This window comes from Anaeromyxobacter terrae (assembly GCF_022690685.1).
GTDB lineage: Bacteria > Myxococcota > Myxococcia > Myxococcales > Anaeromyxobacteraceae > Anaeromyxobacter > Anaeromyxobacter terrae.
This window is the reverse complement of sequence record NZ_JALCYY010000011.1, coordinates 1-56,894: the sequence shown is the minus strand read 5'-3', so window position 1 is coordinate 56,894 and position 56,894 is coordinate 1. Positions and strand designations below refer to the sequence as shown.

Sequence of the window (56,894 nt, the reverse complement as noted above, 5' to 3'; positions counted from 1 at the left end):
CAGAGCCCCTCGCCGGCGGGGGCGAGGGGCACGGGCGGGAGCGACGCGCTCCCGGTGCCGTCGTCGGAGATGTAGCCGTTCGTGCCGTCGCCGAGCACCACCTCAACGGCGCGCGCGTTGGGCGCCCAGAGCGCGAACTGGAGCACTGGCGCGCCGCCGTCGCGGCGGAGCGGGTTCGCCCCCAGCCGCCGGCCGAGGGCGAGGTGGTAGCGCTCCACCTGGCCGCCGCCGGCGAGCGTGAACGCCCGGACGGTCCGGCGCGAGAGCGGGTCGTCCTCCTCCGTGGCGACGAGGACGCGGCGGCCGCCCGGGCCGTCCCCGACGACGTCCCACTCGAAGCGCTTGCCGAGCTCCGAGGCCGGGAAGGACACGGTCGCCTCGAACCCCGCCGAACCATCCTCGCAGGTCACGGCGGTCATCGGCCGCTCGGTCCACGCGGCGGCGGCCCGCCCGCGCTCGTCCCAGCTCCCGCGTAGCACCCCGTTCGTGAAGCGCGGGGTCGCGAGGCCGCTCGAGTACACGAAGCGTACGTCCGGCATGTGGGCCCTCTACGGGCGCCGGGGCGGGGCGTCGAGGGCCCGGGAGGACGCGCACCAAAGATGGAGGAGCGACGGCTCGCCCGCCGAGGCGCGCCTCCCCCGAGCGCGGCAGTCGCCCGGCTGCGCCGGGACGGTCGCCGCGCGCGGGCCCCGGGACGGCCGTCACCGCGCGAGAGCGGGCGTCGGGCTGCCCGCGGCGCCGGGGCGCTCGACGTGCGCGCGCGCCCGCGCGCGGAGGCCCATGAGCGAGAGGACGTGCAGGAGCACGAAGATCGGGACGCCGAACGTGGGGACGAGGGAGAGGGGGAGCTCCCCCAGCGCGACCGACGACGGCGAGGTGGTGAACACCTGGATCGGGCCCGGCGCGGAGAGCGCGCCCGTGCCGACGGCGACGACGAGGTCGAGGAGACCGGCGACGTTCCAGGCCAGCGCGAGGTGCGGGGCGAAGCGCTTGCCCGTCGCGAGCGCGTAGGCCACGAGGGGCGCGGCGGCGCCGACCGCGAGGTCGCCCCAGCCCGCGGGGAGCGCGAACTGGCCGGGGAGTGCGCCGCGGGCGTGGGCCACGAGGAAGACGACGCCGATGACGCGCAGCGCCTGGATCCCGACGAGCCAGGGCTGCGGGATCGCGAGCGCCCGCGCGCGCAGGGTGCGCGAGGCCGAGAGCGCCAGGCCGCCCGTGAGGATGGGGGCGAAGACGGCGAGGGCGACCCACGGTGGGCGATCCGGCGCTCCGGCGAACGCCCCCGCTGCGGCGAGGAGCATCACGAGGACGAGCCACGCCCCGAGGAACACGCCCGCCGCCGTCGCCCCCACGCCGGCGTGCCGGCGGAGGGCGAGGACGACGAGGGCGATGAGGAGGACCTCCACGCCGATGACGATCGGCCACACGAACCCGGGAACGAGCGCTGCCATGTGAACCTCCCGCGAGCCGGCGGCTCGCGTTGTACGTACAACCCTGCGCCCGACGGCTTTCACCGCCCCGGACCGGGCGCCGCGCCCGGGGCGAAGGGAGAGGCCTCCTAAACGACAGTTCGCGATTCGCGACCACCTTCGGTGTCGCGCATCACGCTGTCGTTCAGGCATGTTCTGACGGGGGCTGCGCCCCCGCCCCGCCGAGCGAAGCTCGTCGGGGCCCCACCCCGGCTCGCCGGGTCCCGTGCGCCGCCGCGGGCGGCTTCGCCGCTATCGCGGTGGCGCCCCGGCGGCCTCGCTTCGCTCGTTGCCTGTTTCCGAATCATGATCGCTCGTTTAGCCCGCGAAGCGCGGATGGAGCCGGACGGTGAGGGCGGCGAGCGCCGCGGCGGCGCGATCGCCGAGGAGCGCGCGCGCCTCGCGCTGCGCCTTGCGCCAGAGCGGGTGCGCGGCCTCGACCGTCCGGGTCCCGGCGGCCGTCAGGGCGAGGCGCTGCGCCCGGGCGTCGGGGGAAGGCTCGACGCGGACCCAGCCGAGCGCCTGCAGCCGGGCCAGCTCCCGGCTGACGGTCGACTTCTCGAGCTGCAGCGCGCGGCCCACCACGGTGGGCGTCGCCCGCTCGCCCGCCCGCGCGATCGCCACGAGCAGCGTGAGCTGGGTGCGGCGCAGGCCGAGCGGGCGGAGGGCGCGCTCGTAGATGGAGGCGAGGCGGCGGTCGAGGAAGCGGGCGCGGCTCGCGAGGCACTCGGCGGCGATCTCGTCGGACGCGCGCGCTGCGGGGGTGCGGGGCATGTATGGTTGTATAAGCAACCTCCGCGCGGCCCGCAATGGCGGCCAGCCCCCTGCGCCTCGGTGGCGGTCGGCAGGAAGCGCGGCGGGCGGAGCTCCGGCGTGAGCCGTTCGAGCCGCCCTCCGCGGGTCGCGCCCGCTCCATCGGGCCGCGCCGCTCCCGGACCGCGGGCGTAAGCTCGCGGCAGCGAGTGCGCGGCCGGCCAGAGCGGTCGTGGCGTGGCCCGCGCCCGCCGCGGGGAGGGAGCATGGCGGTCATCGGCATCGACCTCGGCACGTCCAACTCGGCCGCGGCGGTCCTGCGGGGCGGCCGACCGGTCATCATCCCCAGCGCAGAGGGCGTGAGCCTCGGCGGCAAGGCCTTCCCGAGCTACGTCGCGCTGACCCCCGATGGACAGCTGCTCGTCGGCGAGCCCGCGCGGCGCCAGGCGGTCGCGAACCCGGAGGGGACGGCCACCGGGTTCAAGCGGAGGATGGGACGCCGCGAGAAGATCCGGCTGCGCGATCGCGAGTTCACGCCCGAGCAGCTCTCGGCCTTCCTGCTCCAGAAGATCCGGCGCGACGCCGAGGCGTTCCTGGGCGAGAAGGTGGAACAGGCCGTCGTCACGGTCCCCGCCTACTTCGACGACAACCAGCGCGCCGCCACGCGCGACGCGTGCCGGATCGCTGGGCTCGAGGTGAGGCGCCTCGTCAACGAGCCCACCGCCGCCGCGCTCGCCTACGGCCTCGTTCGCCTCGCCCAGGAGCTCCGCATCGTCGTCATCGATCTCGGCGGCGGGACGCTCGACGTCACCGTCATGGAGTTCGGCAAGGGCGTCTTCGAGGTGAAGGCCACGAGCGGCGACACCCAGCTCGGCGGCACCGACATGAACGCCCGGATCTTCGAGCACCTCGCGGAGCGCTTCCGCCAGCAGACGGGGGTGGAGCTGCGCGGTGACCGGAAGGCGGAGGCGAGGCTCCTCGAGGCCGCCGAGCTCGCCAAGATCGAGCTCTCCGCGAGCGTGACCGCCCGCGTGAGCCTCCCCTTCGTGGCGGCGCGGGAGGGGACGCCGGTCCACCTCGAGCTCGAGCTCGGGCGCGCCGAGCTGGAGCGGATCGTGCGCCCCGTGATCGAGCGGTGCCGCGCGCCGGTGGAGCAGGCCCTCCGCGACGCGGGACGGACGCCGCGCGAGATCGACCGCGTGGTCTTCGTCGGTGGCCCCACGCGCATGCCGGCGGTGCGCCAGTTCTTCGAGGAGCTGTTCGGAAGGAAGGCGGAGATGGGCGTCGACCCGATGGAGTGCGTCGCGGCCGGCGCCGCCATCCAGGCCGGCGTCCTGACCGGAGAGGTGGGGGAGATCGTCCTCGTCGACGTGACGCCCCTCACGCTGGGCGTGGAGACGCTCGGCGGCATCGCCACCCCCCTCCTCGCGCGAAACACGCCGGTCCCGGTGAAGCGCTCCGAGAGCTTCACCACGGCCGCCGACATGCAGACCAGCGTGACCATCCACGTCTACCAGGGCGAGCGCCCGATGGCGGCCGACAACACGAGCCTCGGGGAGTTCAACCTCGGGGGCCTGCCGCCCGCGCCGCGCGGCGTGCCCAAGATCGAGGTCACGTTCGACATCGACTCGAGCGGGATCCTCGACGTGTCGGCGAAGGACACCGCGACGGGGAGGTCGCAGTCGATCCGCATCACGGGCTCGACGCGGCTGCCCGAGGCGGAGAAGCAGCGGATGGTCAAGGAGGCGGAGCAGTACGCGGAGGAGGACAGGCGGCGGAGGGAAGAGGCCGAGAAGCTGAACGACGCCGAGGCGACCGCGTACCAGGCCGAGCGCGTCCTGGGCGACTTCTCCGACCGGCTCCCCGACGACCTGAGGCGCCGGCTCGAGGCGGGCGTGCGAGAGGTGCGCGAGGCGGCGGGGAAGCGGGACGCGCGCCTCGCGGCCGAGCGCGCCGAGGCGCTGAAGAAGGCGGTGCGCGAGTCCGGCGCCGCCCTCTACGCCCAGACCCCGGGCGCGTACGAGCAGCCGAGCCCGCCGCCTCCCTCCGCCGGGCCGGGCGAGGCGCGCCCGACGGGGGCCGGGCCGCGCGGCAAGGTGGTCGACGCGCAGTACGAGGAGAAGAAGCACGCCTGAGGACCCCGCCGTGGCCGAGGCGCGCCGCGACTACTACGAGGTGCTGGGCGTCGCGCGCGACGCCGGCGAGGCGGCGATCAAGGACGCGTTCCGGAGGCTCGCGCTCCAGTACCACCCGGACCGCAACAAGGCGCCGGAGGCCGAGGAGCGCTTCAAGGAGATCGCGGAGGCGTACGCCGTGCTGTCGGACCCCCGGAAGCGGGCCGACTACGACGCGCGCGGCTTCGCGGGCGTGGCGGGGTTCTCGCCCGAGGACCTCGTCTCCGGCCTCGACTTCGGGGACCTGTTCGGCGACCTCGGCTTCGGGTTCGATCGCGGCTCGAGCCTGTTCGAGCGCCTCTTCGGGCGCGGGGCCCGGGGGCGGGCCGGACCGCGGCCCGGAGAGGACCTCCAGGTGGAGCTGACCGTCTCGCTCGACCGGGTGAGCCAGGGAGGGAAGGAGACGCTCCGCCTCTCTCGTCCCGTCGCGTGCCCGGCGTGCCACGGCACGCGCGCCAAGGCGGGCACCTCGCCGCGCGCTTGCGCCTCCTGCGGCGGCACCGGGCAGCGGGTCGCGAGCCGCGACCAGGCCGGAGTGCACTTTCGCCAGATCACGACCTGCCCCACCTGCGCCGGCAGCGGCAAGGTGATCGACGAGCCCTGCCCCGAGTGCGGCGGGCGCGGAGAGGTGACCCGCGCCGAGGCGCTCGAGATCACCGTGCCACCCGGAGTGGAGGAGGGGACGGCGCTGCGCCTCGCGGGCCGCGGGTTGCCGGGCGCCGAGCCCGGCGCTCCGCCCGGCGACCTCTACGCGGTGGTGCGCCTCGCGCACGACCCGCGCTTCGAGCGCGATGGCGCCGACCTCTGGCGCACCGAGACGATCCCGGTGCCCGAGGCGGTGCTGGGCACGCGCATCGACGTCCCCACGCTCGAGGGCACCGTCGAGCTGGTGATCCCGGCGGGAACGCAGCCCGGAGCGGTCCTGCGCCTGCGGGGCAAGGGGCTCCCCCGCCTCGGCGGCGGACGGCGGGGAGATCTCGACGTGCGCATCCAGGTACGGGTCCCCGAGGCGGCGACCGCGGACGAGCGCGCGCTCTACGAGCAGCTGCGGAGGTTGGGCGCGCGGCGGGGACGCCGCAGGTCGACGTGACGAGCGACCGGCGACGCGCGCTCACCCCTTCACGACCCCGATCGGCCGGAGCCGCGCGACCTTGCGCGCGAGCCCGGCGCGATGGACGACGTCCACCACGCGATCGACGTCCTTGTAGGCGAGCGGCGCCTCCTCGGCGAGCTCCTCGTTGCTCGGGCAGCGCACCACGATCCCGCGCGCGAGCAGCTCCTTGCGCAGGACGTGCCCCTGCACGCGACGCTTCGCGGCGCCCCGGCTCATGGCGCGGCCCGCGCCGTGGCAGGTGCTGCTGAACGACAGCGCGTCCGCGGCGTCGGTGCCCACGAGGAGGTACGAGGCGGTGCCCATGCTGCCCGGGATGAGCACGGGCTGGCCGACGCCCCGGTACGCCTCGGGGATCTCCGCGCTCGAGGGGCCGAACGCGCGCGTCGCGCCCTTGCGGTGCACGCAGAGCGTCCGATCGCCATGGCGCTCGATCTTGGCGGTGTTGTGCGCCACGTCGTAGACGAGGCGCAGCTCGGCCGCCGGCGCGCCGTGCAGCACGCGGCGGAAGACCTCCCGGGCGCGGTGCGCGATCACCTCGCGGTTGCAGAACGCGAAGTTGACGGCGGCGCACATCGCGCCGAAGTAGCGCTGCCCCTCGGGCGAGGAGAGGGGGACGCACGCGAGCTGCCGGTCGGGGACGGTGATCCCGTAGCGATGGAGCGCGGTGTCCATGACCTTCACGTGGTCCGTGCAGACCTGGTGGCCGAGGCCGCGCGAGCCGGTGTGGACGAGGACCGTCACCTGGCCCAGGGAGACCCCGAGCGCCTCGGCGGCGGGCGCGTCGAAGATCGCGTCGACGACCTGCACCTCGATGAAGTGATTGCCTCCGCCCAGCGTGCCCAGCTGATCCTCGCCGCGCTGCTTCGCGCGCTCCGACACCGCGCCCGGCGCCGCGCTCGCGATGACGCCCCCCGACTCGATGAGCGGGAGGTCCTCGGGACGGCCGAGCCCGTGCTCGCGGACGAGGTAGGGGCAGCCCTCGCCGAGCACGCGGTCCATCTCCTCCCGCGTGAGGGCGAGCCGCCCGTGGCGGCCGTAGCCGGCGGGGACGCTGCGGCTCATCTCGTGGACGAGGGCCTCGAGCGACGGGTGGACATCCTCCTCGCGGAGGCCGGAGACGAGGAGGCGCACGCCGCAGTTGATGTCGAAGCCGATCCCGCCCGGCGAGATGACGCCGTCGGGCAGCTCCGTCGCCGCGACGCCGCCCACCGGGAACCCGTACCCTTCGTGCATGTCCGGCATCCCCAGCGCGGCGTCCACGATGCCGGGCAGCGTCGTGACGTTCACGAGCTGGGAGATGCTCCGGTCGTGCACGATCTGGGTGAGGAGGACCTCGTCCGCGAAGACGCGGGCCGGGACCCGCATCGCGCTGCCGGGCGCGCGCCCGAGCTCGTACAGGCAGGGGCCGATGGGCCGGAGGTCCGCGGCGGCTGGCTGGGCGGCGGTGGTCATGGCGGCACCTCCCTCGGGCGGCTCAGACATCGAGGATGACCGTCGCGGTGACGCCGCCGTCGCGCTCCGCGATGGAGAGGGCGTGGTAGGTCGCCGCCTTGACCGGATTCCGCAGCCGCGCGAGGCGCGTGCCGCGGATCGTCGCGACGAGCTGGTGATCCGTGAGGTGCGTGATCTGGAAGTCCGTGAAGAGCACCTTCGAGACCTCCGAGCGGAAGACGAGGTCGTTCAGCCACTCCACGAGGAGCGCCTCGCGATCCTCGGCCGTCACGACGACCTCGTCGCTCCACGCGGAGGGCGGCTCGAGCGGGGTACCGCGCATCACCTCGGCGAGCGCGCGGCCCGCCTCGGCGAACAGCGCCGGCAGCGAAGGAGCGTCGATCCGGATCTGGAGCTCGCCGCGGTGCTCCTCGACCGCGTGGCGCGCGACGGCCTTGCCCTTCGCGGCCACGTCAGACCTCGGGGGCCGCCGCCTCGGACTTCGCCGGCGGAGCCTCCGCGAGCGTCGCCTGAGTGAGGAGCAGGACGCTCGCGACCGACACCGCGTTCTCGAGCGCGACGCGGACCACCTTGGTGGGATCGACGATGCCCGCCTCGACGAGATCCACGTAGACGCCGCGCGCGGCGTCGAAGCCGAAGTTGCCGGAGCCGAGGCGCATGCGCTCCACGACGAGCGCCCCCTCGACGTCGGAGTTCGTCGCGATCTGCCGGGTAGGCACGCCGAGCGCGTGCGCGAGGATCTCGAGCCCGGTGCGCTCGTCGCCCGCGCAGGACGCCTCCTCCTTCTGGACCGCGTCGATCGCGCGGAGGAGGGCGAGGCCGGCGCCGGGCACGATCCCCTCCGCCACGGCGGCCTTGGTCGCGTTGATGGCGTCCTCGAACGCCTCCTTGCGGCTCTTCAGCTCGGCCTCGGTGGGGGCCCCGACGTGGATCACCGCCACGCCGCCCGCGAGCTTCCCGAGCCGCTCCTGCAGCTTCTCGCGGTCGTAGTCGCTCTTCGCCTCGCGGACCTGGCGGCGCAGCTGCTCCGTGCGCGCCAGGATCGCGGCCTTGTCGCCCGCGCCGCCGATGAGGGTCGTGGTCTCGCGCGCGACGACGACGCGGCGGGCGCTGCCGAGGTCGCCGAAGGCGAGGTGCTCGAGCTTGACGCCCAGCTCCTCCGAGGCGATGCGCGCGCCGGTGAGGATCGCGAGGTCCTGCAGGAGCTCCTTGCGGCGATCGCCGAACCCGGGCGCCTTCACGGCGGCGCACAGGAGGGCGCCGCGCATCTTGTTCACCACGAGCGTCGCGAGCGCCTCGCCGTCGACGTCCTCGGCGACGATGAGGACGGGGCGGCCCACCTTCACCACCTCCTCGAGGAGCGGGATGAGGTCCTTCATCAGGCTGAGGCGCCGGTCGGTGAGCAGGACGACCGGGTTCTCGAAGACGCACTCCATCCGGTCCGGGTCGGTCACGAAGTACGGGGACAGGTACCCGCGGTCGAACTGCAGCCCCTCCACCACCTCGAGCGTCGTCTCGATGCCCTTGGCCTCCTCGACGGAGATGACTCCCTCGCCTCCGACCCGCTCGACCGCCTCGGCCACGAGGTCGCCCATGGTCGCGTCGTTGTGCGCCGAGATGGTCGCCACCTGCGCCTTCTCGCGGCGCGTCGTCACCGGGCGCGACAGCGCCTTCAGGCACCCGACCGCCGCGCGCAGGCCGCGGTCGAGCCCGTGCTTCAGCTCGATGGCGCTCGCGCCCGCCTCGACGTTGCGCACCCCCTCCGCGAAGATCGTGTGCGCGAGGAGCGTCGCCGTGGTCGTGCCGTCGCCGACGGCCTCGCCGGTGCGCTCGGCCGCCTCGCGGATCATGCGGATCCCGAGGTTCTCGGTGGGGTCCTCGAGCTCCAGCTCCTTCGCGATCGTCACGCCGTCGTTGCAGACGATGGGCTCTCCCCATCTCCGATCGAGGAGGACGCACTTCGACTTCGGCCCCAGGGTGACGCGGACCGCGTTGGCGAGGAGCGTGGCGCCACGCAGGACCGCCTCGCGCGCAGCGGCGTCGAACAGCAGCTGCTTCTTCATGGCCTGAGCTTAGGCCTCCGCGAGAGAGGCGCGGGACGAGCGGAGGGGGCCCGCGTTCGCGTGAGCGCTCCCGCCGCGTCCGGAGGAGACCGCGACCGCGGCCGCCTGCGGGCCGAGCGCGCGTGAGGTGGGGGCGCCGCAGAGGAGGCGCCTGCCCGCCGGGCGGAGGGTGCGCGCCGCGGCTCGACCGCGCGCGACGCCGCCGCGATCGCCCGCACGACGGTCCTCACGGCCCGATCGCCGGTGAGCATCCGCGCGCGCGCGAGCCGATGAGCGAGCCGCTCCACTGCGGCCCAGATGCGGGGATCCTCGAGCTGCCGCTCCGCGCTCGCGCGCATCCGGCGCAGGAAGGCATGCCTCGCCGCTGCGCCGGGATGGAGCTGCGCCGCGAAGCGCAGCGCGACGCGCCGGTCCTCCTCGGCGCCCGGCGCGAACAGCGGGAACGGCAGGCCGGACCTCAGATCGACGGAGAGGTAGCCGCGCTCGAGGGCGGCCCGGTCCTCGGCCACGCTGCCCGCGAGCGCCACCGCGCCTCCCGCGCGCGCCACCCGCTTCGCGGCGCCGGCCGAGCCGCGCCGCGGAGCGCTGAAGCGGAACTCGCACGCGCCGCCGATCGGCCCGCGCCGCGAGACGGTGACCCGCGTCACCCCGAAGCCCCGGAGCATCGCGATCACGGCGTGGCCGGCCTCGTGGTAGGCGCGCATCTCGAGCGGCTCGAGTGGCCTCGTGCGCTTCCGGTGGGTCGCCAAGGGCGTAGTATCCCGGGGTGGTCGCGAGCGAAGCGTACGTCGCCGCCGGCGCGCGCGGCTGAGGCATCTCGAGGTCGCGGCCCGGGTTCGAGGACGGCGGGCGCCCGCACGGCAGGACCGGGGGCGCCCGCCTGCAGCCCATGCTCCGCGCCGCCGGACGACCCGGCATGTCGAGCGCCGCGAGCGCGACGACTCCTTACGCTCTCCTGGGAGCACGCTTCGAGCCGGTCGAGGCTCGCGGGTCTGGAGGAGCGCATGGCGCCGCTGGAGTGGAGCAGGATCTGCTGTCCGGTCGATTTCTCGGAGGCCGCGCAGGCCGGCCTGCGCGTCGCGGCGGATCTGTGTCGCAGGCTCGGCGCGGAGCTCGTCCTCCTCTACGTGGAGTCCGCGGCGCGGGTGGCGGCTGAGCTCCCGCCCGCGGGAGGGCTCGACGGACAGCTCACCGCGTGGAAGGAGACCGCCAGCCGCCTGGGCGCTCAGCGGGTCACGGTCGCCCGCGCCGGCGGCTCGCCCGAGGTCGCGATCGTGGAGTTCGCGACGACGGGGGACGTCGATCTCATCGTGATGGGGACGCACGGCCGCGTCGATCGCGAGCACATGCTGACCGGCTCCGTCGCGGAGAGCGTCGTTCGCAACGCGCCGTGCCCGGTGCTCACGGTCCACCCTGACTGGAAGGCGTGACGCGGAGCAGGCGCGTCCATTCTCGGTCCGAGAGACGGCGTACGGTCACGCGGCCGCGAGGCGAGCGGGAGGATCGCGCGCGGCCACCCGAAGAGCGCGACCCGGCAGACCCGCGACCCGGCGCCCTCGCGCGGCATTAGCGTTCGAAAGGAAAGGACGAGCTGCCATGACCGGAAACTGCGAGGTCTGCGGGAACCAGTACGACAAGGCGTTCGAGGTCGTCGCCGCCGGAGCGCACCACGTCTTCGACAGCTTCGAGTGCGCGATCCAGGCGCTCGCGCCGCACTGCGAGCAGTGCGGCTGCCACGTGATCGGGCACGGGGTGGAGGCCGGCGGGAAGTTCTTCTGCGGCGCCCACTGCGCGCACACCGCGGGGGCGAAGGAGATCCGGGACCGCGTCTAGGCTTCACGGCGAGGCGACGGACCCCGGCGTGTGAGGGGCCGCGCGACGCGGCTGCCGGGCGGTGGCGAGGCCGCCGCCGCCCGGGGGCGAGGTCGTCCTAGTGCTTGTCGGCCTCCTCCTTCAACGTCTTCCAGAGGGCGTCGAACTCCTTCTTCAGCGCGGGCGCGCGGTCGGCGCCGGCGTCGACGATCTCGTCGATGCGATGATCGAGGTCGTCGCGGAGCGCCGCGAGGCGCGCGGCCCGAGGCTGCGACGGAGCGGACGACGACTCATGCGGCTCTGCTGGATTCGCCATGGCAGCTCCCTCTTCGGTCTGCGGATGACTGCTCACATGCGCCGTGCGGGCAGGCGGCGCTCGAACCAAGGTGGGCGTCCCAGGGCCGGCCGTGGATCGCCTGCACGGGCAGGCCGCCGCTCGGGCGAGCGCTCGGAGGGTCCCGCGAGGTGCGTGGCGGCGTCGGCCCGGGCCCACCATGAGTGCGCCTCGCTGCGAGAGCTCGAGGAGGAGGGAAGCCCATGGCCAACGACAGGACCGTTCTCGTGACCGGCGCCACCGGAAAGCAGGGCGGCGCCACGCTCCGGCACCTCGCGAGGCGCGGCGGCTTCGCGCTCCGGGCGATGACGCGCAAGCCGGAGGGGGACGCGGCGAAGGCGGTCGCCGCGCTCGGCGCGGAGCTGGTCCAGGGCGACCTCGACGACGCCGCCTCGCTCGAGCGCGCCCTCACCGGCGCGTGGGGCGTGTTCGCGGTGCAGAACACATGGGAGGCGGGCGTCGTGCGGGAGGAGGAGCAGGGCAAGCGGCTCGCCGAGCTCGCGCGTCGCCGGGGCGTGCAGCACTTCGTCTACAGCTCGGTGGGTTCGGCGCACCTCGCGACCGGGATCCCGCACTTCGACAACAAGGCGCGCGTGGAAGAGGCCGTGCGTGGGCTCGGGTTCCCCTCGCACGTCATCCTGCGCCCGGTCTTCTTCATGGAGAACCTCGTCTCGCCCGGGTTCCTCCAGGGAGACGCGCTCGTCACCGCGCTGCGTCCCACGACGAAGCTGCAGATGATCGCGTCGGACGACATCGGGCGGTTCGCGGCGCAAGCGTTCGTCGAGGCCGAGAAGTGGCGAGGGACGGAGACGGACCTCGCGGGCGACGCCGTGACGATGCCGGAGGCGGCGGAGGTCGTGAGCGAGCTCGTCGGGCGAAAGCTCGCCTACCGGCAGATTCCGATGGAGGCCGTGCGCGCGAACAGCGAGGACTTCGCGCTCATGCTGGAGTGGTTCGAGCGCGTTGGCTACTCGGCGGACATCCCGTCGCTCGAGGCGCGCTGGGGCATCCGGCCCATGACGCTCCGGGAGTGGGCGAGGCAGCAGCGCGGCCGCTGAGACGAGAGGCCGCCCGCGGACGCCGACGGGCGACGCGGGCGGATTTCGATTAGGCTGTCGCCCCTTTCCTCAACCCTTCACCCCCGAGCGCCATGGCCCAGTACGTGATGTCGATGCTCCGCGTGAGCAAGGTCGTCCCGCCCAAGCGGCAGATCATCAAGGACATCTCCCTCTCCTTCTTCCACGGCGCCAAGATCGGCCTCCTCGGCCTCAACGGCGCCGGCAAGTCCACCGTGCTGCGGATCATGGCCGGCGTGGACGAGGAGTTCGACGGCGAGCTGCAGCGCCAGGGCGGCATCAAGGTCGGCTACCTCCCCCAGGAGCCGAAGCTCGACGGCGACCGGTCCGTGCGCGAGGAGGTCGAGTCCGCCATGGGCGAGGTGGCCGAGGCGCAGAAGAGGCTCGAGGCGGTCTATGCCGCCTACAGCGAGCCCGACGCGGACCTGGAGAAGCTCGCCGAGGAGCAGGCGCGGCTCGAGGCGATCATCGAGAGCGCCGGCGCCGACACCGGCAACGCGCTCGAGATCGCCGCGGACGCGCTGCGCCTGCCGCCCTGGGACGCGACCATCAAGCACCTCTCCGGCGGCGAGAAGCGCCGGGTCGCGCTCTGCAAGCTCCTGCTCTCGAAGCCGGACATGCTGCTCCTCGACGAGCCGACGAACCACCTCGACGCGGAGTCGGTCGAGTGGCTCGAGCAGTTCCTCACCCGCTTCCCGGGCACGGTGGTGGCGGTCACGCACGACCGCTACTTCCTCGACAACGCCGCCGAGTGGATCCTCGAGCTCGACCGCGGCCGCGGCATCCCGTGGAAGGGCAACTACTCCTCCTGGCTCGATCAGAAGGAGCAGCGGCTCGAGGTCGAGGCCAAGCAGGAGAGCGCGCGCATCAAGGCGATGAAGCTCGAGCTCGAGTGGGTGCGCCAGAACCCGAAGGCGCGGCAGGCGAAGAGCAAGGCGCGCCTCGCCCGCTTCGAGGAGCTCTCCAGCGTCGAGTACCAGAAGCGGAACGAGACGCAGGAGATCTTCATCCCGGTGGCGGAGCGGCTCGGCGAGAAGGTCATCGAGTTCAAGGGCGTCACGAAGGGCTTCGGCGACCGGCTGCTCATGGACGACCTGTCGTTCATCGTCCCGCCCGGCGCCATCGTCGGCATCATCGGCCCGAACGGCGCGGGCAAGTCCACGCTCTTCAAGATGATCACCGGCGCGGAGAAGCCGGACTCGGGCGAGGTCGCCATCGGCCAGTCCGTGAAGCTGGCGTTCGTCGATCAGAGCCGCGAGAACCTCGCGAGCGACAAGACCGTCTTCGACGAGCTCTCCGGCGGACGCGACGTCATCCAGGTCGGCCGCTTCGAGATGCCGAGCCGCGCGTACATCGGGCGCTTCAACTTCAAGGGCGCCGATCAGCAGAAGATCGTCGGCGCGCTCTCCGGCGGCGAGCGCGGCCGGCTCCACCTCGCGAAGACGCTCATGACCGGCGGCAACGTGCTGCTCCTCGACGAGCCGTCGAACGACCTCGACGTCGAGACCCTGCGGGCGCTGGAGGACGCGCTGCTCGAGTACGCGGGCAGCGTCATGGTCATCTCCCACGACCGCTGGTTCCTGGACCGGATCGCGACGCACATCCTGGCCGCCGAGGGCGAGTCGCGGTGGACGTTCTTCACCGGCAACTACCAGGAGTACGAGGCCGACAAGCGGCGGCGGCTCGGCGAGGAGGGCGCGAAGCCCCGGCGCATCCGCTACAAGCCCATCAGCCGGTAGGCGCGCGGCGCCGGCGCGCGACGCTCCACGACGGGCTGGGCGAGGCGCTCCGCGGCCGCGGAGCGCCGCCCCGGGACCGCCTACTGCTTCTGCGCGCGGAAGTTGATCGTCCCGGTGGTGTGGGCGAAGTCCACGATGACGGTCCAGTCGCCCGCGACGCCGGCCACGGTCGAGACGGAGCCGGTCGTGCCGTCGAGCGGGCCCTGATGGACCTGCGTGCCGGCGGCATCACGCAGGGTGAGCGTCACGCTGCCGGCGCTGATGGCGCTCGAGCGGTCGATGGACGCCATCGTGCCGGTGTTGTGCCATGTGTACGAGAGCGTCCCGTCCCCGTTCGCCACGTCGGTGAGCTGGAACCCGAAGCTGTCGGTGAGGTTCGTGATCTGCGGCTGGTACTGCGGCTGGACCGGAGGAGAGCCGGAGTCGGAGCCGCCGCAGGCGGTGATCGAGAGCGCGAGGAGCGAGGCGAGGGCGACGAACGGAAGGCGTGGGCGCATGGCAGACCTCCAGTGAACGGCCCACGCTAGCCGCTCGGTTGACGGGCATCAAGGGAGGCGGGGTGCGCGTGAGGCTCACCTGGCCGCCAGCGCTCCTCTTCCTCGGCGGAGCCGGGCGCAGGAGGAATGCTGCGCGCCTCACGCCTCCGCGAGCGCGACCTCGACCCGCGTCACCGGGAGCGGCACGTCGAGGGCCCACGAGGTGATCCACGCCCGCACGAGCAGGGAGCGCGTCCGGTCGAGCTCCCGCAACGCCTCGCGCGCAGCCGCCTCGGAGGAGAACACCCCGAGGACGCGCGCGTCGGGACGGTCGCGCCCCTCCTCCTCGTACTGCACCACGAAGGTGACGAGCGGCTTCGCGAGCTTCTCTGATAGGGCCGCGGCCCGGGCGGCGGCCTCGGCGTCGCGCACGGCGCAGCGCGAGAGCGCCGACGCACACTCCTCGGCGAGCAGCGTGAGGCGCGCTCGATCTCCGGGGGTGAACGCGCGCCCGTACGGGAACGCGAGGGCCAGCACCCCACGGGCGCCTTCCGGACCCGGCAGCGGCGCGCCGAGCCAGCTCCCGGTCTCGCCCGCGAGCGGATCGTGCGCTGCCGCCGGGAACCGATGCACCCGCTCCGGAGCGTCGAGCCACAGCGCCGACGCCGTGCGGAACACCTCCGCCTCCGGGCTCGCCGGGTCGACGGGCGCCGGCGCCGAGGCGGGGACCCCGGCGAGCGGGACGAGCTCGAGCCCTCCGCCGGCGGTGCGCCGCGCGAGGGTGAGCAGGGCGGCGCCGAACCCGTCGAGCCCCTGCGCCGCGAGCGCGGCGACGACGTCCTCCTCGGTCTCGGCGTGGGCGAGCGCGGCCGTGAGGCGCTGGGCGCGCTCGAGACTGTCCGCCAGGTGCACGGCGACGACCGCCTCCGCCTCCGCGCGCGCACGCGCGAACCGCTCTCGCTCGAAGAGATGGGTGCGATCGTCGACGAGGCGGTCGCTCCGGAGCTGCCGCACCTCGCCGGAGGCGCGCGCCTCGTCCGATGCGTCCGCCCGGTCGCGCTCGCGCGCGAAGAGGCTCCCGCGCGCGAGGGCGTTCGCGCAGGCGGAGGCCACCTCGGCGAGGAAGGCGCGGGTCGATGGGTCGAACGCGGGCGCCTCGTCGAAGGCGAGCGTCAGGACGCCCCCGAGCGCGTCGTCCGCGACGAGGGGCAGGAAGGCCCAGGCGGCGTGCTCGGGGCCGCCCCCGAACGCGACGAGTGGAACGTTGCGGTAGCCCGCGCGCGCCTCCGCGCGCGATGCGATCCAGATCGCCGTACGCGTGCGGGCGGCCTCGCGCGCAGGCTCGGAGGCCCGGGTCGAGAGGGGTGCCGAGGGGCGCGCCGGCACGTCGCCGGGGCTCTCCGCGATCGGCGCGAGCTCGTCTCCGTCGTCCATCTCGGCGAGCTGCGCGGCGGCCGCGCCGGTGAGCACTCGCGCCCGTTCGGCGGCGATCGCTGCGACGTCCGCGTGATCGACCGTGCCGGACAGGGCGCGCGCGAGCTCCAGGAGCCGCGTGAGCTGCTCGGGGGTGAGCATCGAACGCTCGCCCTCGCGGGTCGTCTCGCTCGCGAGGCGCGCGGATGCGGAAGTCGCACCGCCGTGCGGCGGAGCTCGTGGGCTCGCCATGTGGGGCTCCGGGAGACCGCCACGGCGCGAGCGACATGCAGGAGAGGGGGCGACCTGTGGGGGAACATAGCCGCGTCGTGGCTGAGCCGCCCGGAAACCGGGGCGACACCCCGGGGGCGCGCAGTGCTCGACCGCGCTAGTGATCAGCTTGTGCTGAAGCGCGTCCCCGGAGCGTCGCATCTCTCCAGGCGCTCGCTTCGGACAGGAGGCTTCATGGAAGACGGGAACGGCGTGCGGATGGTCCACGGTTACGACCCGGTGCAGCGGCGAGTGCTCTGCGGCGTGTCCCAGCAGGTGAGCTCGACGAAGCACGCGTCGGGCGTCACCTGCCCCACCTGTCGCGAGCTGCTCCGCGTCGCGCGCTCCGCGCCCGCCGGCGCTCACGACGCGCGCGATCTGTAGCGCTCGATGTCGATGCCGCCGCGCACGCTCGGCGATCGCGGACACCTCGTTCGCGTCGCGCCGCTCGAGGGACGCGGCTTCGCCGTGACGGTGGACGGCGGCGCGCTCGCCGCGACGTTCTCCTCGGAGCCCGAGGCGCGAGCCGCGGCGAGCGCCGAGGCGCTGCGGCTCGACGCCGTCGCAGGAGCGCTGCTCCGGCGCCTTCGCCGGGGGCTGCGGAGAAAGCAGTAGGCGGCCCTCGCCCGCGGGCGGGCGCGGGGGGCTCTCAGGTCCGCGTCGATCCACCGGCTGGCCGCGACGAGGAGCCTCGCTCCTCCCCTCCGAACACGTCGTGCACGTAGTCGTGCGACGAGAGCGCGACGGGGGCGAGCGCGCCCGTGCGGACGCCCTCGACGAGCTGCGGACGCTCGAGCTCGAAGATCGCGTCCAGGATCTGGGCGCGTTCCCTGGGGCTCGCCTGCCCGACCACGAAGAGGACGCGGGCGCTGTGCTGGATGTAGCGGGGCGAGAGGAGCTGGCGCTTCAATAGCTCCATGATCACGTCGGCCTTGGAGCGGTCGAAGCGCGGCGGGTCTCCCCGCCGGTCCTGCTCCGCGAAGAACTCGCGCGTCCACTCGAAGTGGTAGTCCCAGACCTTGTCGAAGAGCTCGCGGGTGAAGCGCGTCCCCGCCTTGATCTCCTCGGCGCTCGCGCCGATCACGACCCCGTCTTCAGTGAGCACCTGCCGCTGGAGGTGGCCGTCCTTGGTGATCGCGGCCTGGTGGTGCACGAGCGTCCAGAGCCACGAGACGTTGATCCGGTACGTGGCGAGGTCGTTCATGAACCGCTGCTTGAGCTCGTAGTCGTCGATCGCGGCCGCGAAGTTCCCGTTGAGGATCTGGAAGCCGTAGTTCGCCGCCATGTAGAAGGCGTGCTGGATGTGCTCGATGGTGACGTCGCCCTTCGGCACCCGGTAGATCGCCTCCCACAGCTCCGGCGTGAAGAGCTTCTCCGGCGCGTCGAGCGCGCGGGTGTCGAGCACGGACGGAGTGATCTTGCCCTTCGCGTCGAGGAGCCCGCGGGACTGGAACAGCGACCGCTCCGCGCCGCTGAGCCCGCTCGCCGGCGTCGGGACGGGCTTCCCCTTCACGTCCACGGTCTCGAGCGGCGCGTCGAGGATCCCCTGCAGCGCCGCCAGGTCCGCGCGCAGGGGGGCATTCCCCGCGGCCACGTACTCCGCCTCGGGGCTCGCGACCCAGCTCTGCCGGTACGCGTCGTAGAGCCGCCCCTTCACGCGACCGGCGAGGATGTCCTCCAGGGTCGGCGGCGAGCCCGCGGCGAGCGGCGCCTCCGGGACGAACATGAGCCCCAGCACGCGCTCGCGCAGCTTGTCGATCGCGATGGCGCGGAGCGCCACCGGGTTGTACCGGGAGCGGCCGTACGGATCGCTCGGCTGGTAGATCATCACCGCCGCCATCCCACCGATGGGCGCCGCGTTGGCGAGGTCGCCCTCCTTCATCCCCGCCATGAGCATCAGGAGCGCGTTGTAGCGCTGGTAGGCGATCATGTTCGGGGTGGCCATCCCGATCGTCTGCGGGTCGGGGAAGACGCCCTGCGGATCGTCCTTCCACATCTCGATGAGGCTCCCCAGGTAGTCCCAGCGGCCGACGTTCGTCCCGAGCAGCCGGCGGCGCAGGACCCAGGCGATCGCGGCGAGCTGCCGGCCCGCGTTCCCCTCCTCGTAGAGCATCTTGATCTTGAGGGTGCCCGGCGCGACGCCGATCGTCTCCTCGATGCGGGAGAGCAGCCGCTCGACGATGAGCGCCTCCCGCGGCGTCTGGAGCTTCGGGATGTAGAAGTAGACGCCGCTGCCGGCGCGGGTGAGCGCGTCGTGGTTGTTCACGGCCCAGAGGACGGTGACGACGACGAGGCCGGGCGCCGGCTTGCCGTCCACGGTCACGTGGTCGTAGCGCAGGTGCAGGCTCGGCGGCCGCGCGAGCCGCGTCGGCCACTGCGCGGGCGGCTTCGTGATCTGGTACGCCCGCTTCTTGCCCTTCTTCGTCACCTCGTACGGGTGGCCGGTCCAGCGGCCCTCGTGGATCTCCTTCGCGTTCTGCAGCGCGGCGAAGATGCCGACCGGCTGGTTCGAGGGCGTGCCGTCCGGCTGGAAGTGCGGCGGCGACGCGTCCTCGAAGTCCGGCATGTTCATGGGAGCCGGGGAGTTGAGCGCGTTGAACGCCATGTCGAGCGGGTGCCACGGCCCGGTGAGCTCGAGGCCGGGGTTCCGCGAGGGGTGAACGTGCTCGGGGATGGGCGTCTCGTCGTTGAGGCGCCAGCGCCACGCGCTCTCGCGGCCGAGGAAGTTGTCGAGCATGCCCTGCACGATCTGGCGGTAGGTCCAGGGCTTCCCGCTCACCGGGTCCTCGAACGTCTCGTCCCACCCGGGCCAGGCGTACTTCTCGTGGACCGGCGCGGGGTCCTGAAGGAGCGACCGCCGCGCGCCGAGGGCGGCCGCGATCGCGGGTCGCAGCTCACGGGTCAGCGTCGCGATCGTCTGCTCGACGTCGACCTCGCGTCCGTTTACGTGCTGGGTTCCAAAGAGCTGCGGGAACTGCTGGAGGATGTCCGGACGGATCATGGGCTCTGGTCCTCTCCGTGAGGGCGCGCCTGCGCGACGAGGTAGTGTCGAGCGCGGCGGCTCCAGGCATGCACCAGGAAGGTTCGGTCGCACGCGCCATGTCCGGGCGTGACCCTTCCGGGCCGCCGGACGCGAGCCGCCGTGCTACGGTTCGCGCGCCTGGACCTCACGCCCGCGAGGTCGGGAGGTGTCGACCGATGAGCACCATCACCTTTCCGGCCGCTGACCTGGCGACGAAGATCGACCTGTGCTGGTCCGTCACCGGGGAAGGGAAGGGCGGTACCGCGTTCCGCGAGCTCTTCCCCGACAGCGGCGCGCACCTCGTCGTCCGCTTCTCCTCCTCCGCCGCCCGGATGGTCCTGCTCGGCCCTTCGACCGAGAAGGTGAACGTGGAGCTCGACGAGGGGGCGGAGTACCTGGGCGTTCGCTTCCGTACCGGCCAGGCCCCTCGACTGGCGGATGTCCGGCCGTCTGAGCTGACCAACCGCTTCGTGGAGCTCACGCGCCTCGGTGGGGAGCGGGTCGAGTCCATCGCGGAGCGCCTCCGCGCGTCGCCGGACCTGGGGTCGCGGCAACGCCTGGTGGAGGGGCTGCTGCGTGGAGACACGCCGCCGCTCGTCCGCGACGACCGCTGCAGGCGGGCCGCGCTCCTTCTCGAAGGCCACGGCGGCCGGTTGCGGGTCGACGACCTCGCCCGCGCGCTCGGGCTGCACGTCCGGAGTCTCGAGCGGCTCTTCCTCGAGCACCTCGGCATCACGCCGAAGCGGCTCGCCCGGCTCGTGCGTCTCCGCCAGGTCCTCGGCGAGCTCCACGCCGGCCGGCACGCGAGCCTCGCCGAGCTCGCCCTCGCGTGCGGCTACTCGGACCAGCCGCACCTCGTCAGGGATTTCAAGGCGCTCACGGGGCGCACGCCCGGCGCGCCGGAGGCGTTCCGCAACCGCCGCCTCGAGCGCGCGCAGGCCCGCATCGTCCACCGCTACAGACCGTGAAGCCGGCCCGCCCGCCCCGGGGGCGCAGCGGTCCGCCTCGCCCCCGTGTCGCGTTCCTGCAAGACTCCGCCGCCCGGCTCCGGTACCCAGACGGCCTCGCGACCCGGAGGAGACCATGCGACCGATCCCTGCACCCGCTCCGCGCACCGCCGCCTTCGGTGACGAGGCGCGCCCGTTCACCGTGAGCACACGGCGCGGTCCCGTCGAGTGCGCCGTCCTCGGGGAGGGCCCGGCGGTGCTCGCGCTCCACGGCGCGATGGGCGGCTACGACCAGAGCCTGCTCCTCGCGGAGACGGTCGGGGGCCCGGGGTTCCGCTACATCGCGCTCTCCCGCCCCGGCTACCTCGGCACGTCGCTCGCCCTGGGCCGGACGCCGGCGGAGCAGGCGGACCTTTATCGAGACGTGCTCGACGCGCTCGGCGTCCGCGAGGCGGCGGTCATGGCCATCTCCGGCGGGGGCCCCTCGGCGCTCCAGTTCGCGCTCAGCCACCGCGAGCGCTGCTGGGGCCTCGTCGTCATCTCGTCCGTGTGCAGCCGGATCGACGTGCGGCTGCCGCTCGCGTGGCAGCTCATGAAGGTCGCCGCACGCTGCCGTCCGCTCGTCGCGGCGATGCGCCGGAAGGTGGAGCGCGATCCGGAGCGCGCGGCGCGCCGCTCGATCCCCGACGCGGCGCTGCGCGCGCGCACCGTCGGCGATCGGAGGTCGGGCCGCTCCTCCTCGCGCTGCAGCTCAGCACGATGGACCGGATGCCGCTCCGGCTTCCCGGGACGGGGAACGACATCGCCACGACGCGCGGCGATCTCTCCTTCCCGCTCGAGCGCATCGCGGTGCCGACGCTCGTCGTTCACGGGACGAGCGACAGCGCCGCGCCGTTCGCGCAGGGGCAGGCGATGGCGGCCCGGATCCCGGGCGCGGAGCTCCTCGCCATCGAGGGCGGCGAGCACGTGAGCATCTTCACGCACCGCTCCGAGGCGCGGGCGCGGGTGACGCGCTTCCTGCGCGCGCACGCGCCGGCGGTCGAGGGCTCTGCCCCCTGAACCCTGAACGCTCCCCGGATCGCCGGACGCGCAGCCCGCGCCTCGAGCCCCACCCGGGCCCGCCTTGCCGCGAGGCCGCCGTTACCTTCTGCCAGCGTCGGCCGTGATCACGGCCCATGACGACGACCATGGCTGCGAAGGCGCGCTCCCTCGAACCCAGAAACCGTGCGCTCGGGCAGGCGCTCGACGATCACCGGCGGGCGGTGTGGGGGATCTGCTACCGCATGACCGGCGTCGCGGCGGACGCCGATGACCTCGTGCAGGAGACGTTCGCCCGCGCGCTCACCGCGCGGCCCGATCGCTCGGGCGAGCCGCTCCGCCCCTGGCTCGCGCGCGTCGCGGTCCGGCTGGCGATCGATCTCCTGCGCCGCCGCCGCGTCCGCGGGTACACCGGGCAGTGGTTGCCCTCGCCGGCCTCCACGGACGAGCCCGACCTCGAGCCGACGCCGGACGCGCGCTACGACACGGCCGAGTCCGCCTCCTACGCGTTCCTCGTCGCGCTCGAGCGGCTCACGCCGCTCCAGCGCGCGGTGCTCCTCCTGCGCGACGTGCTCGGCCACACGGTGCGCGAGACGGCGGCGGTGCTCTCCACGACCGAGGGCGCTGTGAAGGTCGCGCACCTGCGCGCCCGCCGCGCCATGGAGGGCTACGACGCTTCGCGGCTCCCCGCCTCCCCCGCGCTGGAGGCGCGCACGCGCGAGGCGCTCGAGGGGTTCATCCGCGCCATCCTGGCGGGCGACGTGGCCTCGGCCGAGGCGCTCCTCGCCTCGAACGCTCGCGCGGTCACCGACGGCGGCGGGAAGTACTTCGCCGCGCCGCGGGTGCTCGAGGGCGCGAGCAACGTCGCGCGGTTCTTCGTGGGCATCGCCCGCGGACGCGGGGAGGGGCGCGCCGCCTGGCTGCGCCTCAACGGGCTCCCCGCGCTCAGGGTCGACCTCGAGAGCCCCGAGCCGCGCGTCGCGCCCCGCACCGTGCTTCGCCTCGACCTCGACGCGGAGGGCCGCATCGCGCGCATCGACGTCATCGCCGCGCCGCACAAGCTCACGGCGCTGCCTGAAGCTCCGGGGGCGCCGCTGCCTCGTCCCTGAGCGCCGCGATCGTCGCCGGCCAGCCCTCGCGCACGCTCGGGTAGCGCGGCGCCCAGCCCGCCGTCTCGCGCAGCTTCCAGTTGGAGATCCTGACCGAGCGCCCCAGGAGCTCGCCCAGCGAGCCGAAGAGGTGCCTCGCCCACGGCGGAGGCAGGCGCGGCGGCGGGACCCCCAGCGCGGCGGCGAGGAGGTCGAAGTACTCCCGCCGGCGGACGGGCTCGTCGTCGGCGACGTTGTAGACGCCCGGAGGAACCCGGAGCGCCGCCACGACCGCCGACGCCGCGTCGTCGTGGGAAACCGACGAGATGAAGGCGTCGCCGGCGCCGGGCAGGGCGGCGAAGCCCCGCCGTGCCGCGGCGACGAGCGGCCGGAGGTGAGACGCGTCCGAGCCGTAGAACCCGGCGAACCGGAGCACGACGCCGGCGCCCCCGAGGCTCGCGAAGCGGGCGGCGGCGCGCTCCGCATCGAGGACCGAGCGGTTGTAGCGGACCGGGCGGATGCGAGACCGCTCGGCCACCCAGGCGTCGCCTGCGCTCTCGTAGATGGGCGCGAACGACTCCTGGACGAACCTCGAGGCGCCGCCCGCGAGCGCCGCCTCGCAGAGGTTCGCCGAGGCCTCGCGGCGCAGGCGATCGTTCTCGCGCCACGCGAACGGCAGGAGCATCCGCCCCGGCGACGGGATGTGCGTCGCGAGGTTCACCACGACCTCGTGCCCCGCGACCGCGCGCCGGACGGCGCCGGGGTCGAAGAGGTCGAGCCCGATGGCGTTCACGCCCATGCGCACGAGGCGCGCCCTCGCCTCCGGTGCGCGCGCGACCGCGGTGACCTCGTGGCCGGCCGCGAGCAGCGCCGGCACCACGCGCCGGCCGATGACTCCCGTGGAACCCGTGACGAAGATCTTCATCGCTCCTCCTTGGCTCTCATCACGGGCGAGGGGGCGCGGAGGTTACGGAGTGGCGGCGCGAGCTCCGTCCGCGCGCCGGTCCCGAGGTGGGAGCGGGTGCCGGTCGAGGTCGATGCCGGACGCGCTTTCGCGCAAGTGGCCGTAACCTCGCGGGCCCGTCGCGCGTGTAGACCGCATGGCTCGCACGATCTCGGTGGAGAGGCAGCTCGGCGCCGGCGAGCGGTCCGGTACCGACGCGCGGCAGGCGCGCGGGGGGACCGCCGTGGGCTCGTTCCTGGGCTCGAAGCTCGCGTCGCTCCTCGGGCTCCTCCCGGTCGGCGTCTGGACGGTGAACCACCTCTGGGACAACCTCGCCGCGCTGCGCGGGCGGGCGGCGTGGGAGCGCGCGGTCACCGAGCACCCGAGCCCCGCCGCCCAGGCGGTGACGCTCGCTGTCGTGCTCGTGCCGCTCGTACTGCACTCGGTGTGGGGCCTCGCGCGGCTCCCGAGGACGCGCGTGCCGAGGCACGCGGTTCGGCTCGTGAGCGTGCGCCACGTGCTGCACCGGCTCTCCGCGCTGGGGCTCCTCCTCTTCCTCGGGGCGCACCTGTGGCTCGCGCTCATCCAGCCGCGGCTCCTCGCGGGCGGGCCCGAGCCGTTCGAGCACCTCGCGCACCAGGTGCGGTCCCACCTGCCGACACTCGTCGTGTACGTGCTCGGCGTGCTCGGGACGGCGTACCACCTCGCGAACGGCCTGCAGGCGGTCGGGGTCGCCTGGGCCATCGGATCGCGGCGCGGCATGTCTCGCGTGAGCGTCGCGTCGGGAACGGCGTTCGTCGTGCTGCTCGCGATGGGGTGGACCGCGGTCTGGGCGCTGTGGCGGGCGGGGGGAGGGTGACGGTCCCCTCCGCGCCCTCGGATCAAAGAACCGCTCGCCCTGAGCCTGTCGAAGGGCGAGCGGTGAGCGGGTCCACTCGAGCAATCAGCGCAATCACCGGCCTCGCCGCGCGCGTCTCCCGCCCCGGCGCCGCGGGGCCGGAACGTCGGGCCTCGCGCTCCGCCCGCGCCGGCTCGCACGGCGCGGGGGCTCGAGCTCGATCCCGAAGATCTCCGACAGGCGATCGTCCGCGACGAGGGTGGCGCCCGACGGCGCCTCGGCCGCGATCGTCCCCGGGGCGCCCGCGTCGGCGACGAGCTCGGCCAGCTCCACGCCGCGCAGCGTGAAGAGCAGCTCCGGGGCGTCGTCCAGGCGCGCGCCGACGCCGTAGAGCACCGCCGCGAGGTGCTTGCAGAGCCGGGCGGCGTCGGGGCAGGAGCAGCGCAGGTCGAGCTCGGCGCTCGTCGGGAAGAGCCCGCGCTCGCGGTCGCACAGCACCTGCATCACCGCCGAGGAGAGCCGTCCGGAGAGGAGCTCGACGACGGTCGCGATCCGTCCCGCGCACGCCTGCCGCACGGCGCGCCAGCGCGCCGAGGTGAGCGGGCGGATCCGCACCTCGGCCTCGTAGAGCTCGGTGCCGCTCACGAAGGCCTTCACGAGCCCCCTCGAGATCTCGAGGTGCACGACCGAGCCGTTCCGCGCGTAGGTCCGCCCGCGGGGCAGGCGCGTCGCGAGGTCGGCGAAGGACTCGAGCTGGTCGCACCAGGCCTTGCCCCAGAAGGTGGTCGCGAGCTCGCGCCCCTCGACGACGACCGGCTGCGGGACGATGCCCTGGCGCAGGAGACGCTTTCGGGCGAGCTCGGCGCGCAGCCGGCGCTCGGCCGCGGTCACGTACTCGGGGAATCGCTCGCCGTCCTCGAACGCCACGAGGGAATCCTAACGTCAGCAACGCCGGCGAAGCGAGCCCGCCGGGGCGCAGCAGGCATGCTCAGAACTCCGCGCTGCGCAGGTCGAGCGACACGAGCCGGAGGAGCTCGCGGTCGTCGAGCTCCGTGAGCCGGAGCTCCTCCGTCCCCTCGAGGAGCTCCTGCGACAGCCGCCGCTTGTCCTCGAGCATCGCGTCGATGCGCTCCTCGATCGTCCCGCGGCAGACGAGCTTGTGCACGAGCACGGCCTTCCGCTGGCCGATGCGGAAGGCGCGGTCGGTCGCCTGGCTCTCCACGGCCGGGTTCCACCAGCGGTCGAAGTGGACGACGTGCGAGGCCGCCGTGAGGTTGAGGCCCGTGCCGGCGGCCTTGAGGGAGAGGACGAAGAAGGGGACCGTCTCGTCCTCCTGGAACCGCCGCACCAGCGCCGCGCGGTCCTTCACCCGTGTCTGCCCGTGCAGGACGAGCCCGGGGCGGCCGAAGGCGCCCGCGAGGAACCTGGCGAGCGGGCCCGTCATCTCGCGGAACTGCGTGAACACGAGCGCCTTCTCCTGCCGCGACGCGACCGTCTCGGCGATCTCCGAGAGCCGCGCGAACTTGCCGCTCGCGCCCGGGGCGTACTCGCCGTCGCCGAGCCACTGCGAGGGGTGGTTGCAGATCTGCTTCAGCCTGAGCAGGTACGCGAGGACGACGCCGCGCCGCCGCGTCCGGTCGCCCGGCGAGACGCTCGCGAGCTCGCGCGCGAGGGACTCCACGGACTCGGCGTAGAGCGCCGCCTGCGCGCGCGTCAGCGCGCAGAAGGCCTTCACCTCGGTCTTCGCGGGCAGATCGGCGATGACCGCGCGGTCCGTCTTGAGGCGGCGCAGGAGGTACGGGCGGACGAGAGCGCGGATGGCGGCGTAGGGCGACGGCGGCGCGACGCCGTCGAGCGCCGGCGCGGGGGGAGGGGGCGCGGCGGTGGACGCCGCGGCGCGCTTCAGGAACGCGGCGAACTCCTTCGCCGAGCCGAGGAGCCCGGGGTTCACGAAGTCGAAGATGGACCAGAGATCGCCGGGCCGGTTCTCGACGGGTGTGCCGGTGAGGGCGAGGCGCACGCGGGCGCGGATGGCCTTCACGGCGCGGGACTGCCGCGCCGCGGGGTTCTTCACGGCCTGCGCCTCGTCCAGCACCGCGAGGCCGAACCCGGCCTGCGTGACCCACGGCAGGCGGGCCACCGCACCGTAGGTGACGATCACGAGGTCGTACCCGGCGAGCGCTTCGGGGTCGAGGGCGGCGAGCGCCTCGCGCGGCGTGGCGGACGGGTGGGCGACGAGCACCCGGAGCGACGGCGCGAAGCGCTCGGCCTCGGCCTTCCAGTTCGCGAGGAGCGACGCGGGGGCGACGAGGAGGTGCGGCCCGGCGAGGAGCCCCCGGCGCTTCAGGAGCAGCAGCAACGCCAGCACCTGGACGGTCTTGCCGAGCCCCATGTCGTCCGCGAGGCAGCCGCCGAGGCCGAGGCGTGCGAGCGTCCACAGCCAGCGGACGCCCTCGCGCTGGTAGGGGCGGAGCGTGGCGTGCATGGCCGGACCGGGATCGGCCGCCTCGGCGCCGCGGGGGCCGCGCAGCGAGGCGAGCGTCTCCTCGAGCCACGCCCCGGGTTCGACACCGGTCCACTCACGGTGCGGATCGAGGAGCACCACCTCCGCGCCCACGTCGGCGCCCGCGACGAGGCGCATCGCCTCCACGAACGAGACGCCCTCGGCCGCCGTGCGCTCCGCCTCGTGGAAGCGCCGGAGGACCGCGTCGAGCTGCTCGCGGTCGACCTCGACCCAGCGCCCCTTGAAGAGGACGAGCCCGCCGCCGGCGTCGCGGAGCCTTCGCAGCTCCGTCTCGCCGAGCTCGTCCTCCCCGAGCGTCAGGCGGACGTCGAAGTCGAGGATCGCGTCGAGACCCAGCGCGGCGGGCTTCGTCTCGCCGACACGCATCGTCACGCGCGGCCGCGGCGCGTGACGTCCGCTCCACCACTCGGGGACGCGCACGAGAATGCCGCTCTCCTCGAGCGCGGGCACCTCCCGGAGGAAGGAATGGGCCTCTGCCGGGGTCCAGGCCAGGGGCTGGAAGAGCGCACCGGAGTCGGCGAGGCCCTTCACGAGCGCGCTTCGCTCGGACGCACGGTGAACCGGCTGGAGGAGCGCGAGCAGCCGGCGCCGGTCGGCCGCGGAGGACGCCTCGCGCACGGCGTCGCCGAGGCGCCGGTGCTGGGGCCGGCCGCTCGGGGCGAGCCCGGTCGTGTACGTCGCGAGGAACGCGAAGGGTCGCTCCGGGTCGCGGCGGTTCTCGGCGAGGTGCAGGTGCACGCGGCCGACGACGGCCCAGGCCGGATCGCGCTCCGCGAGCCAGGCCTGGACGGTGCCCTTCGCGCGGGCGATCTCCTCGCGCCACGCCGCGAGGGTGTCCCCCCAGAGCGACCGCAGCACGGTCGGTGAGAGGTATTCGCCGCCCTGCAGCGGCGGTGCGGAGGCGGCGAGCTGCTCGAGCTCCCCCGCGCTCGGCTCCGGGTCGGCCTCCTGCCGCCGCTCCTCGAGATCGGGAAGGGCGCAGAGCGCCGCGACGAACGAGCGCGCGAGGTCGCGCCAGAACCCGAGCGCGGGCGGCAGGGCGGTGCGCGCCTCGCGCGTGCCGAGGTGGAGGAGGCCGGCGCCGTGGCCGCGCTCGAAGGCGGCGCGGATGCGGCGGGCGGCCGCCTCGCCGAGTGCATCCGGCCGCTCGCCCGGGCGCACGACGAGGTGACCGGCCGGGGTCAGTGCAAGGGTGAAGGGCTCCACGCGTGCCGGAAGATACCGCGACATCCGGAGGTGTCGCTCGCGCGCTCTCCCCGCCCCGTGACGCACCGTCTCGGAGCGCGAGCCCTCGAGCGTGCCCCGGACGCCCGGCGTGAGAGGTACGATGCGGCGCATGTCGATCCCGGATGTCGTGCGCCGCGTCCTCGTGGTCGCGCTCCTCGCCGCTGCGGCGGCCTGCGGCGGAGGCGAATCCGGCTCCGCTCCAGGCGGGGACGGGACGCCGCCTCCGCTGGGCGCGCCGATCTCGCGGACGGAGGGCACCGCGATCGCGGGCGCGACGGGGTGGACCTGGATCCCGTTCGACGACGCGTTCTGCACCGACGCCGTGCGGCAGCCGTCCGGCGCGTACCAGTTCGGGACGAGCACGACCGGCCTCGCCCTCAGCTGGGGATCACCGGCGAGCACCGAGCTCGTCGTGTTCCTTCAGGGCGGCGGCGCGTGCTGGGACTTCTTCACCTGCGGGGGCGCACCCGACCTCGTGCCGAAGACGGCGAGCAGCGGACCGTTCGGGCCGGAAGAGTTCGCGCGCGACATCTACGAGAAATACCCGCGCTCGTGGGTGCGCCGGGAGAACCTCCCGGACGCGCTGCGAGACGCGACGATCGCGTTCGTTCCGTACTGCACGGGCGACGTCCACAGCGGCGACGCCGTCGCGACGTACGCCTCCCCGCTCGCCGGCCGGCCTTCGATCACGTGGCAGCACGTGGGCCACGCGAACGTGCTCGCCTTCCTGAAGCGGCTCGGGGCGACGTTCCCGGCGGCGACGAGGCTCGTCGTGTCGGGCTCCTCGGCGGGCGGCTTCGGCTCGCTCTCGAACTACCCGGCCGTGCGACGCTACTGGCCGGACGCGAAGGGCTACCTCATCGACGACTCCGGTCCGCCGCTCGCCGGCGACGCGATCCCGGCGAGCTCGCGCGAGGCCTGGTACGCGCGCTGGGGTATGGGCGCGTCGCTCGACGGGTTCTGCCCGGAGTGCCGGGCGGACCTGTCCCAGGGGCTCCGCGAGATCGCCGAGCGCTATCCCGACGATCGGCTCGCGCTCCTCTCCCACCTCCAGGACCTCACGATCCGCGGCTTCTTCGGCACCTTCACGCTCGTGCCCACCCCGGCCTTGACGCCCATGCCCGCCGATCGGTTCGAGGCCGGGCTGCGCAGCCTCGGCGCGACCGTCATGGATCCGGCCACGGCGAACGCGAGGTACTTCTTCACCGCCGGCGAGCAGCACCCCACGCTCGAGGATCCGACCGTCGTCACGACCCCGCCCCCCGGCCTCGAGCCGTGGCTCGAGCTCATGCTCTCGGACTCGGCCAGCTGGGAGAGCGAGACGGACTGAGGCTTCGTCCGGCGTCGGCGGTCTCAGGTGGCAGACGTCGCGCAGCGCACCCCTGCGAGCACCCTCTCCAGCGCCTCGATGCTGGGTGGCTTGGCGAGGTGGGCGTCGAAGCCTGCCGCCCTGGCCTTGGCCACATCCTCGGGCTGAGCGTAGCCGGTCAGGGCGATGAGCGTCACGCGCCCGAGCTCCGCGTCGGCGCGCATCGCCCGCGCGACGGCGTAGCCGTCCATCTCAGGCAGGCCGATGTCGCAGATCACGACGTCGGGGCGAAAGGGGCGCGCCTTTGCGAGCCCCTCGGGCCCGCAGTAGGCCACGGTGACGACGTGCGCGCCGAGCTCGAGCGCGTCGCGAAGGGTGTCGGCCGCATCGACGTTGTCCTCGATGACGAGCACGCGGCGGGCTGGCGCCCCGCTGCTGGCACGGCGCGGGCTCGGCTCGGTCGGGATGGCTGTCTCGAGGGGCAGCGTGATCGTGAAGGTCGCGCCCATGCCGGGACCACCGCTTGCTGCGCTGACCGAACCGCCATGCATCTCGACCATGCCCTTGACGAGGGCGAGGCCGAGGCCGAGGCCGCCCTTGCTTCGATCGAGGGTGTTGTCGGCCTGGATGAAGGCCTCGAACACGCGTGGAAGGATCTCCGGCGCGATGCCCCTGCCGGTGTCCTGGACCAGGACGGTGGCCCGCCCGCGAGCGAAGTCCCCTCCGACCGACAGCGATACCTTCCCGCCCCGCGGGGTGAACTTGGCCGCGTTCTGGAGAAGGTTGCCGATGACCTGCGCCAGTCGCGTCCGATCGCCGTTCACCCAGACCTCGGCCCGCGCCGGCAGCAGCTCGAGGTGGACGTCGCCGCCGATGAACGCCGCGCGGTGATCCTCGGCCGTGCGCTGCGCGAGCTCGTTCAAGTCTAGCCGTTCGCGCTTGAGCTGGACCTTGCCGCGGGAGATGCGGGTCACGTCGAGCAGGTCGTCGATGAGGCGGGTCAGGTGCTCCACCTGGCGCTCGATGACTGCCCGCGCCCGGAGCGCCTGCTCACCGCCCGGTTCCGCGCGGCCGAGGATGTAGAGGCTGTTGCGGATGGGCGCGAGCGGGTTGCGCAGCTCGTGCGAGAGCATGGCCAGGAACTCGCTCTTGCGGCGGTCCGACTCGCGCAGCGCCTCCTCGGCGCGCCTCAGCTCGGTGATGTCCGCGGACACCCCGCAGACGGCGAATGGAATGCCGTCCTCGGAGAGCAGCGGAACCTTGAACGACATGTAGATTCGCGGCTCACCGCGCACCAGCACCTCCTCCAGGCGCTCGAGCGGCTGCCGCGACCGGAGGACCTCCAGGTCGTTGCTCCGCAGCGTCTGTGCGATCTCCCGCGGGAAGATGTCGAAATCGGTCTTGTCAGACGCGTTGGCGTCGGTGACGCCGAACAGCTCCGTGTAGACGCGATTCACGAGCATGTACCGGCCATCGACGCCCTTGACGTAGATGACGGCCCGGGTCGCATCGAGGATGTTCCGAAGGAGGGCACCGTTCTTCCGGAGGGCCTCCTCCGCCCGGTCGCGCTCGCGCGCCTGCCGGCTGAGCGAGGCCTGGAATCGGGCTGCGTCGATCACGGCCGCCACGTGAGCGCAGGCGAAGGTCGCGGCCACGAGCGCCTCGGCGGAGGGGATGCCTGGCGGGAGGTCGAGGGCGAGGACGCCGTGGGCCCGCGTCTGGAAGACGAGGGGGAGTACCCAGATCCCGCCGGCAGGCGCCGGGCCGGGAACGGGCTCGTGCATCGCTGCGGACGCAGCCACGCGGACGACGAGCGCAGGGTCCAGGCAGGGGACCGAGCCCAGCGGATCCGGGCTCGCCGGATGGCAGCGCAGCCGGTCGCCGTCGGCGGTGGCGACGATCTCGAGGTCGTCGCCGACGCGGACCAGCCACGCCCGTCGCGCGCCGAACCACCGGGGCACGTTCTCCATGAGGCGCTCCAATGCGCGCGGTTCGTCCGTGGTGGACGCGATCGCCTCGGCCTCGCGCTGCGTCGGCACCACGCCCGCGCACCGGCGGGTCCGCGCCGAGGCGCCCCAGTCCGTCCACGCCTCATCGGCGCGGGCGCGATACGCCTCGGCCTGCTCCCAGCGCCCGATGCGCGCGCACACCCGGCTCGCTCGGTCGGCGGCGAGCCCGGCCTCGTGGAGATAGCCCGACGATCGGGCGCCTTCCAGCGCGGAATCGAACGCCTTCAGCGCCTCGGACGTGTCGCCGCGCAGATCGGCGGCGAGGGCGCGAAGAAGCCAGCGCTTGTGTGCGAAGGTCGGCGGGACGAGCTCGGCGCAGTCGGTGATCTCGGCGAGGGTCTCATCGATGCGCTCCATCGCGTCGGCGCGTTCCATCACGCCGGCGTAAGCGGCGTCCCAGGCGCAGACGGCCGCGTAGAAGCGGCCGAATTCGAGGTGCGGCAGCCCGTAGCCGCCCTTGGCGTGCCGCGCCAGGCGGACCGACGCCTCGGAGGCCGCGGCAGGGTCCACGAAGACGGCGGCGAGGAGGAGCTTGCCCACCGCGAGGTAGAGGGCCCCGTAGTGGTCGTCCTGCGCGTCGTAGTCTCTCCAGCAGGACGCTTCATCGCTGAACTCGCCGCTGACGTGGGTCTGCCCAGTGGCTCGTCTGCGGAGGAGCTCGACCACCTGACGATCCCGCGACAGGTAGGCGTGGGCCAGCCGTTGCCCCAGCTCACCCAGCGTGTGCCGCCACGCATCGAGGCGGCTCGCGACCTCGTCGAGCGGCGTGCCGGAGAGCAGCGCGAAGAAGCAGCTCTTGAGCGCGCTGTAGCCGGCATAGTCGAACGCCCCGTGCTCGAGGCCCAGCTGCGCGTTTCCCCACAGTGGAGTCACTGCGTCGCGCAGGGGTCCGGTCCAGGCGGACGTCATGCCGTGCACGATGTCCAGGGTGCGCGCGAGGATCGCCCCGTCCGAAACGCGCTTGGCGGCCGCCAGGGCGCGCGCGCGGATTCCGATGCCCCGCCGGACCGTCTGCGGAGAGGCGCAGTCCAATGCGCCGAGATACGCGAGGGCCAGGGCCGTGACATCGGAGAAGCCATGCCGGGCCGAGAGGTCGAGCTCGAGGGCGACGAGCATCCGCAGCAGGTGGGGGCGCGCGGTGTAGGCCGCCGCGTTACCGAGCCCGAGGAGCCGGAGCAGCGCGATGATGGACGGATCGTCGACGTGATCCGTCTTCGCCAGCCACTCCGGGGTCATGGTCGCCAGAGCGAGGTCGATCCTCCGGGCGGCGGCGGCGATGTCATCGGCGCCGGGCTCGCTGGGGAGGGAGAGGCCGAACCTGCGAGCGCCTTCGCAGACCAGATCGAACGCGGCCGGCACGTCGCCGGAGCCCGTGAGCGCGACGACGAGGACCTCCTGCATGGGGAGCTCGTCCATGAAGCTGCGCGCACGCTCCTTGACGACGTGCGCGAGGCGACGGAAATCCTCGGCGGCCCCGACGGCGAACGCCGCGCACGCCGCTTCGGTGTGGGCTTCGAGCGTGAGCTCGTATGCTGCGCTCCAGCCCCACTCGCCCAGGATCCTGCAGGCGCGGGAGGCATGCTCATACGCGGAGCGCTCGGCGGCGGCGCGGCGGGCGCGCCGGGCGCAGGCGAGGTCGACCGTGGCGGCGAGGAGGCGCTGATCGTCTCGCACGCCGTCCGTGCCGGCGAGGTGAAGGTGAAACGCGGCCTCGAACGCGACGGCCGCATCGCCGCCCACGACCCGGTCGCCGAGGATCTGGCCGAGACGCGCGTGCAGCGATGGCTGCCGCGCCGCCGGGACCAGGTCGAGCGCGGCTTGTCTCAACTCGTCGTGGCGGAACCGATAGGCGACCGTGCCGTTCCCGTCCTCGCGGACCAGAACGGCGTCGCGCACCGCCTGCTCGAGGAGGGATCGCACCGAGCGCTCATCCCGGTCGAGGACCGCCGCCAGCAACGCGGACTCGATGTGCGATCCCATCATCGCACCGGTGCCGAGGAGCGCCTGCTCGTCGGGGGCGAGGTCCTTCAGGCGCCGCAGCAGCAGCCCGGAGACGTCCTCGGCCGCGGGGATGTCCTGCCCGGTCGGGGAAGCCGGGCCCGGCGCTGATTCCCACCGGAGGACCTCGGTGACGAACAGCGGGTTGCCGCCGGTTCTCGCGAGCAACGCCTGCGCCGCGCCCGGGCCGGCCGCGGTGCGGCGGGAGAACTGGATCATCGCTCCGATGTCGCCGGCAGACAGGGCGGGCAGCGCGAGACGGGTCAGCAAAGGCGCGGCTCCGGCCAATGGCCTCAAGGAGAGCGACGTGCGCGCGAGAGCCTCTTCGTCGTCGGTGCGGTGGGTCAGCACGAAGCCGACCCGCGGCAGGCCGGAATCGAGACATATCCGTACGATGAGGGCGAGCGTCGCCGCATCCGCCCACTGCAGATCGTCGAGGAAGAGGAGGCAGGCCCGGCCGCCGTCGGTCATGGCGTGGAGGAGCGCCAGGACGGCGAACTGAAACCGGTTGCGGTCCTCCCGGATGCCGAGCGTGGGCGCGCCCGGCAGATCCCCGAGGAACATCGAGAGCTCCGGGAGGAGACCGCCCAAGACTGGCGCCGAGGCGCCCAGGCGCTGCCTGAGATCCTGCCGCACCTGCTCGAACTCCCGAGGCGGCAGCACGGAGGCGCGGCGCAGCCACGCCCGCAGGGCATCGATGAGGGCGGCGTAAGGAATGTCGCGAACGACCTGGTCGAACTTGCCGGCTACGACGACCGCCCTTCGTGACTCCAGGGTGGGCGCGAGATGCTCGACGAATGCGGTCTTGCCTCCGCCGGTGGGGGCGAGAATCAGAACCGCGCGGCAACCTTCGCCGGACAGGACGGGCGCGAGCGCGTCACATAGGCGACTCGCCTCCTCCTGCCGTCCCACGAAAGGCGCGCGCGCCCCCGTTTCCCCTTGCTGCAGCTCTGCGAACACACGACCACCCTCTGCTGAGCCGCGTTGAGGTCTGCTTGCTCAACATCACGAAAACGCAAGAATCTCGTGGGAAATTTCGGATTTCGGAGGCCGTAAGCGGGTTCACGCTTCGACGGGTACCTGCAGCGGCGGCGAACATCGACGCGGATCCGAAAGACGGGGAGGGCCTTAGCAGCTCAATGGGCTCGCGTCGTCACCAGAGCACGGCTCCGTGCGTCTCTCCTGGGGAGGCCAGGCGTGGAGCGGATCGGCGATCACGCGGCGATCGGGAACGGGCGGGCGGCCGCGCTCGTGTCACGCGGCGGCTCGGTCGACTGGCTGTGCTGGCCCCGCTTCGACAGCCCCTCGGTCTTCGCCGCGCTCGTCGACGACGCCGCCGGCCGCTGGACCCTCGCCCCCACCGCGCCCTTCCGGTCGGAGCGCCGCTACCTGCCGGGCACGAACGTCCTGGAGACGCGCTTCGTCACCGCCTCGGGCGCGCTGACCGTCACGGACTTCATGCCGGTCGCCTCGCCGGAGGAGCAGCGGCGGCTGCTCCTGCCGGACCACGAGCTGGTCCGGCTGGTCAGCTGTGAGGGCGGATCGGTGGAGCTCGCGACCGTCTTCGAGCCGCGCCCGGACTACGGCCGGGAGCGGCCCAGGCTGCGGGACGCCGGCGAGCTCGGCCTCCGCGCGGAGACGCGGTCGGGTCTCCTCACGCTCCGGGCGGACCTCCCGCTCGCGATCGATGGGGCCGCCCGCGCGACGGGGAGAGCGGTGCTGCGCGCCGGCGAGACGCGGCACCTCTCGCTCTCGTACGCCGACGAGTGGCCCGCGATCCTGCCGCCGCTCGGAGCGCCCACGCGCGAGGCGCTCGCGCGCACCGTCCGCTGGTGGCAGGGCTGGGTCGGGCAGCTCCGGTACGACGGGCCCGCGCGCGAGGCGGTGGTACGGAGCGCGCTCGCGCTGAAGCTCCTCGTGTACGCGCCGTCGGGGGCCGTGGTCGCGGCGGCGACGACCTCGCTCCCCGAGCGCGTGGGCGGCGAGCTCAACTGGGATTACCGCTTCTGCTGGCTCCGCGACGCGGCGCTCACGGTGCGCGCGCTGTTCGGGCTCGGCTTCCGCGACGAGGCCGAGGCGTTCGTGAGCTGGCTCCTCCACTCGACGCGGCTCACCCAGCCCGAGCTGCGGGTCCTCTATGACGTGCACGGGAACGCCCCCGCGCGCGAGCGCACGCTCGATCACCTCGCGGGTCACCGCGGGTCGCGCCCGGTGCGGGTCGGGAACGGCGCGGCGGATCAGCTCCAGCTCGACGTCTACGGAGAGGTGATCGACGCGGTGACCCACTTCGTCCGGAGCGGCGGGACGCTCGACCGCGAGACGCAGCGGATGCTCTGCGCGCTCGGGGACCAGGTGTGCCGGAGCTGGCAGGGTCCGGACGAGGGGATCTGGGAGCCGCGCTCCGGGAGGGGGCACAACACGCACTCGCGCGTGCTGTGCTGGACCGCGCTCGATCGGCTCCTCGAGCTGCACGCGAAGGGCCACCTCTGCAGCGCGCCGGTCGAGCTGTTCGAGCGGAGCCGGGCGGCGATCCGGCGCGACGTGGAGGAGCACGCCTGGAGCGCGCGGCTCGGGAGCTACACCGCGCGGCTCGGCGGCGAGGAGCTCGACGCGGCGCTGCTGCTCCTCGCCTGGTACGGGTTCGAGGACGCGCGCTCGGAGCGCATGCGCGCGACGTTCTCGCGGATCCGCGAGCGGCTCGGCGCACGCGACGGCCTCCTCTACCGCTACCGGAGCGGCGACTCTCCCGGCGAGGGCGCGTTCGGGATCTGCAGCTTCTGGGGCGTGGAGGTGCTGGCGCTCGGCGCGGGCAGCGCCCAGGAGGCGCGCGACACGTTCGAGCGGCTCTGCCGCTTCTCGAACGACGTGGGGCTCTTCGCGGAGGAGATCGATCCCGTGACGGGCGAGGCGCTCGGCAACTTCCCCCAGGCGTTCACGCACGTCGGGCTCATCAACGCGGCGCTCTCGCTCGAGCAGCGGCTCCGGGGCGAGGGGACGCTCCCGCACGCAGTGCGGTCGCGCGCGGAGCTCGAGGAGGCGGGCGCATGAGCGTCGGGAGCTGGCTGCTCTGGGGCTTCGTCGCCACGATCGTCCTCACGACGATCATGTCGGGCACCCAGGGGCTGCGCCTCACGCGCATGAACCTGCCCTACATGCTCGGCACGATGTTCACGCCGAGCCGCGATCGCGCGAAGCTCCTCGGCTTCGCCGTCCACCTGGTGAACGGCTGGGTCTTCTCGCTCCTGTACGTCGCAGCGTTCGAGGCGTGGGGCCGGGCCACCTGGTGGCTCGGCGCGAGCATCGGCCTCGTGCACGCCGCCTTCGTCCTCACCGCCGGGATGCGGATCCTGCCTGACCTGCACCCCCGCATGGCGAGCGAGACGCACGGGCCGACCGTGACGCGCCAGCTCGAGCCGCCCGGCTTCCTGGCGCTCAACTACGGAGTCCGGACGCCGCTCAGCGCGCTCGCCGCGCACGCGGTGTTCGGCGCGATCCTGGGGGCGTTCTACCGGGTCGCCAGCGGGTGAGCGCCCGAGCGCGCCGGGACCGCCCGCGCGGGCTCCTCACGCGCTCAGCGCGCGGTCGTCCGGCGGGATCGCGACGAACACGCCGAGCATGCCGATGAGGTTCCCGGCCTGGTCGCGCAGCGGCACCCGGCTCGCCAGGCAGTCGATGTCCCGCCCGGACGCGTCGCGCAGGGTCTCGCGCTCGTCGAGCAGAGGCGCTCCGGCGTCCATGACGCCCCGGTCCCGCTCCGCCAGGCGCGCGCGCTGCTCGTCGCTCCAGCCGAGCTGCGCGTCCGTCTTCCCCACGATCGCGTCGGTCGAGGGGAGGCCGAACCGCTGCGCGAACCGATCGTTGCACCCGAGGTAAACGGAGCGACGATCCTTCCAGTAGATGGAGTGCGGGACGTTCGACAGGACGCTCTGGAGGAGCTCGCGCTGCTCGCGGACGTCGCGGAAGCTCGCCTCGACCCGCTCCGCCATGTGATCGAACTCGGCGGCGAGCTGGCCGATCTCGTCCTTCGAGCGCAGGCCGATCCGGCGCGACAGGTGCTGCTCGTCGTCCGCGAGCTCACGGGACAGGCCAACCAGCTTGGCGAGGGGCCTCGTCAGGGTGGCGGCGAGGAAGCTCACCCCGGCCACCGCCAGGACCACGACCACGAGCGAGGCGAGCATGATGCGGCGGACGAGGGCGCCGACCTGCTCCTCCGCGGCCGCGGTCTTCTCGGCGATCGCGACCTCGATGTCGTCCACGTACCGGCCGGTTCCGATGATCCAGTCGAGCGGCCGGTAGCGCTTCACGAACGAGATCTTCGGCGCCGCAGCCCCGGGGGTCCCCTCCGCCGTCGGCTTCGGCCAGGGATACTCCACGAAGCCTTCGCCGGTCTTCCAGGAGATGTCCCGGAACGCCGAGAACAGGTTCTGCGCCCGGCCGTTCACCACGAGCTCGAACTCCTTCGCGTCCATCGGCTGGCCGTCGAGGCCGGGGCGGATGGGATGCATCACCATCCGCGGGACGGGCGACTCGGCGGTGCTGATCCAGAAGTACTCCGAGCCGTAGCGGATCTTGCGGATGCCCGAGGTGATCTCCGCGAGCTTCTCTCGCACCGCCTCGTCGACGTAGATGCCGGTGCCGACCACCCAGCCCCACTCCTTGAAGAGGCGGACGTAGGAGAACTTGGGCATGCGCGGCAGGAGCGCGTTTCCGTCCGGCTCGGGCCAGCTGTACCGGATGAAGCCCTCGCCGCGCGCGGCGGTGAGCTCGACGGCGAGCTGGAAGAGGTTCCGGTTCTCGTCGCCGGCGCAGTCGAACTCGGGCGCGTCGAGGACCGTCCCCTCGAGCCTCGGGACGAGGGGGTGCATCAGCATCGTCGGGTAGGGCCGGCCGACGGTGTTGATCCAGAGGTACCCCTTGCCACCGTCGAACCGCATCGCCCGGAGCGTCTCGAGCGCGTCCGCCTGCGCCCGCGCGACCGTCACCTCGCCCCGGCGCGCCCGCGCGACGTGCTCGCGGAGCGTCGCGCCCGCGACGTCGAGGATCGCCTCGAGGCGCTGGCCGTACTTCTGCTCGAGGTAGCGCTCGTCCGCGGCCTCCCGGTACTGCGCGTCGATGAGCGCGTAGACCGTGTTCACCTTGTCGGAGAGGTCCTGCTTCACCTGCGCGGTCTTCTCCGCCCGGATGCGCGCGATGTCGTCCGCGGCCCGCGAGCGGATGCTCCCGACGGCGTAGCCGGCGAGGACACCCGCGGTGACCAGCACCGCGACGGAGATGGCCAGCTGCAGCTTGAGCTTCAGGGTCAAGAGCGCTCCGGGACCGGCGGTGGCGGGATTCTGGCCGACCCGCGAAGGCGGATCAACGAGGGGTTGTGGAGGCGCGCTGCAGGCTGGGATAATCGCCGCGCTCGACAGATCGTCGCAGGCCACGAAGGACGGGGGCTGGCAGAGACCGCCGATGCTCGATCGCCTCCTCCACTTCGTGACGGGAAGCCCGGCGTTCCAGTTCCTGCGCTCGGTCACGCCGTTCGACTTCCTCCCGGACGCGGACCTCGAGCGCATCAGCGACGCGCTGAGCATCGAGTACCACCCGAGGGGGAGCACGCTCTTCGCCCAGGGACAGTCGGCGGTGTCCGACGTCTACGTCGTCATGAAGGGGTCCCTCGAGCTCCTCGACGACGCGGCCACGCCCGCCTCCCAGCCGCGCGCCGTCGGCCTCGGCCAGACCTACGGCGGCGCGTGCGTCCTGACGAACGGCGGCATCGCCTTGTTCACGGTGCGTGCGCTGGAGGACACCTTCCTCTACGCCGTGCCGGGCGCCCTCTTCCTCGAGGCCTGCGCGAGGCATCGCGAGTTCCACGACTTCTTCGCCGAGAGCCTCGGGCCGCGCATGCTGGAGCGCGTGGGGGTGCGGCTGCGCCAGAAGTGGCTCCTCACCTCGCCCGACCCGGACTCCGTCGGCTTCAGCCGCACGGTGGGGGAGATCTGCGACCGGGAGGTGGGCTGGTGCTCGCGCGAGGAGTCGGTGCGGGAGGTCGCGCAGCGGATGGCCGTCCGGCGCTGCCACACGCTCCTCGTGCGCGACGCGGGCGGCGCGCTCGTGGGGCTCGTGAGCGAGCGAGACCTCGTCACGCGAGCGCTCGCGAGCGGCCTCGACGCGGCGCGGCCCGTCTCGGAGGTCATGACCGCCGCCGGCGAGCCGATGGCGGCGGGGCTGCCGCTCGCTGCGGCGATGGAGGTGATGGTGCGCTCCGGCGTCCGCTCGCTCCCGGTCGCGGGAGATCGCGGCGAGATCGTCGGGCTGCTCGCGGACGACGACCTGCTCGTCGCGCACGGGAGCTCGCCGCTCGAGTACCTGCGAGACATCGCCCAGACCCGGCTCCGCAAGGACCTCGCCGAGAAGCGGGCGCGCCTGCCCCGCCTCGTCCGCGCGCTCATGCTCGAGGGGGCGCGGGTCGACAGCTTGACCTGGCTCATCAGCGCGGTGTCCGACGCCACGGTCAGGCGCGTGCTCGACATGGCGCTCGCCGAGATGGGCCCTCCCCCCGCGCCGTTCGTGTTCCTCGCCCTCGGGAGCGAGGGGCGGCGAGAGCAGACCCTCGTGACCGACCAGGACAACGCGCTCGTGTTCGCCGACGTCCCGGGGCGAGAGGCGGCGGCGGAGGAGTACTTCCCCCGGCTCGGCGAGCGCGTCTGCACGTGGCTGAAGGAGGTCGGGGTCGAGTACTGCGACGGCGAGGTGATGGCGAGCAACCGGGAGTGGTGTCAGCCGCTGTCCGTCTGGAAGGAGCACTTCCGGAGGTGGGTGAGGGTTCCGGAGCCGGAGGCGGTGCTCAACTCCAGCATCTTCTTCGACTTCCGGGAGGTCCACGGAGACCTCGCGCTCGCCGAGGAGCTCCGCGGCCACGTGACCCAGCTGCTCGCGCCCAGGCCCGGGATGTTCTTCAACCTCCTCGCGCAGGCGGTGGTGGACAAGGAGCTGCCCGTCGGGCTCTTCGGGCGGATCTCCGTGGAGACGCGCGGGAGCCGCGAGGACGTGTTCGACATCAAGCAACCCATCGCTCGCATCTGCGAGCTGACGCGTCTGCAGGGGCTGTGGCACGGCGTCGGCGCGACCAGCACGCTCGAGCGGCTGCGGAAGCTCTCGCAGCAGGGCGACGTGGACGCGCGGGTCTGCCTCGACATGAAGCACGCGTACTCGTTCCTCATGCAGCTGCGGCTCGCCCGGCAGGTGGCGGCGCTCGGGAGCGGGGGCGTGCCCGCCGACAACCTCATCAGCACGCACGAGATCTCCACCCTCGAGCAGCGGTTCCTCGAGGAGGCCTTCGGGCTCATCGGCCGTGCCCAGACGAGCGTGCGCAGGAAGTTCCTGCGCCAGGCGTGAAGGAGAGCGCAATGAGCGGAACCACCGGGATCGCGGCGCTCCTCCGGCTCGTCCGGCGCAAGGCCACGGGCGCGGCCGCGGAGGTTCGCTACGCCCGGCGCAAGACGATCGGCGCGGAGGAGTGGACGCAGCCGATCCGCACGATGACGTTCACGGTGCTCGACTGCGAGATGACCGGGCTCGACCCCGCCAGGGACGAGATCCTCTCGATCGGCGCGGTGCGGATCCGCAACGGCCGGATCGTGATGAGCGAGCGCTTCTACCAGGTGTTCAAGCCGACCGAGGCGGTCTCGCCGAAGGAGGTCATCCTCATCCATGGCCTGGGCCCGGACGAGGTCAGCCGCGGCATGCCGCTCCGCGACGCGCTCGATCGCCTCCTCGCGTTCATCGGCGACAGCGTCGTGATCGGCCACTTCACGGCCGTCGATCTCGGCTTCCTGAACGCGGCCCTCGCGTCGCGGAAGGAGCGGTCGATCAAGAACCCCGCGCTCGACACGCGCCTCCTGTACGGCTGGTGGCGCCGGCGGACGTCGCCTGCCGGCCAGGCCTCCGCCGACGCGAGCCTCGAGGACATCGTCCTGGAGATGGGGCTGCCGCGCTATCCGGCGCACCACGCGTTCTACGACGCGCTCACCACCGGCATGGTGTTCCTGAAGCTGCTCGGGGAGTTCGAGGCGTCGGGGGCCGTGCAGTTCCGGGCGCTGTACAAGGAGGCGGGGGTGTACTGACGAGTCGCGCGCCAGCCGTCGGCCTCGCGCGAGCGGATCACCCCAGGATGCGCTCGATCACGCCCGGGTCGGGCGGCTTCGCCACGTGCCCGTCGAACCCGGCGTCCGTGGCGCGCTTCAGATCGTCCGGCTGCGCGTACCCGCTGACGGCGACGAGCCGCACGCCGTTCGAGCCCCCCGCGCGGAGCGCGCGCGCGACGTCGTAGCCGCTCATTCCCGGGAGCCCGAGGTCGCACAGCACGACGTCCGGTGGGTTCGCCCGCGCCATCGCGAGGGCGGTCGGGCCGTCGTAGGCGACCTCCGTCTGGTGGCCGAACAGCTGAACCAGCTCCGCGAGCGAGTCCGCCGCGTCGACGTTGTCGTCGACGACGAGGACGAGGCGGCCCCGGGCCATCGGAGAGACGCCGGCAGCGGCGGACGCGGGCAGGACCTTCTCCGCAGCGAGCGGGAGGCGGACGATGATCTCGGTGCCCTGCCCCGGCCCAGCGCTCTCGGCACGGACCGTCCCGCCGTGCAGCTCCGTGACGCCCTTCACGAGCGCGAGGCCGAGCCCGAGCCCGCCGTCGGTCCGCGCGAGCGAGCGCTCCGCCTGGACGAACGGCTCGAAGATCCGACCGAGCATGTTCCGCGCGATACCCACGCCGGTGTCGCGGACGGTGAGCTCCGTCGCCTCCGCGCCGGCGCGAACCGAGACGGTGATGGTGCCGCCGCGCGGCGTGAACTTGGTCGCGTTCTGGAGGAGGTTCCCGAGCACCTGCGCGAGCCGCGTCGGATCCCCGTCCACGGGGACGGGGTCGGAGGGGAGGTCGAGCGCTAGCGCGAGGCCGCGCCCCGCGATGACCGAGCGGAGGTCCTCGCTCGCCCGGCGCGCGACCGCTGCGACGTCGACCCGCTCGCGGCGCAGCTCGATCTTGCCCTTCGCGATGCGGGTCACGTCGAGCAGGTCGTCCACGAGCTTCGTGAGGTGCTCGGTCTGCCGCTCGATGACGGCCCGCGCCCGGCGCGCCTGCTCTCCGGCGGGCTCGGCGTGCTCGAGGATGTAGATGGAGTTGCGGATGGGGGCGAGGGGGTTCCGCAGCTCGTGCGAGAGCACGCTCAGGAACTCGTCCTTGCGCCGGTCCGCGTCGCGGAGCGCCTCCTCCGCCTGCCGCTGGCGCAGCGCTCCCTCCGCGAGCTCGCCGATGAACCGCACGAGCGCCCGGTCGTAGGCGACGATGTTCTCGACCGAGCGGCGGTCGAAGACCGGCACGCGGTCGAGCGCGGCGAGGTACGCCGGCTCGTCGTACCCGAACTGCCGCGCCTGGCGGACGAAGAACTCGCGGTCCGCCGACTCGTCCTCGTAGAAGAACTGGCCCAGGAACAGCGTCGCAAGGTGCTCGCCGGCGACGACGATCGGCACCCCGATGTCGCGGAGCCCGTTCTTGCACAGGTACTCGCAGGAGGCGCCCGTCGTGAGGTGGCTCTTGATGTAGTCGTCGCTCTCCCGGCAACGCTCGAGCGAGCGCGGGTCGGCGCGGTGGAAGTGGACGCAGATGTCCTGCCACCCGCAGCCGACCAGGACCGAGCCGTCGAAGGCGTCGATGATGCCGATCGGCATCCCCGTCGCGTTGTAGTTCGCCTCCGCGAGCCGCTGGACGATCGACATGTCCAGGAGCGCCGGGAGCCGGACCGAGGGGATTGCGATGGGCGCCATCACGAGGACCAATCCAGGGAGGTGCGGCGATATTCCTACATTGCGACATGTATTCGCCGTCCGTGCAAGCGAGCGGGTCACGGGCAAGCGGGGAGATGTCCTCGAGCCGGGCGGATAGACGCGCAGCGTCAAGCGAGCTCTCACCCGCGCCGGCTGGAGGCGTCGCGCCGCTGGCGTCAGCCCCCCGTGCAGGCCTGAGCGGCATCTCCAGTCTCCAACCCGGGGCGCATCGGGAGCCGCGGGCGCGGCTTAGCTTGCAGCCATGAAGCGTGCGCTCGCGGCAGGACTCGCGGTCGGAACCGGGCTCGGCGTCCTGGCGCGGCGCTGGTGGGAGCGCCGGACCCGCTACGGCCCCTGGGGCTCGCTGGGGCGGGGCCTGCCCGGAGGGGTGGACGGCGTCGGCCTCGCCCTGGTGCAGACGACCGCGACGTCGCTCGTCGAGGGGAACCGCGTCGCCTGGAGGGACGACGCCGAGGTGTTCGACGCGCTGGAGGAGGCGATCCGCGCCGCGCGCCGCAGCGTCCACTTCGACGTGTACATCTGGAAGCCGGGAGGCGCCGGAGATCGCCTGGCGGACCTCGTCTGCCGCCGCGCGCGCGAGGGTGTGCGGATGCGCATCCTCGTCGACCCGATGGGCAGCACCGGCTTCGACGAGCAGCTCTGCCCGCGCCTGCGCGAGGCCGGCTGCGAGGTGCGCTACTTCCGGCCGCTCAAGAGGCGCCCCTTCACCTTCACGGGCCGGAACCACCGCAAGCTCGTGGTGATCGACGGACGGGTGGGCTTCACCGGGGGTTTCGGCATCGCGCCCGAGTGGAGCGGCGACGTGCCGGGGTCACCGACCTGGCGCGACTCGAACGTCGAGGTCGAGGGCCCGGTCGTGCGGCAGATGCAGGTGGCGTTCGCGAACCACTGGATCGAGACCGGAGGCTTCCTGCTGCCGCCCGTCGAGCTCGAGTGGCCGAGGCCCGCGGGCGAGGCCCGCGCCGCCTACGTGACGAGCACCGACGTCGTCGGCCTCTCCCACGCGCGCTGGGTGACGCACGTGGCGCTCGCGGCGGCGGAGCGGCGGGTGTGGATCGCGAACGCCTACTTCGTCCCGCCGCCGGAGGTGCTCGGCACGCTGTGCGCACGCCGCGCGAAGGGGGTCGACGTGCGGCTCCTCTTGCCCGGGCCGTACCAGGATCACGGCAGCGTGACGTTCATCCAGCGCCGGCACTACCCGCGGCTCGACGCGAGCGGGGTGAAGGTCTACGAGTACCAGCCCTCGATGATGCACGCGAAGACCATGCTCATCGACGACCGGCTGTCGCTCGTCGGCTCCATGAACCTCGACTTCATGTCGATGGAGTGGCTGGAGGAGGGCGCCCTGGTGGTGGACGACCGCACCTTCGCGCGCGCGTTCGAGAGGCGCTGGCACGAGGACATGGCGCGCTCGCGGCAGGTGACCGGGCTGGGTGGGGAGGACGCCAACGTCCGCTTGCGACCCGATGAGACCTCGATCCGCGCGGGCGCCTCGGCTACCTCGACGTCCACCTCGATCGAAGGAGGACCACCATGGCAGCAGTGAGACCGATCCCGGAAGGAATGCACACGTTGACGCCGAACCTCGTCCTGCGGGGCGCGGCGCAGGCGATCGAGTTCTACAAGCGCGCGCTCGGCGCACAGGAAGTGTCGCGCATGCCGGCGCCGGACGGGAAGAGCATCTGGCACGCCGCGCTGCGCGTCGGGGACTCGACGATCTTCCTGAACGACGAGATGCCGGGGATGGGGATGGGGGCGCCGAGCGCCAACGCGCCGGTGCCGGTGACGATGTGGCTCTACGTGCCCGACACCGACGCGGCGTTCAAGCGCGCGGTGGACGCCGGCGCGAAGCCGACGATGCCGCCCGCCGACATGTTCTGGGGCGACCGCTGCGCGGGCGTCGCCGATCCGTTCGGCTACGTCTGGTCGTTCGCGACGCGCCAGAAGGACCTGTCGCCCGAGGAGATGCGCCGCGCCGGGGAGGAGTTCGCGCGCTCGCAGGGCGCGAGCCGCTGAAGCTCGGTCGCCCGAGCGTCGACGCGGCTGCTGGAAGGAAGGGGCGGGCTCGCTCCCGCGCGCCTGGACGTCAGCGCGGCCGCGCGAACGCGCGGCGGGCCCGCTCCGACCGCGCCCGGAAGGCGCAGCCGTCGAGGTGGTCGTTCACGATCCCGACCGCCTGCATGAAGGCGTAGAGCGTGGTCGGACCGACGAAGGTCCAGCCGCGCTTGCGGAGGTCCTTCGACATCGCGACGGACTCGGGCGTCGTCGTCATGGTGCGGAGGTCCGCCCAGGTGAGCCGCCTCGGCCGCGAGGCGGGAGCGGGCTCGAAGCGCCAGAAGTACGCGGCGAGCGAGCCGACCTCCTCGCGGAGCTCGCAGGCGCGACGGGCGTTGTTCACGGTGGACTCGATCTTCCCCCGATGTCGCACGATGCCCGTGTCGGCGAGGAGCCGCGCCACGTCGCGCTCCCCGAACCGCGCCACCTTCTCGAGGTCGAAGCCCGCGAAGCCGCGCCGGAAGGCCTCGCGCTTGCGCAGGATGGTGAGCCAGGAGAGGCCCGACTGGAAGCCCTCGAGGCAGACCTTCTCGAAGAGCCGCACGTCGTCCGCGGTCGGCTGGCCCCACTCCTCGTCGTGGTAGGGCAGGTACTCCGGAGCGGAGGCGCCCCAGACGCAGCGCAGCTTTCGGTCGGGGCCGGGCTTCAGGCCAGGGGGAGGGATAGGCATCGCCCGAGGCTCTTAGCGAAAAGCGCGTGCAGCGGCGAGTCGCGCTGAAGGGGGCCGGCCCGCGGTCTCGCGTGTGGCTAGATATCGAGCGTGGGCGAACCTCCCAGCGGGCGAGGCCTCCGCGGCCGATTCAGCCGCGCGGCGCGGCTCGGCCTCGTGTCGGCGCGGACCTCCGCCGGCTGGGTCGCCGGCGCGGCGATCCAGGGCCTCGGGCGATCGGGGGCCGCCGAGAAGCTACGCCGCGCCGCGGCCGCACGGGCCGCCGAGGGCCTCGGGCAGCTCAAGGGCCTCGCCATGAAGCTCGGCCAGGTCCTGTCCTTCGCGATCGACGAGGTCCCCTCGGAGCTGCGCGAGGCGCTCGAGGCGCTCCAGACGTCGTCCCCGCCGCGGCCCTTCTCGGAGATGGCGCCGGTGATCGAGCGCGCGCTGCGCCGGCCTCTGCGCGACGCGTTCGACCGGATCGACCCCGTGCCGATCGCCGCGGCCTCGATCGGGCAGGTCCATCGCGGCGTGCTCGACGACGGGACGGCGGTGGCCGTGAAGGTGCAGTACCCGGACGTCGCGGCGGCGGTCCGCGCCGACCTCGCGAACCTCTCGCTGATCGTCCGATCGGTGCGCCTGCTCGCCCCGCGCATCGAAGCCGAGCGGGTCGCGCTGGAGGTCCGGGAGCGGGTCCTCGAGGAGCTGGATTACGTCGCGGAGGCTCGCCACCAGGCGTCCTTCGCCGCGCGCTTCGAAGGCCACCCGTTCATCTCGGTCCCGCGCGTGATCGCGTCGCACTCGGCCGCGGAGGTGCTCACGTCGGAGTACGTCGAGGGGCTCCAGTTTCCAGGACGCGCTCCGCCGTGGCGAGGACGCGCGCTCGCGGGACGGCGAGATCCTCTTCCGGTTCGCCTACGGATGCATCTTTGGCTGGGGCACCTTCGACGCGGATCCGCACCCGGGCAACTACCTGTTCGATCGCCGCGGCGCGCGCGTGACGTTTCTCGACTTCGGGTGCGTGAAGCACCTCCCCGCGCCCGTGCTCCGGCCGTGGAGGAGCTTCGTGGGCGCGCGGCTTCGCGGCGACCGCGCCGCGTCGCGAGCGCAGGCGCTGAGCCTCGGGTTCGTCGACGCTGGCCCGGAGGCGAGCGTGGACCGCGTGGTCGATGCGCTGACGCGCCTCTACCTCCCGTTCCGGCAGGACGCCCCGCAGCGGTTCCCCAGCCTCTGGAGCGGCGTGTCGGTGACGGACGTGCTCGGCAGGGAGCTCGCCGAGGTTCGCAGGCACCTGCGCATCCCGAAGGACCTCGTCTTCGTGAACCGCACGCTGGCCGGCATGTACATGGTCCTGTCGCGGCTCGGCGCGACGGCGAGGTGGGGGCGGATCGCCCGCGAGTACGTGTGCGGAGATCCTCCGTCGACCCCGCTGGGAGTCGCGGAGCGGGCGTGGATGGAGCGGCGCGGCGGGAAGCACGTGACCGACCGTCGGGCGCCTCGTGGCGGCAGGTGAGCACCTCCTGCGGCATGCGGCGACTGCCCCGCAACCGGTCGGTGCGCCGAGCCTCGACGGCTGCCGGGCCGCTGAGGTGAGAACCGAGCGACGATCCGAGCCACGGAGACCCCTCCGACCGCTCGCCGGGTGATAATTCGACGGTGCTGCCCAGCTGCATACCCCGGCCCGTCACGGTGGCGCTCATCGCGCTCGCGCTCGCGGGCGCCGCGCGCGCCGATCCCTCGCCGCCGCCAACCGTCGTCTTCGGCGGCGACCGCGATTACCCGCCCTATGAGTTCCTCGACGCCGACGGAAAGCCTGCCGGGTACAACGTCGATCTGACCCGCGCCATCGCGGAGGTGATGGGCCTGCGTATCGAGATCCGCCTCGGCGGCTGGTCGGAGATGCGCCGTGCGCTCGACGAGGGGCGCGTCGACGCGCTCCAGGGCATGTCGTGGTCGGAGGATCGGGCGCGGGAGCTCGCGTTCTCGCCGCCGCACACGGTGGTGAACCACGCCATCTTCGCGCGAAAGGGCACGCCGCCAGTCGCCTCGCTCGAGGAGCTGCGGGGCCACGCGGTGGCGGTTCATCGCGCGGGCATCATGGACGAGCACCTGACCGCCCTCGGGCTCGGCGACACGCTCATCCGGACGGACACGCCGGCGGATGTGCTCCGGCTGCTCGCGTCTGGAAAGGGGGAGTACGCGGTCGTGGCAGCGCTGCCGGGGACGTACATCACGCGCCAGCTCAAGCTCACGAACGTCGTGCAGGTGGCGCCGAACGTCGCCTCGCATCGCTACGGGTACGCGGTGCGGAAGGGCGACGCCGTGCTGCTGTCGCGCATCGAGGAGGGGCTCGCCATCCTAAAGCAGACCGGCCGGTACGACGAGATCCGCGAGCGGTGGCTGGGCGTGCTCGAGCCGTCCGTCACCTGGTCGACCTTCCTCAGGTACGGGGCGATCGTGTTCATCCCGCTCGTCCTGGTGCTCGGCGGCATGGTGCTGTGGTCGCACTCGCTCCGGCGCCAGGTGGCGGCCAGGACGGCGTCGCTCGCGCGAGAGGTGGCCGAGCGCCAGCGCGCGATGGAGCTGCTGCGAGAGAACCAGGCCCAGCTCGTCCAGGCGGACAAGATGGCCGCGCTCGGCGTGCTCGTGTCGGGCGTCGCGCACGAGGTGAACAACCCGAACGGCTACATCCTCCTCAACATGCCGGTGCTGAAGGACGTGTACCTCGACGCGCTCGAGCTGTTCGAGGCGAGGTTCCGAGAGGAGGGCGAGTTCATGCTGGGCGGGCTCCGCTACTCGCAGATGCGCGAGGAGCTGCCGGGCATGCTCGACGAGATGCTCGAGGGCGCGCGGCGCATCAAGCGCATCGTCGAGGACCTGAAGGACTTCGCGCGCCGCGAGGATTCGCCCCGCCATGAGCCGGTGGACCCGAACGCGATCGTGCGGACCGCGGCTCGGCTCCTCGACGCGCGGATCCGGAAGGCGACGCGGCGGTTCGAGCTCGCGCTCGCCGAGCACCTGCCGCGGGTCCGCGGCAATGCCCAGCGGCTCGAGCAGGTGGTGGTGAACCTGCTCCTGAACGCCTGCGACGCGCTGCCCGATCCGGGCCGCGCCATCCGCGTCGTGACGGAGCACGACCACGACGCCGCCGTCGTGCGGATCGCGGTCCACGACGAGGGCGTCGGGATCCCGCCAGAGAATCTCGGCCGCATCACGGATCCCTTCTTCACGACCAAGCGCGACCAGGGCGGGACCGGGCTCGGGCTCTCGGTGTCTGCCGCGATCGTGGAGGAGCACGGGGGCACGCTCGAGTTCCGCTCCCCGCCCGGCGTCGGGACGACCGTGGTGCTCACCTTGCCCGTCATCCCCGAGGAGCGCGCCGCGTGACCACCGCGTCCTACCCGTCCTTCCCCATCCTCGCCGTGGACGACGAGCCGGCCTGGCTCCGCTCCCTGCGGGTCGCGCTCGGCCGCGCCGGCGTGGACAACCTGGTCACCTGTCAGGACGCCCGGGAGGTGCCGGCGCTGCTCGCGGGGCGGCCGTTCGGCCTGGTCCTGCTCGACCTCAACATGCCGCACGTGTCCGGCGAGGAGCTCCTCGCCCGCATCACGGTCGATCACCCCGAGGTCACGGTGATCGTGATCAGCGGGATGAACCAGATCGAGACGGCGGTTCGGTGCGTGAAGCTCGGCGCCCTGGAGTACTTCGTCAAGACGCAGGAGGAGGACCGGCTCGTGACCGGCGTCCTCCGCGCGGTGCGCATGCTGGAGCTCGAGCGGGAGAACCGGGAGATGGCGAGCCGGGTGCTCTCCGGCGCGCCCCGGCATCCCGAGTCGTTCGAGGCGATCGTCACCCGCGACCGCGCCATGCTGGCGGTCTTCTCGTACGTGGAGGCGGTCGCGCGCAGCTCGCAGCCGCTGCTGGTCCAGGGAGAGAGCGGTGTCGGCAAGGAGCTCGTCGCGCGGGCGGCGCACGCGCTCTCGGGTCGCGCGGGACCGATGGTGGCCGTCAACGCCGCCGGCCTCGACGATGCCGTCTTCGCGGATACGCTCTTCGGCCACGCGCGCGGCGCCTTCACCGGTGCGGAGCAGGCCCGGCCCGGGATGATCGAGGCCGCCGCGGACGGGACGCTCTTCCTCGACGAGATCGGCGACCTCGCGATCCCGTCCCAGGTGAAGCTGCTCCGCCTCGTCCAGGAGGGCGAGTACTTCCCGCTGGGCAGCGATCGGCCCAAGCGTCTGCGCGCCCGCGTGATCGTCGCGACGCACCACGACCTCGCCGCAAAGCAGGCGGCGGGCACGTTTCGGCGCGACCTGTACTACCGGCTCGCGACGCACCAGGTGCGGATCCCGCCCCTGCGCGAGCGGAAGGGCGACATCCCCGTCCTCCTCGAGCACTTCCTCGCCGTGGCGGCGCGCGAGCTCGGGAAGAAGAAGCCCACCGCCCCGCGCGAGCTCGCCGTGCTGCTGTCGACCTACTCCTTCCCGGGCAACGTCCGCGAGCTGAAGGCGATGGTCCACGACGCGGTCAGCGTGCACCGCGAGCGGATCCTCTCCATGGAGACCTTCGTCCGCGCGATCGAGCGCGGCGGCGGCGCGGCGGCGGTGCGGGCGGCGGAAGCGGGCGAGAACCCGTTCGCTCGACTCGAGCAGCTCCCCACCATCAAGGACACCGTCGAGCTGCTCGTGGAGGAGGCCATCTCCCGCGGCGGCGGTAACCAGACCATCGCCGCGCGCCTGCTCGGGATCACCCAGTCGGCGCTCTCGAAGCGGCTCAAGGCCTCCCGCGAGAGCTAGCACCGCCCGCAAAAGGGCATGAGCGCGCTCATGGTCATGAGCCGGCTCATGACGCGCGGAACCCCGCGATGCGACTGCGTGGGCCAGGGCAGCCGGGTGAAACCGCATGAGCGCGCTCATACCCATTGTCGGGGCGAGCCCGCCGCAAACCCCCGTCGCTGCGTGACTTTTCGCGTCGGGTCGCGCGGCATCGCGCGTGCTCTCCCGCGACATCGGGGCCGGCGGGAGAGCCGGTCCGAGGGAGACCCCATGACGATCTTCTGGATCCAGTTCGCGCTCGTGCTCGGCGCCATCCTCCTCGGCATCCGCAAGGGCGGCGTCGCGCTCGGCATGATCGGCGGCCTCGGCGTCGCGATGCTCGTCTTCCTTTTCCGGGCGGCGCCGTCCGAGCCGCCGGTGGCCGTGATGCTCATCATCCTGGCCGTCGTGACCGCCTCGGCGACGCTGCAGGTCGCGGGCGGGCTGGACTACCTCGTGCAGATCGCCGAGCGGCTCCTGCGCGCGCACCCGAAGTACGTGACCCTGCTCGCGCCGCTCTGCACGTTCGTGCTCACGATGTGCGTCGGGACGGGCCACGCGGTGTACGCGCTCCTGCCGGTCATCTCCGACGTGGCGGTCCGGACGAAGACCCGGCCCGAGCGCCCGATGGCGATCGCGAGCGTCGCGTCGCAGATGGGCATCACGGCGAGCCCCGTCGCCGCGGCGGTGACGACGTTCCTCGGCTACTCCGCGAAGATGGGCACGCCGGTGACCATCTTCGACATCCTCAAGATCACGATCCCCGCCGGCATCGTCGGCGTGATCGCGGCCTCGCTCTGGAGCCTGAACCGCGGCAAGGACCTCTACGAGGACCCGCAGTTCCTGGCGAAGCTGGCGGACCCGCAGTTCAAGCAGTCGCTCGACGTGTCCGTGACGACGCTGGGAAAGGAGCTTCCCAAGACGGCGAAGCTCTCCGTGGCGCTCTTCTTTGGCGGCGTGCTCTTCATCGTGCTGCTCGCGCTGCGCGACACGGCCGCGAACGCTGGCCTCGCCATGCCTCAGATCGTGCCGCTCGTGGACGGCAAGCCCGTCCCGATGACCACCATCGTGCAGTTCGTGATGCTCGCGTTCGGCGCGTTCATCCTCTTCGCGACGAAGGTGAAGGCGTCGGACATCGCGAAGTCGACGGTCTTCAGCGCCGGCATGGTTGCGGTCGTTTCCATCTTCGGCATCGCCTGGATGAGCGACACCTTCGTCTCCGCCAACAAGTCGATGCTCGTCTCCAAGATCGGCGAGATGGTCCGGTTCGCGCCGTGGACCTTCGCTCTCGCGATGTTCTGCGTGTCCGCCTTCGTGAAGAGCCAGGCCGCCACCCTCACGGTGATGATCCCGTTCGGCATCGCGCTGAAGCTCCCCGCGACGCTGATGCTCGGCCTCCTCCCCGCAAGCTACGCGTACTTCTTCTTCGCCTTCTACCCGAGTGACATCGCGGCGATGAACATGGATCGGACCGGGACCACGCGGATCGGCAGGTACCTCCTGAACCACAGCTTCATGATGCCGGGCCTCATCGGCGTGTCGGTGTCGACGGTCGTCGCCTACGGTCTGTCGAAGATCGCGTTCTAGCGCGGGCACGGCCTTGGTGTTCATCGCGCTCATGGCCGTCGTGGTCGCGGCAATCACGCTGCCTCTGAGAAGACGCTGCGCTCTTCCGTCTCCGCCAACGAGTCGCTGCTCGTCTCGAAGACCGGCGAGAGGGTCCGCTTCGTTCGCGTTCTAGGGGCCGGCCATCACCCGACGCGCTTGCGGAAGAGCGCCACGGCGAGCGCGAACACGGAGCCGCCCAGCGCGGCGAGCTTCGCGACCGGCGCCGCGACGACGGCGACGCCGGCGCCGCGAAGCATCACCGCGCGCAGGACGAGCAGGTGGTGACGGAGCGGATCGAGCTCGGTCAGCGGGGCGACCGGCCGTGGCATCGACTCCACCGGGAACACGAACCCGGAGAAGTAGATCATCGGGAACATCACGAGGAAGACGGACGTCATCATCGCCTGCTGCTGCGTGCGCGAGACCGTCGAGACGAGCAGCCCGAGCCCCAGCGCGCAGAGCGCGAACGGAAAGCTGGCCGCGAGGAGCAGGACCGCGCTCCCGCGCAGCGGAACGCCGAACCACAGGCGCGACACGAGGAGGACCAGGATCGAGTCGACGAGACCGATGACCGCGAAGGGGAGGAGCTTCCCCATGAGGAGCGTCGAGCGCGACACGGGAGAGACGGCGAGCAGCTCGAAGGTTCCCATCTCCTTCTCGCGCACGACCGCCATCGAGGTCGCGATGGTCATCACGACGAGCAGGACGAGGGCGAGGACGCCGGGGACGAGGAACCAGCGCGAGCGAAACTCGGGGTTGTAGAGGACGCGGCGGCGGACGTCGACGGCGCCCGGAGCGCCCCCGAGGCTGGCGACGAGGCCGCTCGCGTCCGCGAGGGAGATCTGGGCGGCCACCGAGTCGGCCCCGTCCGCGGCGAGCTGCAGCGCGACGCGCTCCCCGCGCCCGAGCGCCCGCCCGAAGCCGGCCGGCACCGTGAGCGCCAGGTCCGCCTCCCCGCGCGCGAGCGCCGCCTCCGCCGCAGAGGCGTCGGGGGCGGCGCCGACGAGCTCGAAGGAGGGCGACGCCGCGAAGTGGGCGACGAGCGCGCGGCTCGCCGGCGTGTGGTCCTCGTCGACGAGGACCATCCGCGCGCTCGCCACGTCCAGGTTGGCGGCGTAGCCGAAGATGAGGAGCTGCACGAGGGGCGCGACGATCAGCACGACGAGCATCCGGGGGTCGTGCCGGATGTGGCGGAGCTCCTTCAGGACGAGCCCGCGCAGCGCCACGCCGCCGGCGGTCACAGGGTCCTCCTGCGCAGGCGCGCCGCCGCGAGGCCGAGCGTCACCGCCGCGAACGCGGCCAGCGCCGCCGCCTCCGGCCACAGCTCGCGCGCGCCGCTGCCCCGGAGCACGACGCCACGGAGCGCGGACACGAAGTAGCGGGCCGGAACGACGACCGAGACCGCCTGCACCGGCCAGGGCATGGTGCGCACCGGGAAGATGAACCCGGACAGCACGAGCGACGGGAGCATGGTCGCGTAGACCGACACCTGGAACGCGACCTGCTGGCTGCGGACCACCGACGAGATGAGGAGCCCGAGCCCCTGCGCGCCGAGGACGTACAGCGCCATGAACGCGACCACGAGGGGCACGCTCCCGCGCGGCTCGAGGCCGAAGGCGAGGTGGGCCGTCCCGAGCACGAGCGAGCCCGACGCGAGGGAGATGCCCGCGTAGGGCAGCGTCTTCCCCGCGACGACCTCGAGCGGCCGGAGCGGCGAGACCAGGAGCTGCTCCATCGTGCCGGTCTCGCGCTCCCGCGCGATGGAGAGCGCGGTCGCCACCGTGGCGGCGAGCATCAGGATCTCGGCGATGAGCCCCGGGATGAGGAAGCGCTCCGAGGCGAGCTCGGGGTTGAAGAGGACGCGCAGCCGGAGCGAGAGCGGGAGCGGCGCCGCGCCCTCCGGCGTGCCGGCCGACAGGCGCGCGCCGGTCGCGGACAGGATCGCCTCCGCGTAGGCCTGTGCCGTCTGCGCCTGGGTCGCGTTCGAGCCGTCGACGAGGGCCTGGACCGTGGGGGTCCGGCCGGCGGCGAGCTCTCGCCCGAACCCGCGCGGGAGCACGAGCACCAGGGTGGCCCGCCCCGCGTCGAGCGCGGGCACCACGTCGGCCTCGGAGTCGAGCGCGAGCACGAGCTCGAACAGCTCGCCGGAGGTGAGCGCCGCGATGACCTCGCGGGAGGCGCGGGTCCGGTCCCGGTCCAGCACGGCGAGCGGCACGTGGCGGACGTCGAGCGTGAGGACGAACCCGAAGAGGAGGACGAGCAGCGCCGGCAGCGCGACGAGGACGAACACCGTCCGCGGATCGCGCGAGAGCTGGCGCAGCTCCTTGCGGGCGAGGGCCGCGGCGCTCACGGCCGCGCCTCCCGCCGCACGATCTCGAGGAACACGTCCTCGAGCGACGGCTCGACCTGCTCCGCCGCCGAGGCCGCGACGCCGTCGCGCGCGAGCGCGGCGGCGACCGCGGCCCGCGCCGCCTCGGCCCCCACCCCCGCCGCCGCGAGCGCGTGGACGCCGGCGCCGAACGCGGTCGCCTCCGCCACCTCCGGCACCCGCGCCAGCGCGACGAGCGCAGCGCCGGGCGCGTCGGTGCGGACGTCGAGGAGGACGCGCCCCTCGAGGCGCGTCTTGAGCGCGGTGGGCGTCCCCTCCGCCACCAGCCGCCCGCCGGCGACCAGGCCGATGCGGTGGCAGTACTCAGCCTCGTCGAGGAAGTGCGTGGTGAGGAAGACCGTCACGCCCGCGGCGGCGAGCGCGTCGACGAGGGCGAAGAAGGCGCGGCGCATGAGGGGGTCGACCCCGCTCGTGGGCTCGTCGAGGAAGACCACCTCCGGCTCGTGCAGGAGCGCGCACACGAGCGCGAGCCGCTGGCGGAAGCCGCCAGCGAGGTCGTCGACGCGCGCCGAGAGCCGGTCCCCCAGCCGCGACGTCGCCACCGCCCAGTCGCGGCGCGCCCGGAAGCGTGGGCCCGCGAGGCCGTGCAGCGCCCCGTGCAGCTCGAGGTTCTCCTCCACCCCGAGATCGCCGTACAGGCTGAACCGCTGGCTCATGTACCCGATGCGCCGCTTCACCTCGTCGGGCGCGCGGGCGACGTCCACCCCCGCCACGCGTGCCGAGCCCGCGCTGGGCGCGAGCAGCCCGCACAGCATGCGGATGGTGGTCGACTTGCCGGCGCCGTTCGGGCCCAGAAAGCCATAGATCTCGCCGCGCGCCACCGAGAGCGAGACGCGGTCCACGGCGACCAGGGCGCCGAAGCGGCGGGTGAGGCCGCTCGCGACCACCGCCGCGCTGCCCCCCGCGCTCACGCGCTCGCCTCCTCGCCGATGCGGCGGATGAAGACGTCCTCGAGCGTCGGGGCGACGTCGCGCACTGCCGAGACGGCGACGCCCGGCAGGCGCGCCAGCAGATCCTCGAGCCCGTCGGCCGGGTCGCGGGTGACGACGTGGAGGCGGTCCCCGAAGAGCTGCACCTCGGCGACGCGCGGCTCGCGGCCGAGGAGGTCGCGCGCGACGCGCGCCGGCGCACAGACCACCTCGCGCAGCCGATGCCGGAACGTCCCCCGCAGCGCCGCCGGCGAGTCGCAGGCGAGGACGCGTCCCGCGCGCATGAGCGCCACGCGCCCGCAACGCTCCGCCTCGTCGAGGTACGGCGTTGTGAGCAGCACGGAGAGCCCCTGCGCGAGCAGGCCGGAGAGGAGGAGCCAGAACTCGCGGCGCGTGACCGGATCGACGCCGGTGGTCGGCTCGTCGAGGAGCAGGACCCGGGGCGCGTGCACGAGCGTGCACGCGAGCGCGAGCTTCTTCTGCATCCCGCCCGAGAGCCGGTCCGCGCGCAGCCGCCGGAACGGCCCGAGCCGCGTGAGCTCGAGGAGCCGCTCGCGGGCAGGCCGGAAGTCGCGCACGCGGAAGAGCCGGGCGAAGAAGGCGAGGTTCTCGTCGACGGTGAGATCGCCGTAGAGGGTGAAGCGCTGCGACAGATACCCGACCGCCGTCCGGTGGGCCGCTCCGGCCGCGCGCGGGTCCTCGCCGAGGAGCGCGGCGCGGCCGGAGTCGAGCGGGACGAGCCCGAGCAGCGCGCGCAAGGCGGTGGTCTTCCCGGCGCCGTCCGGGCCGAGGAGGCCGAGCATCTCGCCCGGGCGGAGCGCGAAGGAGATCCCATCGAGCGCCTGGAGCGACCCGAACGCGAGCCGCGCGTCCTCGAGCGCGAGGACCTCGCCCGTCATGGCGCCCTCGCCGCGGACGGCCCTTCGGCGGGGCGCGCCGCCGCGGCCGGCGCGAAGAAGACCTGCGCCGGCATGCCGGGGCGGAGCAGGCCGTCGGGGTCCCCGACCTCGACGCGGACGCGGAACACGAGGCGCGCCCGCTGGTCGTCGACCTGAACGTTCTTGGGCGTGAACTCCGCCTCCGAGGCGACGTGGCGCACGGCGCCCGCGAACACGCGCCCCGGCCAGGCGTCCACCCGCACCTCGACGCGCGTCGCGCCGATCACCTCGCCCACGCGTGGCTCGGGCACGTAGACGTCCACCCAGGGCCGGGAGAGATCGCCGAGGACCAGGAGCGGCGCCGCCGCGCGCGCCACCTCGCCCGGCTCGGCCAGGCGGTGGAGCACGCTCCCGGACACGGGCGCGGCGAGGACGCGATCGCGGAGGAGGTCCTCGAGGCGCGCGACCGCCGCCTCCGCCTCCGCGTGCTGCGCGGCGGCGGCTGCGAGCTCGTGGCCGCGCGCGCCGCCCACCAGCTTCTCGAGCTCGGCCACCCGCGCGGTGACCTCCGCGCCGGCCAGCTCCGCGGCGGTGCGCGCGTCCTCGAGCGTCCGGATCGGCGCCGCCTCGCCGCCCGCGAGCGACTCGGCCCGCGAGAGCTC

At 73.2% G+C, this 56,894-nt stretch carries 46 protein-coding genes and 2 pseudogenes (1 of these 48 running past the window's edge); 25 read left to right on the top strand and 23 right to left on the bottom strand.

Translation table 11 applies throughout. The features are described 5' to 3' along the window. The 3 genes from MNY62_RS06995 to MNY62_RS06985 form a co-directional block, all read right to left on the bottom strand. Positions 1 to 539 carry the beginning of an alpha-amylase family glycosyl hydrolase gene (locus MNY62_RS06995; RefSeq protein WP_242343395.1) on the bottom strand. It extends 1,840 nt beyond the left edge of the window, so 539 of the gene's 2,379 nt are visible here — the first part of the coding sequence; the start codon lies at positions 537 to 539; its stop codon lies off the left edge, out of view. Between the two features lie 162 nt (positions 540 to 701). Beyond that, on the bottom strand, positions 702 to 1,451 hold the full coding sequence (locus MNY62_RS06990) for a hypothetical protein (RefSeq protein ID WP_242343394.1): 750 nt from the start codon (positions 1,449 to 1,451) through the stop codon (positions 702 to 704). Between the two features lie 336 nt (positions 1,452 to 1,787). After that, on the bottom strand, positions 1,788 to 2,243 hold the full coding sequence (locus MNY62_RS06985) for a MarR family winged helix-turn-helix transcriptional regulator (protein WP_242343393.1): 456 nt from the start codon (positions 2,241 to 2,243) through the stop codon (positions 1,788 to 1,790). Between the two features lie 245 nt (positions 2,244 to 2,488). On the opposite strand from MNY62_RS06985, the gene dnaK reads away from it, so the two are divergent. Next, entirely contained in the window at positions 2,489 to 4,357 is a 1,869-nt protein-coding gene (dnaK, locus tag MNY62_RS06980) for a molecular chaperone DnaK (protein ID WP_242343392.1), read from the top strand. 10 nt (positions 4,358 to 4,367) lie between these two features. Then, positions 4,368 to 5,486: a J domain-containing protein gene (locus MNY62_RS06975; RefSeq protein WP_279426335.1), complete on the top strand. Its 1,119-nt coding sequence runs from the start codon at positions 4,368 to 4,370 to the stop codon at positions 5,484 to 5,486. A gap of 21 nt (positions 5,487 to 5,507) precedes the next feature. Here MNY62_RS06975 and MNY62_RS06970 read toward each other — a convergent pair whose 3' ends face one another. The 4 genes from MNY62_RS06970 to MNY62_RS06955 are packed head-to-tail and all read right to left on the bottom strand — an operon-like array spanning position 5,508 to position 9,774. Continuing rightward, positions 5,508 to 6,962, bottom strand: a complete 1,455-nt coding sequence (locus MNY62_RS06970) for an RtcB family protein (RefSeq protein ID WP_279426334.1) — start codon at positions 6,960 to 6,962, stop codon at positions 5,508 to 5,510. Positions 6,963 to 6,984: 22 nt separating this feature from the next. After that, positions 6,985 to 7,413 (bottom strand): archease, encoded by a 429-nt coding sequence (locus tag MNY62_RS06965; RefSeq protein ID WP_242343391.1) that lies wholly within the window; start codon positions 7,411 to 7,413, stop codon positions 6,985 to 6,987. Between the two features lies 1 nt (position 7,414). Then, a complete protein-coding gene (gene groL / locus MNY62_RS06960; protein WP_242343390.1) occupies positions 7,415 to 9,025 on the bottom strand; it encodes a chaperonin GroEL in 1,611 nt (536 codons plus the stop codon). Next, positions 9,022 to 9,774, bottom strand: a complete 753-nt coding sequence (locus MNY62_RS06955) for a M41 family metallopeptidase (protein WP_242343389.1) — start codon at positions 9,772 to 9,774, stop codon at positions 9,022 to 9,024. Before MNY62_RS06955 ends, groL begins: the two co-directional genes overlap by 4 nt. A gap of 255 nt (positions 9,775 to 10,029) precedes the next feature. Here MNY62_RS06955 and MNY62_RS06950 point away from each other — a divergent pair, with 255 nt between their 5' ends. Next, complete coding sequence (locus MNY62_RS06950; protein WP_242343388.1) at positions 10,030 to 10,455, top strand: universal stress protein; 426 nt, start codon at positions 10,030 to 10,032, stop codon at positions 10,453 to 10,455. A gap of 166 nt (positions 10,456 to 10,621) precedes the next feature. Next, positions 10,622 to 10,858, top strand: coding sequence for a hypothetical protein (locus MNY62_RS06945; protein WP_242343387.1), 237 nt, complete (start codon positions 10,622 to 10,624; stop codon positions 10,856 to 10,858). Positions 10,859 to 10,955: 97 nt separating this feature from the next. Here the strand turns inward: MNY62_RS06945 and MNY62_RS06940 are convergent, their stop codons facing one another. Then, positions 10,956 to 11,153, bottom strand: coding sequence for a hypothetical protein (locus tag MNY62_RS06940; RefSeq protein WP_242343386.1), 198 nt, complete (start codon positions 11,151 to 11,153; stop codon positions 10,956 to 10,958). Positions 11,154 to 11,374: 221 nt separating this feature from the next. Between MNY62_RS06940 and MNY62_RS06935 the strand changes: the two genes are divergently transcribed. Together MNY62_RS06935 and ettA are read left to right on the top strand one after the other, a co-directional pair. Then, on the top strand, positions 11,375 to 12,229 hold the full coding sequence (locus MNY62_RS06935) for an NmrA/HSCARG family protein (RefSeq protein WP_242343385.1): 855 nt from the start codon (positions 11,375 to 11,377) through the stop codon (positions 12,227 to 12,229). Positions 12,230 to 12,321: 92 nt separating this feature from the next. After that, positions 12,322 to 13,986, top strand: a complete 1,665-nt coding sequence (gene ettA, locus MNY62_RS06930) for an energy-dependent translational throttle protein EttA (protein WP_242343384.1) — start codon at positions 12,322 to 12,324, stop codon at positions 13,984 to 13,986. 80 nt (positions 13,987 to 14,066) lie between these two features. On the opposite strand, the gene MNY62_RS06925 is transcribed toward ettA, so the two are convergent. Together MNY62_RS06925 and MNY62_RS06920 are read right to left on the bottom strand one after the other, a co-directional pair. After that, positions 14,067 to 14,483 (bottom strand): hypothetical protein, encoded by a 417-nt coding sequence (locus MNY62_RS06925; protein WP_242343383.1) that lies wholly within the window; start codon positions 14,481 to 14,483, stop codon positions 14,067 to 14,069. Positions 14,484 to 14,621: 138 nt separating this feature from the next. Next, positions 14,622 to 16,037 (bottom strand): GAF domain-containing protein, encoded by a 1,416-nt coding sequence (locus tag MNY62_RS06920; RefSeq protein WP_242343382.1) that lies wholly within the window; start codon positions 16,035 to 16,037, stop codon positions 14,622 to 14,624. 303 nt (positions 16,038 to 16,340) lie between these two features. Here MNY62_RS06920 and MNY62_RS06915 point away from each other — a divergent pair, with 303 nt between their 5' ends. Next, positions 16,341 to 16,529 carry a hypothetical protein gene (locus MNY62_RS06915; protein WP_242343381.1) on the top strand — a complete coding sequence of 63 codons (189 nt, stop codon included), beginning with the start codon at positions 16,341 to 16,343 and terminating at the stop codon, positions 16,527 to 16,529. Positions 16,530 to 16,541: 12 nt separating this feature from the next. Next, positions 16,542 to 16,760, top strand: coding sequence for a hypothetical protein (locus MNY62_RS06910; protein ID WP_242343380.1), 219 nt, complete (start codon positions 16,542 to 16,544; stop codon positions 16,758 to 16,760). Between the two features lie 34 nt (positions 16,761 to 16,794). Here the strand turns inward: MNY62_RS06910 and MNY62_RS06905 are convergent, their stop codons facing one another. Further along, complete coding sequence (locus tag MNY62_RS06905; RefSeq protein ID WP_242343379.1) at positions 16,795 to 19,146, bottom strand: aldolase/citrate lyase/malate synthase family protein; 2,352 nt, start codon at positions 19,144 to 19,146, stop codon at positions 16,795 to 16,797. 197 nt (positions 19,147 to 19,343) lie between these two features. Between MNY62_RS06905 and MNY62_RS06900 the strand changes: the two genes are divergently transcribed. The 4 genes and pseudogenes from MNY62_RS06900 (at position 19,344) to MNY62_RS06890 (ending at position 22,261) form a co-directional block, all read left to right on the top strand. Next, positions 19,344 to 20,135, top strand: a complete 792-nt coding sequence (locus MNY62_RS06900; RefSeq protein ID WP_242343378.1) for a helix-turn-helix domain-containing protein — start codon at positions 19,344 to 19,346, stop codon at positions 20,133 to 20,135. 115 nt (positions 20,136 to 20,250) lie between these two features. Then, positions 20,251 to 20,664, top strand: a pseudogene (locus MNY62_RS25700) (alpha/beta fold hydrolase); the annotation flags it as partial. A gap of 218 nt (positions 20,665 to 20,882) precedes the next feature. Continuing rightward, the gene (locus MNY62_RS06895; RefSeq protein ID WP_242343377.1) at positions 20,883 to 21,173 is read left to right on the top strand and encodes an alpha/beta fold hydrolase; all 291 of its coding nucleotides are present in this window, start codon (positions 20,883 to 20,885) and stop codon (positions 21,171 to 21,173) included. A 116-nt stretch (positions 21,174 to 21,289) separates the two neighbouring features. Beyond that, positions 21,290 to 22,261 carry a sigma-70 family RNA polymerase sigma factor gene (locus tag MNY62_RS06890; protein WP_242343376.1) on the top strand — a complete coding sequence of 324 codons (972 nt, stop codon included), beginning with the start codon at positions 21,290 to 21,292 and terminating at the stop codon, positions 22,259 to 22,261. Here MNY62_RS06890 and MNY62_RS06885 read toward each other — a convergent pair. Continuing rightward, complete coding sequence (locus tag MNY62_RS06885) at positions 22,215 to 23,165, bottom strand: NAD-dependent epimerase/dehydratase family protein (RefSeq protein ID WP_242343375.1); 951 nt, start codon at positions 23,163 to 23,165, stop codon at positions 22,215 to 22,217. The genes MNY62_RS06890 and MNY62_RS06885 overlap by 47 nt on opposite strands. A gap of 175 nt (positions 23,166 to 23,340) precedes the next feature. On the opposite strand from MNY62_RS06885, the gene MNY62_RS06880 reads away from it, so the two are divergent. Then, positions 23,341 to 24,042, top strand: coding sequence for a succinate dehydrogenase (locus MNY62_RS06880; protein WP_242343374.1), 702 nt, complete (start codon positions 23,341 to 23,343; stop codon positions 24,040 to 24,042). 93 nt (positions 24,043 to 24,135) lie between these two features. Here MNY62_RS06880 and MNY62_RS06875 read toward each other — a convergent pair whose 3' ends face one another. Then, the gene (locus MNY62_RS06875; protein ID WP_242343373.1) at positions 24,136 to 24,948 is read right to left on the bottom strand and encodes an SWIM zinc finger family protein; all 813 of its coding nucleotides are present in this window, start codon (positions 24,946 to 24,948) and stop codon (positions 24,136 to 24,138) included. Between the two features lie 61 nt (positions 24,949 to 25,009). Then, entirely contained in the window at positions 25,010 to 27,751 is a 2,742-nt protein-coding gene (locus MNY62_RS06870; protein ID WP_242343372.1) for a DEAD/DEAH box helicase, read from the bottom strand. Between the two features lie 130 nt (positions 27,752 to 27,881). Between MNY62_RS06870 and MNY62_RS06865 the strand changes: the two genes are divergently transcribed. After that, on the top strand, positions 27,882 to 29,102 hold the full coding sequence (locus MNY62_RS06865) for a pectin acetylesterase-family hydrolase (RefSeq protein ID WP_242343371.1): 1,221 nt from the start codon (positions 27,882 to 27,884) through the stop codon (positions 29,100 to 29,102). Positions 29,103 to 29,125: 23 nt separating this feature from the next. Here MNY62_RS06865 and MNY62_RS06860 read toward each other — a convergent pair whose 3' ends face one another. Beyond that, complete coding sequence (locus MNY62_RS06860) at positions 29,126 to 34,048, bottom strand: ATP-binding protein (RefSeq protein ID WP_242343370.1); 4,923 nt, start codon at positions 34,046 to 34,048, stop codon at positions 29,126 to 29,128. Between the two features lie 237 nt (positions 34,049 to 34,285). Between MNY62_RS06860 and MNY62_RS06855 the strand changes: the two genes are divergently transcribed. Then, entirely contained in the window at positions 34,286 to 36,136 is a 1,851-nt protein-coding gene (locus tag MNY62_RS06855; RefSeq protein ID WP_242343369.1) for a glycoside hydrolase family 15 protein, read from the top strand. Further along, entirely contained in the window at positions 36,133 to 36,615 is a 483-nt protein-coding gene (locus MNY62_RS06850) for a hypothetical protein (RefSeq protein ID WP_242343368.1), read from the top strand. Before MNY62_RS06855 ends, MNY62_RS06850 begins: the two co-directional genes overlap by 4 nt. A 36-nt stretch (positions 36,616 to 36,651) precedes the next feature. Here MNY62_RS06850 and MNY62_RS06845 read toward each other — a convergent pair whose 3' ends face one another. Then, a complete protein-coding gene (locus tag MNY62_RS06845) occupies positions 36,652 to 38,391 on the bottom strand; it encodes a cache domain-containing protein (protein WP_242343367.1) in 1,740 nt (579 codons plus the stop codon). Positions 38,392 to 38,542: 151 nt separating this feature from the next. Here MNY62_RS06845 and MNY62_RS06840 point away from each other — a divergent pair, with 151 nt between their 5' ends. Continuing rightward, positions 38,543 to 40,468, top strand: a complete 1,926-nt coding sequence (locus MNY62_RS06840) for a DUF294 nucleotidyltransferase-like domain-containing protein (RefSeq protein ID WP_242343366.1) — start codon at positions 38,543 to 38,545, stop codon at positions 40,466 to 40,468. A gap of 11 nt (positions 40,469 to 40,479) precedes the next feature. Further along, the gene (locus MNY62_RS06835; protein ID WP_242343365.1) at positions 40,480 to 41,196 is read left to right on the top strand and encodes a 3'-5' exonuclease; all 717 of its coding nucleotides are present in this window, start codon (positions 40,480 to 40,482) and stop codon (positions 41,194 to 41,196) included. Between the two features lie 37 nt (positions 41,197 to 41,233). Here MNY62_RS06835 and MNY62_RS06830 read toward each other — a convergent pair whose 3' ends face one another. Then, complete coding sequence (locus MNY62_RS06830) at positions 41,234 to 42,889, bottom strand: PocR ligand-binding domain-containing protein (protein ID WP_242343364.1); 1,656 nt, start codon at positions 42,887 to 42,889, stop codon at positions 41,234 to 41,236. 262 nt (positions 42,890 to 43,151) lie between these two features. On the opposite strand from MNY62_RS06830, the gene MNY62_RS06825 reads away from it, so the two are divergent. Both MNY62_RS06825 and MNY62_RS06820 read left to right on the top strand, forming a co-directional pair. Then, positions 43,152 to 44,456: a phospholipase D-like domain-containing protein gene (locus MNY62_RS06825; RefSeq protein ID WP_242343363.1), complete on the top strand. Its 1,305-nt coding sequence runs from the start codon at positions 43,152 to 43,154 to the stop codon at positions 44,454 to 44,456. Next, on the top strand, positions 44,444 to 44,926 hold the full coding sequence (locus MNY62_RS06820) for a VOC family protein (protein WP_242343362.1): 483 nt from the start codon (positions 44,444 to 44,446) through the stop codon (positions 44,924 to 44,926). Before MNY62_RS06825 ends, MNY62_RS06820 begins: the two co-directional genes overlap by 13 nt. A 70-nt stretch (positions 44,927 to 44,996) precedes the next feature. Here the strand turns inward: MNY62_RS06820 and MNY62_RS06815 are convergent, their stop codons facing one another. Continuing rightward, positions 44,997 to 45,635, bottom strand: coding sequence for a DNA-3-methyladenine glycosylase I (locus tag MNY62_RS06815; RefSeq protein ID WP_242343361.1), 639 nt, complete (start codon positions 45,633 to 45,635; stop codon positions 44,997 to 44,999). A gap of 294 nt (positions 45,636 to 45,929) precedes the next feature. Between MNY62_RS06815 and MNY62_RS25695 the strand changes: the two are divergent. From MNY62_RS25695 to MNY62_RS06790, 5 genes and pseudogenes are all read left to right on the top strand, one after another. Continuing rightward, positions 45,930 to 46,400 (top strand): annotated as a pseudogene (locus MNY62_RS25695) (AarF/UbiB family protein); the annotation flags it as partial. Between the two features lie 112 nt (positions 46,401 to 46,512). Further along, positions 46,513 to 47,127, top strand: a complete 615-nt coding sequence (locus tag MNY62_RS06805; RefSeq protein WP_279426336.1) for an AarF/UbiB family protein — start codon at positions 46,513 to 46,515, stop codon at positions 47,125 to 47,127. A 143-nt stretch (positions 47,128 to 47,270) separates the two neighbouring features. Continuing rightward, entirely contained in the window at positions 47,271 to 49,001 is a 1,731-nt protein-coding gene (locus MNY62_RS06800) for a transporter substrate-binding domain-containing protein (RefSeq protein ID WP_242343358.1), read from the top strand. Beyond that, on the top strand, positions 48,998 to 50,410 hold the full coding sequence (locus tag MNY62_RS06795) for a sigma-54-dependent transcriptional regulator (protein WP_242343357.1): 1,413 nt from the start codon (positions 48,998 to 49,000) through the stop codon (positions 50,408 to 50,410). The genes MNY62_RS06800 and MNY62_RS06795 overlap by 4 nt, the downstream gene beginning before the upstream one ends. Positions 50,411 to 50,659: 249 nt before the next feature. After that, on the top strand, positions 50,660 to 52,015 hold the full coding sequence (locus MNY62_RS06790) for an anaerobic C4-dicarboxylate transporter (RefSeq protein ID WP_242343356.1): 1,356 nt from the start codon (positions 50,660 to 50,662) through the stop codon (positions 52,013 to 52,015). Positions 52,016 to 52,179: 164 nt separating this feature from the next. Here MNY62_RS06790 and MNY62_RS06785 read toward each other — a convergent pair whose 3' ends face one another. From MNY62_RS06785 to MNY62_RS06765, 5 genes are all read right to left on the bottom strand, one after another. Then, positions 52,180 to 53,277 carry an ABC transporter permease gene (locus MNY62_RS06785; RefSeq protein ID WP_242343355.1) on the bottom strand — a complete coding sequence of 366 codons (1,098 nt, stop codon included), beginning with the start codon at positions 53,275 to 53,277 and terminating at the stop codon, positions 52,180 to 52,182. Beyond that, positions 53,274 to 54,386: an ABC transporter permease gene (locus MNY62_RS06780; protein WP_242343354.1), complete on the bottom strand. Its 1,113-nt coding sequence runs from the start codon at positions 54,384 to 54,386 to the stop codon at positions 53,274 to 53,276. The genes MNY62_RS06785 and MNY62_RS06780 overlap by 4 nt, the downstream gene beginning before the upstream one ends. Further along, positions 54,383 to 55,336, bottom strand: a complete 954-nt coding sequence (locus MNY62_RS06775; RefSeq protein WP_242343353.1) for an ABC transporter ATP-binding protein — start codon at positions 55,334 to 55,336, stop codon at positions 54,383 to 54,385. Before MNY62_RS06775 ends, MNY62_RS06780 begins: the two co-directional genes overlap by 4 nt. Next, positions 55,333 to 56,253 carry an ABC transporter ATP-binding protein gene (locus tag MNY62_RS06770; RefSeq protein ID WP_242343352.1) on the bottom strand — a complete coding sequence of 307 codons (921 nt, stop codon included), beginning with the start codon at positions 56,251 to 56,253 and terminating at the stop codon, positions 55,333 to 55,335. Before MNY62_RS06770 ends, MNY62_RS06775 begins: the two co-directional genes overlap by 4 nt. Next, the coding region (locus tag MNY62_RS06765; protein ID WP_242343351.1) for an HlyD family secretion protein at positions 56,250 to 56,894 on the bottom strand (645 nt) is incomplete at its 5' end. The genes MNY62_RS06765 and MNY62_RS06770, both read right to left, overlap by 4 nt.

What these genes read in the sequence shown, in the direction of transcription:
- MNY62_RS06990 (WP_242343394.1), bottom strand. Translation starts at nt 1,451, where the DNA reads ATGGCAGCGCTCGTTCCCGGGTTCGTGTGGCCGATCGTCATCGGCGTG.
- MNY62_RS06985 (WP_242343393.1), bottom strand. Translation starts at nt 2,243, where the DNA reads ATGCCCCGCACCCCCGCAGCGCGCGCGTCCGACGAGATCGCCGCCGAG.
- dnaK (WP_242343392.1), top strand. Translation starts at nt 2,489, where the DNA reads ATGGCGGTCATCGGCATCGACCTCGGCACGTCCAACTCGGCCGCGGCG.
- MNY62_RS06970 (WP_279426334.1), bottom strand. Translation starts at nt 6,962, where the DNA reads ATGACCACCGCCGCCCAGCCAGCCGCCGCGGACCTCCGGCCCATCGGC.
- groL (WP_242343390.1), bottom strand. Translation starts at nt 9,025, where the DNA reads ATGAAGAAGCAGCTGCTGTTCGACGCCGCTGCGCGCGAGGCGGTCCTG.
- MNY62_RS06950 (WP_242343388.1), top strand. Translation starts at nt 10,030, where the DNA reads ATGGCGCCGCTGGAGTGGAGCAGGATCTGCTGTCCGGTCGATTTCTCG.
- MNY62_RS06945 (WP_242343387.1), top strand. Translation starts at nt 10,622, where the DNA reads ATGACCGGAAACTGCGAGGTCTGCGGGAACCAGTACGACAAGGCGTTC.
- MNY62_RS06940 (WP_242343386.1), bottom strand. Translation starts at nt 11,153, where the DNA reads ATGGCGAATCCAGCAGAGCCGCATGAGTCGTCGTCCGCTCCGTCGCAG.
- MNY62_RS06935 (WP_242343385.1), top strand. Translation starts at nt 11,375, where the DNA reads ATGGCCAACGACAGGACCGTTCTCGTGACCGGCGCCACCGGAAAGCAG.
- ettA (WP_242343384.1), top strand. Translation starts at nt 12,322, where the DNA reads ATGGCCCAGTACGTGATGTCGATGCTCCGCGTGAGCAAGGTCGTCCCG.
- MNY62_RS06925 (WP_242343383.1), bottom strand. Translation starts at nt 14,483, where the DNA reads ATGCGCCCACGCCTTCCGTTCGTCGCCCTCGCCTCGCTCCTCGCGCTC.
- MNY62_RS06920 (WP_242343382.1), bottom strand. Translation starts at nt 16,037, where the DNA reads ATGCTCACCCCCGAGCAGCTCACGCGGCTCCTGGAGCTCGCGCGCGCC.
- MNY62_RS06915 (WP_242343381.1), top strand. Translation starts at nt 16,341, where the DNA reads ATGGAAGACGGGAACGGCGTGCGGATGGTCCACGGTTACGACCCGGTG.
- MNY62_RS06910 (WP_242343380.1), top strand. Translation starts at nt 16,542, where the DNA reads ATGCCGCCGCGCACGCTCGGCGATCGCGGACACCTCGTTCGCGTCGCG.
- MNY62_RS06905 (WP_242343379.1), bottom strand. Translation starts at nt 19,146, where the DNA reads ATGATCCGTCCGGACATCCTCCAGCAGTTCCCGCAGCTCTTTGGAACC.
- MNY62_RS06900 (WP_242343378.1), top strand. Translation starts at nt 19,344, where the DNA reads ATGAGCACCATCACCTTTCCGGCCGCTGACCTGGCGACGAAGATCGAC.
- MNY62_RS06895 (WP_242343377.1), top strand. Translation starts at nt 20,883, where the DNA reads ATGCCGCTCCGGCTTCCCGGGACGGGGAACGACATCGCCACGACGCGC.
- MNY62_RS06890 (WP_242343376.1), top strand. Translation starts at nt 21,290, where the DNA reads ATGACGACGACCATGGCTGCGAAGGCGCGCTCCCTCGAACCCAGAAAC.
- MNY62_RS06885 (WP_242343375.1), bottom strand. Translation starts at nt 23,165, where the DNA reads ATGAAGATCTTCGTCACGGGTTCCACGGGAGTCATCGGCCGGCGCGTG.
- MNY62_RS06880 (WP_242343374.1), top strand. Translation starts at nt 23,341, where the DNA reads ATGGCTCGCACGATCTCGGTGGAGAGGCAGCTCGGCGCCGGCGAGCGG.
- MNY62_RS06865 (WP_242343371.1), top strand. Translation starts at nt 27,882, where the DNA reads ATGTCGATCCCGGATGTCGTGCGCCGCGTCCTCGTGGTCGCGCTCCTC.
- MNY62_RS06850 (WP_242343368.1), top strand. Translation starts at nt 36,133, where the DNA reads ATGAGCGTCGGGAGCTGGCTGCTCTGGGGCTTCGTCGCCACGATCGTC.
- MNY62_RS06840 (WP_242343366.1), top strand. Translation starts at nt 38,543, where the DNA reads ATGCTCGATCGCCTCCTCCACTTCGTGACGGGAAGCCCGGCGTTCCAG.
- MNY62_RS06835 (WP_242343365.1), top strand. Translation starts at nt 40,480, where the DNA reads ATGAGCGGAACCACCGGGATCGCGGCGCTCCTCCGGCTCGTCCGGCGC.
- MNY62_RS06830 (WP_242343364.1), bottom strand. Translation starts at nt 42,889, where the DNA reads ATGGCGCCCATCGCAATCCCCTCGGTCCGGCTCCCGGCGCTCCTGGAC.
- MNY62_RS06825 (WP_242343363.1), top strand. Translation starts at nt 43,152, where the DNA reads ATGAAGCGTGCGCTCGCGGCAGGACTCGCGGTCGGAACCGGGCTCGGC.
- MNY62_RS06820 (WP_242343362.1), top strand. Translation starts at nt 44,444, where the DNA reads ATGGCAGCAGTGAGACCGATCCCGGAAGGAATGCACACGTTGACGCCG.
- MNY62_RS06815 (WP_242343361.1), bottom strand. Translation starts at nt 45,635, where the DNA reads ATGCCTATCCCTCCCCCTGGCCTGAAGCCCGGCCCCGACCGAAAGCTG.
- MNY62_RS06790 (WP_242343356.1), top strand. Translation starts at nt 50,660, where the DNA reads ATGACGATCTTCTGGATCCAGTTCGCGCTCGTGCTCGGCGCCATCCTC.
- MNY62_RS06770 (WP_242343352.1), bottom strand. Translation starts at nt 56,253, where the DNA reads ATGACGGGCGAGGTCCTCGCGCTCGAGGACGCGCGGCTCGCGTTCGGG.